At 70.6% G+C, this 55,757-nt stretch carries 58 protein-coding genes (2 of these 58 running past the window's edge); 36 read left to right on the forward strand and 22 right to left on the reverse strand.

Features of this window, described 5'->3' with window-relative positions:
* Both ACGF3C_RS08710 and ACGF3C_RS08715 read left to right on the forward strand, forming a co-directional pair.
* Positions 1–47: the final stretch of a hypothetical protein gene (locus ACGF3C_RS08710; RefSeq protein WP_357231804.1), read on the forward strand. It extends 457 nt beyond the left edge of the window; the window shows 47 of its 504 coding nt (coding positions 458–504); the start codon falls outside the window, past its left edge; the stop codon is at positions 45–47.
* A 113-nt stretch (positions 48–160) separates the two neighbouring features.
* Positions 161–895 (forward strand): Type 1 glutamine amidotransferase-like domain-containing protein, encoded by a 735-nt coding sequence (locus ACGF3C_RS08715; RefSeq protein ID WP_393220102.1) that lies wholly within the window; start codon positions 161–163, stop codon positions 893–895.
* Positions 896–898: 3 nt separating this feature from the next.
* Here the strand turns inward: ACGF3C_RS08715 and ACGF3C_RS08720 are convergent, their stop codons facing one another.
* On the reverse strand, positions 899–1,468 hold the full coding sequence (locus tag ACGF3C_RS08720; protein ID WP_357231798.1) for an exonuclease: 570 nt from the start codon (positions 1,466–1,468) through the stop codon (positions 899–901).
* 143 nt (positions 1,469–1,611) lie between these two features.
* On the opposite strand from ACGF3C_RS08720, the gene ychF reads away from it, so the two are divergent.
* Genes ychF through ACGF3C_RS08735 form a run of 3 tightly spaced genes read left to right on the forward strand, consistent with a single transcriptional unit; the run spans position 1,612 to position 4,047 of the window.
* Positions 1,612–2,697 carry a redox-regulated ATPase YchF gene (gene ychF, locus ACGF3C_RS08725; RefSeq protein WP_393220106.1) on the forward strand — a complete coding sequence of 362 codons (1,086 nt, stop codon included), beginning with the start codon at positions 1,612–1,614 and terminating at the stop codon, positions 2,695–2,697.
* Positions 2,698–2,722: 25 nt separating this feature from the next.
* Entirely contained in the window at positions 2,723–3,445 is a 723-nt protein-coding gene (locus tag ACGF3C_RS08730) for a TIGR02391 family protein (RefSeq protein ID WP_357231791.1), read from the forward strand.
* A gap of 2 nt (positions 3,446–3,447) precedes the next feature.
* Entirely contained in the window at positions 3,448–4,047 is a 600-nt protein-coding gene (locus tag ACGF3C_RS08735) for a hypothetical protein (RefSeq protein WP_357231788.1), read from the forward strand.
* A 391-nt stretch (positions 4,048–4,438) separates the two neighbouring features.
* On the opposite strand, the gene ACGF3C_RS08740 is transcribed toward ACGF3C_RS08735, so the two are convergent.
* Together ACGF3C_RS08740 and ACGF3C_RS08745 are read right to left on the reverse strand one after the other, a co-directional pair.
* A complete protein-coding gene (locus ACGF3C_RS08740) occupies positions 4,439–5,245 on the reverse strand; it encodes a hypothetical protein (protein WP_393220111.1) in 807 nt (268 codons plus the stop codon).
* Positions 5,246–5,604: 359 nt separating this feature from the next.
* Positions 5,605–6,171, reverse strand: coding sequence for a DUF3592 domain-containing protein (locus ACGF3C_RS08745; RefSeq protein ID WP_357234569.1), 567 nt, complete (start codon positions 6,169–6,171; stop codon positions 5,605–5,607).
* Between the two features lie 52 nt (positions 6,172–6,223).
* Here ACGF3C_RS08745 and ACGF3C_RS08750 point away from each other — a divergent pair, with 52 nt between their 5' ends.
* Both ACGF3C_RS08750 and ACGF3C_RS08755 read left to right on the forward strand, forming a co-directional pair.
* Positions 6,224–6,982: a class I SAM-dependent methyltransferase gene (locus tag ACGF3C_RS08750; RefSeq protein WP_393220763.1), complete on the forward strand. Its 759-nt coding sequence runs from the start codon at positions 6,224–6,226 to the stop codon at positions 6,980–6,982.
* A gap of 57 nt (positions 6,983–7,039) precedes the next feature.
* Positions 7,040–7,369: a hypothetical protein gene (locus ACGF3C_RS08755; RefSeq protein WP_357234566.1), complete on the forward strand. Its 330-nt coding sequence runs from the start codon at positions 7,040–7,042 to the stop codon at positions 7,367–7,369.
* 43 nt (positions 7,370–7,412) lie between these two features.
* Here the strand turns inward: ACGF3C_RS08755 and ACGF3C_RS08760 are convergent, their stop codons facing one another.
* On the reverse strand, positions 7,413–7,787 hold the full coding sequence (locus ACGF3C_RS08760) for a VOC family protein (RefSeq protein WP_393220116.1): 375 nt from the start codon (positions 7,785–7,787) through the stop codon (positions 7,413–7,415).
* 114 nt (positions 7,788–7,901) lie between these two features.
* Between ACGF3C_RS08760 and ACGF3C_RS08765 the strand changes: the two genes are divergently transcribed.
* From ACGF3C_RS08765 to ACGF3C_RS08775, 3 genes are read left to right on the forward strand one after another with little or no spacing between them, the layout of a single operon-like run.
* On the forward strand, positions 7,902–8,360 hold the full coding sequence (locus tag ACGF3C_RS08765) for an SRPBCC domain-containing protein (protein WP_357234560.1): 459 nt from the start codon (positions 7,902–7,904) through the stop codon (positions 8,358–8,360).
* Positions 8,357–8,707, forward strand: a complete 351-nt coding sequence (locus ACGF3C_RS08770) for an ArsR/SmtB family transcription factor (RefSeq protein ID WP_393220121.1) — start codon at positions 8,357–8,359, stop codon at positions 8,705–8,707. The genes ACGF3C_RS08765 and ACGF3C_RS08770 overlap by 4 nt, the downstream gene beginning before the upstream one ends.
* 2 nt (positions 8,708–8,709) lie before the next feature.
* On the forward strand, positions 8,710–9,153 hold the full coding sequence (locus tag ACGF3C_RS08775; RefSeq protein WP_393220124.1) for an SRPBCC domain-containing protein: 444 nt from the start codon (positions 8,710–8,712) through the stop codon (positions 9,151–9,153).
* On the opposite strand, the gene ACGF3C_RS08780 is transcribed toward ACGF3C_RS08775, so the two are convergent.
* From ACGF3C_RS08780 to ACGF3C_RS08805, 6 genes are all read right to left on the reverse strand, one after another.
* Positions 9,137–10,414, reverse strand: coding sequence for an MFS transporter (locus ACGF3C_RS08780; protein ID WP_393220127.1), 1,278 nt, complete (start codon positions 10,412–10,414; stop codon positions 9,137–9,139). The genes ACGF3C_RS08775 and ACGF3C_RS08780 overlap by 17 nt on opposite strands.
* Positions 10,415–10,495: 81 nt before the next feature.
* A complete protein-coding gene (locus tag ACGF3C_RS08785; protein ID WP_393220130.1) occupies positions 10,496–10,696 on the reverse strand; it encodes a hypothetical protein in 201 nt (66 codons plus the stop codon).
* Between the two features lie 98 nt (positions 10,697–10,794).
* Positions 10,795–11,526, reverse strand: a complete 732-nt coding sequence (locus ACGF3C_RS08790) for a class I SAM-dependent methyltransferase (RefSeq protein ID WP_393220133.1) — start codon at positions 11,524–11,526, stop codon at positions 10,795–10,797.
* A gap of 220 nt (positions 11,527–11,746) precedes the next feature.
* Positions 11,747–12,109 (reverse strand): PH domain-containing protein, encoded by a 363-nt coding sequence (locus tag ACGF3C_RS08795; protein ID WP_030337500.1) that lies wholly within the window; start codon positions 12,107–12,109, stop codon positions 11,747–11,749.
* A 10-nt stretch (positions 12,110–12,119) separates the two neighbouring features.
* Complete coding sequence (locus ACGF3C_RS08800) at positions 12,120–12,872, reverse strand: class I SAM-dependent methyltransferase (protein WP_393220138.1); 753 nt, start codon at positions 12,870–12,872, stop codon at positions 12,120–12,122.
* Positions 12,869–13,753: a LysR family transcriptional regulator gene (locus tag ACGF3C_RS08805; protein WP_393220142.1), complete on the reverse strand. Its 885-nt coding sequence runs from the start codon at positions 13,751–13,753 to the stop codon at positions 12,869–12,871. The genes ACGF3C_RS08800 and ACGF3C_RS08805 overlap by 4 nt, the downstream gene beginning before the upstream one ends.
* 114 nt (positions 13,754–13,867) lie before the next feature.
* Here ACGF3C_RS08805 and ACGF3C_RS08810 point away from each other — a divergent pair, with 114 nt between their 5' ends.
* On the forward strand, positions 13,868–14,317 hold the full coding sequence (locus tag ACGF3C_RS08810; protein ID WP_357227946.1) for a VOC family protein: 450 nt from the start codon (positions 13,868–13,870) through the stop codon (positions 14,315–14,317).
* Here the strand turns inward: ACGF3C_RS08810 and ACGF3C_RS08815 are convergent.
* On the reverse strand, positions 14,304–14,612 hold the full coding sequence (locus ACGF3C_RS08815; protein ID WP_112604995.1) for a 4a-hydroxytetrahydrobiopterin dehydratase: 309 nt from the start codon (positions 14,610–14,612) through the stop codon (positions 14,304–14,306). The two genes, ACGF3C_RS08810 and ACGF3C_RS08815, sit on opposite strands and share 14 nt — an antisense overlap.
* Positions 14,613–14,795: 183 nt before the next feature.
* Here ACGF3C_RS08815 and ACGF3C_RS08820 point away from each other — a divergent pair, with 183 nt between their 5' ends.
* Positions 14,796–15,242: a (deoxy)nucleoside triphosphate pyrophosphohydrolase gene (locus ACGF3C_RS08820; RefSeq protein WP_357227944.1), complete on the forward strand. Its 447-nt coding sequence runs from the start codon at positions 14,796–14,798 to the stop codon at positions 15,240–15,242.
* Between the two features lie 181 nt (positions 15,243–15,423).
* Here the strand turns inward: ACGF3C_RS08820 and ACGF3C_RS08825 are convergent, their stop codons facing one another.
* The 6 genes from ACGF3C_RS08825 to ACGF3C_RS08850 form a co-directional block, all read right to left on the reverse strand.
* Entirely contained in the window at positions 15,424–16,488 is a 1,065-nt protein-coding gene (locus tag ACGF3C_RS08825) for a succinate dehydrogenase/fumarate reductase iron-sulfur subunit (protein WP_357227941.1), read from the reverse strand.
* Entirely contained in the window at positions 16,485–18,413 is a 1,929-nt protein-coding gene (locus ACGF3C_RS08830; RefSeq protein WP_357207963.1) for a fumarate reductase/succinate dehydrogenase flavoprotein subunit, read from the reverse strand. The genes ACGF3C_RS08825 and ACGF3C_RS08830 overlap by 4 nt, the downstream gene beginning before the upstream one ends.
* A 12-nt stretch (positions 18,414–18,425) precedes the next feature.
* Complete coding sequence (locus tag ACGF3C_RS08835) at positions 18,426–19,232, reverse strand: hypothetical protein (protein ID WP_124859396.1); 807 nt, start codon at positions 19,230–19,232, stop codon at positions 18,426–18,428.
* A gap of 246 nt (positions 19,233–19,478) precedes the next feature.
* Positions 19,479–20,885 carry a TldD/PmbA family protein gene (locus ACGF3C_RS08840; protein WP_393220150.1) on the reverse strand — a complete coding sequence of 469 codons (1,407 nt, stop codon included), beginning with the start codon at positions 20,883–20,885 and terminating at the stop codon, positions 19,479–19,481.
* Between the two features lie 58 nt (positions 20,886–20,943).
* Positions 20,944–22,380 carry a TldD/PmbA family protein gene (locus ACGF3C_RS08845; RefSeq protein ID WP_357199827.1) on the reverse strand — a complete coding sequence of 479 codons (1,437 nt, stop codon included), beginning with the start codon at positions 22,378–22,380 and terminating at the stop codon, positions 20,944–20,946.
* A 32-nt stretch (positions 22,381–22,412) separates the two neighbouring features.
* The gene (locus ACGF3C_RS08850; RefSeq protein ID WP_393220154.1) at positions 22,413–22,961 is read right to left on the reverse strand and encodes a Uma2 family endonuclease; all 549 of its coding nucleotides are present in this window, start codon (positions 22,959–22,961) and stop codon (positions 22,413–22,415) included.
* Positions 22,962–23,238: 277 nt separating this feature from the next.
* Between ACGF3C_RS08850 and ACGF3C_RS08855 the strand changes: the two genes are divergently transcribed.
* From ACGF3C_RS08855 to ACGF3C_RS08900, 10 genes are all read left to right on the forward strand, one after another.
* Entirely contained in the window at positions 23,239–24,294 is a 1,056-nt protein-coding gene (locus ACGF3C_RS08855; protein WP_393220766.1) for an ABC transporter ATP-binding protein, read from the forward strand.
* 55 nt (positions 24,295–24,349) lie between these two features.
* Positions 24,350–25,423, forward strand: a complete 1,074-nt coding sequence (locus tag ACGF3C_RS08860) for an ABC transporter ATP-binding protein (RefSeq protein ID WP_393220157.1) — start codon at positions 24,350–24,352, stop codon at positions 25,421–25,423.
* Positions 25,420–26,427, forward strand: a complete 1,008-nt coding sequence (locus ACGF3C_RS08865) for an ABC transporter permease (RefSeq protein WP_357234367.1) — start codon at positions 25,420–25,422, stop codon at positions 26,425–26,427. Before ACGF3C_RS08860 ends, ACGF3C_RS08865 begins: the two co-directional genes overlap by 4 nt.
* 11 nt (positions 26,428–26,438) lie before the next feature.
* A complete protein-coding gene (locus tag ACGF3C_RS08870) occupies positions 26,439–27,425 on the forward strand; it encodes an ABC transporter permease (protein WP_112604983.1) in 987 nt (328 codons plus the stop codon).
* Positions 27,426–27,570: 145 nt separating this feature from the next.
* Positions 27,571–29,313, forward strand: a complete 1,743-nt coding sequence (locus ACGF3C_RS08875) for an ABC transporter substrate-binding protein (RefSeq protein WP_393220163.1) — start codon at positions 27,571–27,573, stop codon at positions 29,311–29,313.
* Between the two features lie 62 nt (positions 29,314–29,375).
* Positions 29,376–30,329 carry a prolyl aminopeptidase gene (gene pip / locus ACGF3C_RS08880; protein ID WP_357230378.1) on the forward strand — a complete coding sequence of 318 codons (954 nt, stop codon included), beginning with the start codon at positions 29,376–29,378 and terminating at the stop codon, positions 30,327–30,329.
* A 177-nt stretch (positions 30,330–30,506) separates the two neighbouring features.
* Positions 30,507–31,157 (forward strand): DUF998 domain-containing protein, encoded by a 651-nt coding sequence (locus tag ACGF3C_RS08885; protein ID WP_393220166.1) that lies wholly within the window; start codon positions 30,507–30,509, stop codon positions 31,155–31,157.
* Between the two features lie 27 nt (positions 31,158–31,184).
* The gene (locus tag ACGF3C_RS08890; protein WP_393220169.1) at positions 31,185–31,562 is read left to right on the forward strand and encodes a YciI family protein; all 378 of its coding nucleotides are present in this window, start codon (positions 31,185–31,187) and stop codon (positions 31,560–31,562) included.
* Between the two features lie 37 nt (positions 31,563–31,599).
* A complete protein-coding gene (locus ACGF3C_RS08895; protein ID WP_357230372.1) occupies positions 31,600–32,838 on the forward strand; it encodes a sigma-70 family RNA polymerase sigma factor in 1,239 nt (412 codons plus the stop codon).
* A gap of 90 nt (positions 32,839–32,928) precedes the next feature.
* The gene (locus ACGF3C_RS08900) at positions 32,929–33,156 is read left to right on the forward strand and encodes a hypothetical protein (protein WP_357230370.1); all 228 of its coding nucleotides are present in this window, start codon (positions 32,929–32,931) and stop codon (positions 33,154–33,156) included.
* Positions 33,157–33,252: 96 nt separating this feature from the next.
* Here the strand turns inward: ACGF3C_RS08900 and ACGF3C_RS08905 are convergent, their stop codons facing one another.
* Positions 33,253–35,397 (reverse strand): prolyl oligopeptidase family serine peptidase, encoded by a 2,145-nt coding sequence (locus ACGF3C_RS08905; protein WP_357230368.1) that lies wholly within the window; start codon positions 35,395–35,397, stop codon positions 33,253–33,255.
* Between the two features lie 86 nt (positions 35,398–35,483).
* Here ACGF3C_RS08905 and mshB point away from each other — a divergent pair, with 86 nt between their 5' ends.
* From mshB to ACGF3C_RS08920, 3 genes are all read left to right on the forward strand, one after another.
* Positions 35,484–36,410, forward strand: coding sequence for an N-acetyl-1-D-myo-inositol-2-amino-2-deoxy-alpha-D-glucopyranoside deacetylase (mshB, locus tag ACGF3C_RS08910; protein ID WP_357230366.1), 927 nt, complete (start codon positions 35,484–35,486; stop codon positions 36,408–36,410).
* A gap of 17 nt (positions 36,411–36,427) precedes the next feature.
* Positions 36,428–36,865, forward strand: coding sequence for a hypothetical protein (locus ACGF3C_RS08915; RefSeq protein WP_357230364.1), 438 nt, complete (start codon positions 36,428–36,430; stop codon positions 36,863–36,865).
* Between the two features lie 115 nt (positions 36,866–36,980).
* Positions 36,981–37,445: a hypothetical protein gene (locus tag ACGF3C_RS08920; protein ID WP_393220769.1), complete on the forward strand. Its 465-nt coding sequence runs from the start codon at positions 36,981–36,983 to the stop codon at positions 37,443–37,445.
* A gap of 224 nt (positions 37,446–37,669) precedes the next feature.
* On the opposite strand, the gene ACGF3C_RS08925 is transcribed toward ACGF3C_RS08920, so the two are convergent.
* Positions 37,670–38,641 carry a GNAT family N-acetyltransferase gene (locus ACGF3C_RS08925; RefSeq protein ID WP_393220176.1) on the reverse strand — a complete coding sequence of 324 codons (972 nt, stop codon included), beginning with the start codon at positions 38,639–38,641 and terminating at the stop codon, positions 37,670–37,672.
* Positions 38,642–38,720: 79 nt separating this feature from the next.
* Here ACGF3C_RS08925 and fdxA point away from each other — a divergent pair, with 79 nt between their 5' ends.
* Genes fdxA through ACGF3C_RS08950 form a run of 5 tightly spaced genes read left to right on the forward strand, consistent with a single transcriptional unit; the run spans position 38,721 to position 42,497 of the window.
* A complete protein-coding gene (gene fdxA / locus ACGF3C_RS08930; protein ID WP_030490464.1) occupies positions 38,721–39,047 on the forward strand; it encodes a ferredoxin in 327 nt (108 codons plus the stop codon).
* The gene (dapC, locus tag ACGF3C_RS08935; RefSeq protein WP_357223470.1) at positions 39,044–40,147 is read left to right on the forward strand and encodes a succinyldiaminopimelate transaminase; all 1,104 of its coding nucleotides are present in this window, start codon (positions 39,044–39,046) and stop codon (positions 40,145–40,147) included. The genes fdxA and dapC overlap by 4 nt, the downstream gene beginning before the upstream one ends.
* Before the next feature lie 22 nt (positions 40,148–40,169).
* Complete coding sequence (locus ACGF3C_RS08940; RefSeq protein WP_393220180.1) at positions 40,170–41,189, forward strand: prephenate dehydrogenase; 1,020 nt, start codon at positions 40,170–40,172, stop codon at positions 41,187–41,189.
* 10 nt (positions 41,190–41,199) lie between these two features.
* On the forward strand, positions 41,200–41,850 hold the full coding sequence (locus ACGF3C_RS08945; protein WP_393220183.1) for an SIMPL domain-containing protein: 651 nt from the start codon (positions 41,200–41,202) through the stop codon (positions 41,848–41,850).
* On the forward strand, positions 41,850–42,497 hold the full coding sequence (locus ACGF3C_RS08950; protein ID WP_393220186.1) for a nucleoside/nucleotide kinase family protein: 648 nt from the start codon (positions 41,850–41,852) through the stop codon (positions 42,495–42,497). Before ACGF3C_RS08945 ends, ACGF3C_RS08950 begins: the two co-directional genes overlap by 1 nt.
* Here ACGF3C_RS08950 and ACGF3C_RS08955 read toward each other — a convergent pair.
* Complete coding sequence (locus tag ACGF3C_RS08955; RefSeq protein WP_393220189.1) at positions 42,494–43,051, reverse strand: sugar O-acetyltransferase; 558 nt, start codon at positions 43,049–43,051, stop codon at positions 42,494–42,496. The two genes, ACGF3C_RS08950 and ACGF3C_RS08955, sit on opposite strands and share 4 nt — an antisense overlap.
* Positions 43,052–43,126: 75 nt before the next feature.
* Between ACGF3C_RS08955 and ACGF3C_RS08960 the strand changes: the two genes are divergently transcribed.
* A complete protein-coding gene (locus ACGF3C_RS08960; RefSeq protein ID WP_393220192.1) occupies positions 43,127–46,546 on the forward strand; it encodes a S8 family serine peptidase in 3,420 nt (1,139 codons plus the stop codon).
* Between the two features lie 52 nt (positions 46,547–46,598).
* Here ACGF3C_RS08960 and dapD read toward each other — a convergent pair whose 3' ends face one another.
* Positions 46,599–47,558, reverse strand: a complete 960-nt coding sequence (dapD, locus tag ACGF3C_RS08965; RefSeq protein ID WP_112675716.1) for a 2,3,4,5-tetrahydropyridine-2,6-dicarboxylate N-succinyltransferase — start codon at positions 47,556–47,558, stop codon at positions 46,599–46,601.
* A gap of 78 nt (positions 47,559–47,636) precedes the next feature.
* Here dapD and dapE point away from each other — a divergent pair, with 78 nt between their 5' ends.
* Entirely contained in the window at positions 47,637–48,710 is a 1,074-nt protein-coding gene (gene dapE / locus ACGF3C_RS08970) for a succinyl-diaminopimelate desuccinylase (protein WP_357223452.1), read from the forward strand.
* A 37-nt stretch (positions 48,711–48,747) separates the two neighbouring features.
* Here the strand turns inward: dapE and ACGF3C_RS08975 are convergent, their stop codons facing one another.
* Positions 48,748–48,915, reverse strand: coding sequence for a hypothetical protein (locus ACGF3C_RS08975; RefSeq protein WP_156057972.1), 168 nt, complete (start codon positions 48,913–48,915; stop codon positions 48,748–48,750).
* Positions 48,916–49,069: 154 nt separating this feature from the next.
* Here ACGF3C_RS08975 and ACGF3C_RS08980 point away from each other — a divergent pair, with 154 nt between their 5' ends.
* The 4 genes from ACGF3C_RS08980 to ACGF3C_RS08995 all read left to right on the forward strand — a co-directional run.
* Complete coding sequence (locus ACGF3C_RS08980; protein ID WP_357206763.1) at positions 49,070–49,924, forward strand: TIGR00730 family Rossman fold protein; 855 nt, start codon at positions 49,070–49,072, stop codon at positions 49,922–49,924.
* A complete protein-coding gene (locus tag ACGF3C_RS08985; protein WP_355008201.1) occupies positions 49,924–50,469 on the forward strand; it encodes a TIGR00730 family Rossman fold protein in 546 nt (181 codons plus the stop codon). The genes ACGF3C_RS08980 and ACGF3C_RS08985 overlap by 1 nt, the downstream gene beginning before the upstream one ends.
* A gap of 196 nt (positions 50,470–50,665) precedes the next feature.
* On the forward strand, positions 50,666–54,211 hold the full coding sequence (locus tag ACGF3C_RS08990) for an ATP-dependent helicase (RefSeq protein WP_393220199.1): 3,546 nt from the start codon (positions 50,666–50,668) through the stop codon (positions 54,209–54,211).
* Positions 54,212–54,344: 133 nt separating this feature from the next.
* On the forward strand, positions 54,345–55,757 hold the beginning of the coding sequence (locus ACGF3C_RS08995; protein WP_393220202.1) for a UvrD-helicase domain-containing protein. It continues 2,103 nt past the right edge of the window; only the first 1,413 of its 3,516 coding nucleotides appear in the window; its start codon is at positions 54,345–54,347; its stop codon lies beyond the right edge, outside the window.

Here is a 55,757-nt window from a genome sequence, read left to right on the forward strand (position 1 = left end):
CCGAGGTCGAGGTGCCCCGCCAGCGGCGGCCCGACCAGTCTAGTTGATCAGGCGGGGTCCGACCGCCACCCGCGGCTGGCGGTCGGCCCCACACCGAGCGCACCGGAGACCGGCTACGGCAGGATGGACGCCGCACCGCCCTCGACGGAAGGACGCTCCGATGCCCGCCAGCGAACCGACCATCATCGCCACCAGCATGGGCTTCTTCCGGGGCGACCGCGGGCCGTACGACCTGCGCCCCAGCCCGGTCTTCGAGCTGGCGGCCGAGTTGGCCGAAGCCGGTCCGCAGCCGCGGGTCTGCTACCTCGGGCAGGCCGTCGGCGACCAGCCCACCTCGCTGACCGCCGTCTACGGCGCGTTCGCCGACGCCCGGTTCCGGCTGTCACACCTCGCCCTGTTCCCGATGCCGAACGTCGAGGACGTCCGCGCCCACCTGCTCGCCCAGGACGTGATCTGGGTCGGCGGCGGCAGCGTGGCCAACCTGGTCGCGGTGTGGCGGGTGCACGGGCTCGACGAGATCCTGCACGAGTGCTGGCAGGCCGGCGTGGTGCTGGCCGGCGTCTCCGCCGGCTCGATCTGCTGGCATGTCGGCGGTGCCACCGACAGCTTCGGCCCCCGACTGCGCGGCTTCACCGAGGGCCTGGCCTGGCTGCCGTACGGCAACGGGGTGCACTACGACAGCGAGGGCCAGCGCCGCCCGTTGATGCACGAGCTGGTCGGTGACGGCACGCTCCCCACCAGCCACTGCACCGACGACGGCGTCGGCCTGGTCTACCGCGGCACCCAGCTGGTCGAGGCAATCGCGGACCGCGAGGGCGTCTCGGCGTACGAGGTCAGCCGCGGCGCGGACGGCAGCGTCCGGGAGGCGGTCATCGCCCCCCGCCGGCTCGGCTGAGCCTCACGCCTCCTCGACCGGCTGTCGGCTGCGCAGCACCGCGTCGAAGACCTGGGCCAGCTCGGCGGCGTCCTCCCCGGCGTGGTGCGTGTGCGGCATGTCGTGCAGGCCCAACTCGTGCTTGATCGTGTCCTGGCGGGTCCGGGCCCAGTCGCTGCCGGTCAACCCCATCCAGTAGCTGCGGAGATCAACACCGGAGCCGGTCGCACCGAACGGGCTGTGCCCGACGAAGCGGACGAAGTACCAGTGCACGAACATGCCGTCCCAGACGGCCGGGGCGGCGAGGAAGACCGGACGGCCGACCCGGCGCAGCCCGTCGACCCAGGCCGCCGCGGCGGACATCGCCTCCTGCGCGGTGGGTGCCTCCCGCAGCAGCCGGTCCCGGTCCAGGCCGGAGACGGCCAACGCCGCCGGGACGAACTCGTCGGAGATGGGACGCAGCTCGGTGTAGAAGGTGAGGTCCGGGCGGCCGGCCACGGCCATGCCCAGCGAGATCATGCTGTACGGCCCGGGGATCGGCCCGTCCGCCTCCACATCGACGGCGATGTACAGCTCGGGCAACGTCGAGGTCATCCCACCTCCAGCAGCGGAACGTCGAACCGGGAGACTAGCAACGCCTGACGGGGCGTGGTGGGAGCGACGATCGACCAGCGGCGCGGCGACGAATCGGAGCCGCGTGGACCGGCCCGGCCGGGACCGGCGTAAGCTGGCCCGTCGTGAGTCTCACCATCGGCATCGTCGGCCTGCCCAACGTCGGCAAGAGCACGCTGTTCAACGCGTTGACCAAGAACGACGTGCTGGCGGCGAACTACCCGTTCGCCACCATCGAGCCCAACGTCGGCGTGGTCGGGCTGCCCGACGAGCGGCTGGGCAAGCTGGCCGAGATCTTCTCCTCGCAGAAGGTGCTGCCGGCGCCGGTGTCGTTCGTCGACATCGCCGGCCTGGTCCGCGGCGCGTCGAAGGGGCAGGGCCGGGGCAACGCCTTCCTGGCCAACATCCGGGACGCCTCGGCGATCTGCCAGGTCGTCCGGGCCTTCTCCGACCCGAACGTGGTGCACGTCGACGGCAAGGTCTCCCCGGCCGACGACATCGAGACGATCAACACCGAGCTGATCCTCGCCGACCTGCAGACCCTGGACAAGGCGCTGCCCCGGTTGGAGAAGGAGGCCAAGCTCCGCAAGGACCGGGCCGCCGCTGTCGCCGCCGCGAAGGCCGCGATCGAGGTGCTCGACGGTGGCACCACGCTCTACTCCGGGGCCGCTGCCGCCAAGATCGAGCTGGAGCACCTGCGCGAGCTGCACCTGCTCACCACCAAGCCCTTCCTGTACGTCTTCAACGTCGACGAGGCCGAGCTGGCCAACGAGACGTTCCTCGACGAGCTGCGCGCCCTGGTCGCCCCCGCCGAGGCCATCTTCATGGACGCCAAGATCGAATCTGAGCTGGTGGACCTGCCCGAGGACGAGGCCCGCGAGCTGCTGGAGTCGATCGGGCAGAACGAGCCCGGCCTCAACCAGCTCGTCCGGGTCGGCTTCCGCACCCTCGGCCTCCAGACGTACCTCACGGCCGGCCCCAAGGAAGCGCGCGCCTGGACCGTCCCGGTCGGCGCCACCGCGCCGGAGGCCGCGGGTGTGATCCACAGCGACTTCCAGCGCGGCTTCATCAAGGCCGAGGTGGTCTCCTACCAGGACCTGGTCGAGCACGGTTCGATGGCGTCGGCCAAGGCGGCGGGCAAGGTCCGCATCGAGGGCAAGGAGTACGTCATGCAGGACGGCGACGTGGTGGAGTTCCGCTTCAACGTCTGAGGCTAAGAAGTAGGAGCAAGGCAGCGTGGCAAAGCTAGACACCGCTTGGGCGATTGCGGAGATCGACAAGTTCCTACATGTGACGGAACGGGTCCCGTCAAGGCATCCGAACGTCCTGGGCGTGTTCATGCGTGGCCCTCAGACAGAAGCGTCAGAGCGGGCGCACGTTGTCGAGCAGATCCTTGATCGGGCTCTTCCCGGTTGGAGCAGGGACCGTCCGGCCAAGGACGTTGAGTATCGGTGGCTGCGCGACCAGGCATCCCGGGGTAAGGCCGCGTTGAAGCGTTCGGCGGAGCTTGCCGAGAAGCTCGGGGACAACGCTCCGGACATGGGGGCGGGGAATCTGCACCCCTGGGCGTGGGAAAGCGGTCGGTCTTTCTGGAACAACGGCCACTATCACCAGGCCGTCATGCAGGCTGCCATTCGCATCAACTCCGAAACCCAGGCCAAGATCGGGCGGGTGGATGTCTCGGAGACCAAGCTGTTCAACGAGGCGTTCTCGTTAGACGAGCCGAAACCCGATGCGCCTCGGCTCAGGCTGAAGCCGGATGACGGCAGCGACACGTACAAGAGTCTCCACCGAGGAGCCAGGGCGTTCGCTGAAGGGTTGTACGCGGCGATCCGGAACCCCGGTATGCACACTCCGCCTCCTGCAGACGGCGGTGAGGAGCAACTTGCCCTTGAGCAGTTGGCGGCATTCAGCCTCCTCGCCCGGTGGGTAGATCAGGCAACCATCAAGCGGGTCTGAAGTTGGCTGACTACGTTCCGCAGATCATCACGGCCGTTGGCACCATCGCCGGTGCGCTCGGGGGCGTGGTGGTGACACAGCACCATCAACGCCGGACGGCGGCTATGGAGCGCGCCGACAAGCGCCGGGCCGAGCTCCGGAGCCACATCGTTGAGTTCCTGATCAACGCCGATGAGTGGGCCTCCCACATGGACATCGTGATCGTGGTGATGTGGAAGGCCGCCGACCACGACATGATGGAGCTGAGCAACAGCGAGATTGCCAAGCGGTCCGGTGAACTCCGGTACGCGGTCACTAGGGAACTGAAGCACCTCCTGGGACTAGTCGGTGACCCGCACCTTCAGCGGTCGGTGCACGTCTTCCACGATCTATGGCTCACCATGTCGGATCAGATGATGGGTCCCGTTATCGACAAGAGGCGTAAGTCTGATTCCGAGGCTGTGACAGAGGCTTTTGAGTACCTCGGCCGCCTCCGCCGCGCGACGACCGACATCCGGAACGCGGCGTTGCCCTTGTTGCGGGTCGCCGTCGAAGATCCCCAATCGGTCAGGTGGTGGCAGATCCAACGCCGTAGAGCCGCGCGCCGCGCACTTCCCCGCTGATCGCGTTCGTTGCAGGCAGCGTCAGTCGGACGTCGTTACCCATCGTTCGGCTGGTCGGGCGGGATCAACTTCCGGCGGCTCAGTCGCCCTACCTGGAGCCGCCCAGGACGCGCCGCTTGGTGAGACAGCGCCGCTGAGTCAACGAGCACCGGCGTCGGATCGTAGCGCGTGATGAAGGGCTTCCGGCACGGCATTGAGGACCAGCGCCGCTCGATCCAGGACACGCTCCTGGGCCTGACCGCTGACCTCCCCAGCTTCGCGGCTGGACGGCCGCGCGGTGGGGACAGGGCCTCGGCCACCAACCTGGGCGGCGGCCGACCGGATCGGATCACCGAGGGCCTTGAACAGCGGTGCGACCGGGGATTGGATACCTGTATAGGTGGGACCAATGTTAGACGTTCGTGTTTTGCGCCCAAAAGAAGCGATCTATGAGCCGGCGTATAGCTGATCGGTGAGGTGGCAGTCGCATCTTTTGTCGTGCTGATATCAGGTCAAGGATGCCAGGGTCAAACACATCGCGGCAGGGCAATATGCGCTCGTGGACGTCGCCTACGGCGTCGATGACTTGGATCTTCAAGTCAAAGACTCGGAACTTGAGAAGTGCGTCTACTTTAATTGTGCCGCCAGTCGAGGGTCGTTCTGCGGTTCCTGTTCCAAGGGGGTAGCCCTCGCCGACGAAGTAAAGGAAGTAGTCAATATGGCTTAATAGGCCCACGGTCGATAAAGAGCTTCGTAGCTTATCGTAGCCAATCCATGATGGATTTTCGCTTCCGCTAAAGGCTATTCGATATTCGACGGATCGCACGATCGCGAGATTTGCAGCCGCATTGAAGATCGATAACCTTAGGACGTTGTCTTCATGGCTGAAGGGGAAGGCCGCTTCCTCGGATTCCGCGAGATTAATCCCCCACCCGATTGCCGGGCGAACAGTCTGAGCGTATTGTGCCCGAGTAACCAAGTACAAAAAGAAAACCGTTACGATGGTGGCGGCAGATTGAAGATCGAGCACCCTTAACTTCCAGGGCCAGTGGCTGGTCATGCCGGCTGGGAGGTTTTGGCGCACTATCTCCCAAAAAAGCAGAATGCTAACAAAGGCGGTCACGACAATCGGCAGAAGGAAAAGTGTGCGCCGTCTGCGGACGATCTTTTGTGCGGGTGGACTGCTCTTGCCGAACGTCAGCGCTTCAAAGGCCTCCATGCTTCAACTATGCATTGCAGCACAAGTTGATCAGCAAGGGCGACTCGGGTAAGCGACCAGGCAGGGCGCGGGCCATGCCTTCTGCACGGCTGTGGCACGACGCTCCATTTCACTTGAAGGGCCAGGAACGGCCGTGGGTTGGGGCGCCGATGCAGACGGATGGCGGCCCGGATCGGAAGCAAGAGCGATGGTCAGAGCGGGAGCACTCGTGGACTACACGCTGTGCGGGGCAGTGCGCGGACCTGCGCACTTCAGATGGAAGTGAACAGCGCCCCTCTTGACGGGCGGGCCGTCGCCCTCAATGGCCTAGGGGTCAAGAGGTCGTCGGTTCGACGACAATTGCCGACCGTCGATGTCGATCACTTGACCGGACTTTGTCGCCTGCTCGGCTTGCGTTTCCTTCCGGCCCTGGCCTTCGCGAACTGTCGTCGGCGCTGGTCTCGTTGCTGCCGCTGCCACTCCTGTCGCCGGTTGCCGCGTCGTTGCTGATAGAGGTGGGCGATCACGGCCAGCACCATCCACCCGGACAGAACCAGGCCTGCCGCTCCGACCACCCCTTGCAGCCGGCCCCGATGCCCGCTGAGGATGCCGAAGTCGGTTACGAAGTCATCCGGGTCGTCGGGGTTGACCCAGATCCGCACCGTGCTGCCGGCCGCCAGGCAGACCTCCCAACAGCCAACCTCGGCCTGACGCTGGGCACCGGCGAATTCGTAGCTCAGGTGCATCGTCTTCCGCCGCTTGTGCACTAGCTCATCGACGACTGCCTGGGCTGGCACACCATGGATCCGCAGTCGGCTCTCCCAGGCGTCGGTGTCCTGAAAGGTCTTGAAGGGCAGCCACAACATGACCATCCCGACCACGAGGCCGATCGCGTAGACGGGGTAGCGGACGCGCCACCAGCTTCGCAGGATCTGCACGGTGGCCATGGTGACAGTCGATGTCGACGAGCGGCGGTACGGTGACCGGGTGACGGAACAGATGCTCCGGTCGTCCTTCGGCGCGGCGGCGACCGCGTACGCCGAACACCGCCCGGATTACGCGCAGGCCGCGGTGCGGTGGGCGCTGGAGCCCGCCCCCGGCCTACGCGTGCTCGACCTGGGGGCCGGCACCGGCAAGCTGTCCGCGACGCTGGCGGCGGTGGGCGCGGAGGTCGTGGCTGTCGAGCCCGACCCGGCGATGCTCGCCGAGCTGCGCCGTGCGGTGCCGACCGTCAGTGCCCTGCCGGGCAGCGCCGAGGCCATCCCGTTGCCGGACGGGTCCGTCGATGCCGTGCTCGCCGGCAACGCCCTGCACTGGTTCGACATGACCGTCGCGGGGCCGGAGATCGCCCGGGTCCTCGCGCCCGGCGGTGTTCTGGCCGGTCTGTGGAACATCATGGACGACCGGGTCGACTGGGTTGCCGGGCTCGAACGGGTCAGCGGGAGTGCGGCGATCGGCCCGCGTGACACGTTGAGCAGTTGGCGCGCCGCGACGGCGGGCATGCTCGTTCCGAGCCCCGGCCTGGTCGCTCGGTTCGAATCGGCGGAGCAGGTCGAGTTGCCGCACGGTCAGCGGCGTACCGCCGACTCGCTCGTCGCGACGCTCGCGACGCGGGGCGGGATGCTGGTCATGCCGGACGAGGAGCGAGAGGCCAATCTCGGCCGGATCCGGTCCTTTCTCGGGAGTCGAGCCGAAACCGCGCACGGCGAGTTCACGCTGCCGATGCTGACCGGCGTGCTGCGCGCCCGGCGACGCTGACGGCCGGCGTACCGACATCGGGGCGGGGCATTGGAAGCTGTGCTGACAGGTGCCGATGTGGCGCTGGTGGGCCTGTTTTCGGCGAAGGACAAGAAGTTCGAGAGCACACTCGATCTGCTGGCCAGCCTTGTGGAAGCCCACGGTGGCCGGGTCGTGAGCCGGCACGTGCAGCGGCGTGGAGTCTCTTCCGGCGGCGTTGGCAAGATGGCTGACCCGTTCTCGCGGCGGACGTTGCTCAGCCCCGGTAGGGCCCGCGAAATCGCCGAGGCCTGCCGGCAGCACGGGGTCGGCGTCGCGGTGTTCGCGAACCCGCTGACCGACCACCAGCGGACCGTCCTCACTGACATGTTCGGCTGTCCCGTCCTGACTGGCGAGGACCTCCGGTAGGTCAGGGATGACGATCACCCGCCAAGCGGACGATCGAAGAAACCTACTGCTCGGCCCAGGCACCCAGCTCGTTGCCGCTGGGGTCGGTGAAGTGGAACCGCCGGCCACCGGGGAACTCGTACGGCCCGTTCACCACCTGGCCGCCGGCCTCCTTGACGGCCTGCACGGACCGGTCCAGGTCGGTGGAGTAGAGCAGCACGAGTGGGCCGCCCGCCCGAACCTCCGCGTCCAGACGGAGACCGCCGACCTCGGGCGTGGCGTCGCCGTGTGGGCTCCGGATGCCGGCGTACTCCGGCCCGTAGTCATTGAACTGCCAACCGAACGCGTCGGCGTAGAAGCGCTTGGCCACGGCGAGGTCGGTCACCGTGAGCTCGACGTAGTCGATGGTGTGGTGTCGGTGTGGCGATGGCTCAGACATGCGCCGATCGTGCACCAGGGGTACGACGAAACCGCGACGTGCAACGAAAGGTTGCGCGATGGACGCGAGCTGTCGTAGGTTAAGTGCAACCAAAGGTTGCGAGAGGTTGTGGACATGGAACAGGGAACGATCGAACGAGACATCCACGTCAACGCGTCCCCCGAGGTCGCCTTCGAGGTGGTCAGCCAACCCGAGCACATGCGGGAGTGGTGGCCCGACGACGCGCGGTTCGAGTCCGTCGCCGGTGCGCCCGGCGAGCTGATCTGGCGCGACGCCGACACCGGCGAGACGAAGACCGTCGCGTTCGCCGTCGTCGAGGTCGACCCGCCGAAGCGGTTCTCCTTCCGGTGGTGCTTCAGCGAGCCGGACCGGAGCGGGCAGGCGCTGTTCGTCACCTTCGACCTGGTGCCCAGCGGCACCGGGACGCTGATCCGGATGACCGAGACCGGCTTCCGCGAGTTGGGTTGGGAGGTCGCCGTCCTGGAGGAGCAGTACCGCGACCACGAGAACGGTTGGGACCACTACATGCCCCGCCTGGGCGCGTACGTCGCCCGGCTGGTCGCGACACCGTGAGCGCGGTGGTCGACGACGAGTTGTGGTCGGCGATCGGCGACCCGATCCGGCGTACGATGATCGATCTTCTTCTGGCCGATGGGCCGGGCACTGCCACCTCGTTGAGCAGGCGGTTACCCGTCACCCGCCAGGCCGTCTCGAAGCACCTTGCGGTCCTCGACCGGGTTGGGCTGATCCACGCCGAACCGGCCGGTCGTGAGCGCCACTACCAGGTGGACGAGGCGCAGCTCGCCCGCGCGGTCGCCCAGTTGTCGGCGGTCGGCTCCACCTGGGACGCCCGCCTCCGCCGGATCAAGCGCATCGCCGAGACGATCGAACGCCACCGCACCACCAACCAGGGAGGCTGAAAATGGTCGACATTCTGCACCAGGTCGGCGTCGTCGCTCCGCTTGCCGACGTCTACCGGGCGGTGGCAACCCCCGAGGGCGTCGCCGGATGGTGGTCGGTCGACACGACCGGCAAGAGCGAGGTCGGCGGGCAGTTGGCCGTCCACTTCGGTGACGAGGGCGGGTTCGACCTGGGGATTCTTGAGCTGGACCCGGCTGGTCGGGTGCGGTGGCGGGTCGTCGGTGGCCCCGAGGAGTGGATCGGCACCGAGATCGGTTGGCGGCTCGACCAGCGGGGTCGCTACACGATCGTCGACTTCACGCACTCGGCTTGGCGCGAGCCGACCGAACTTATGCGCGAGTGCAGTACCAAGTGGGCGACCTTCCTGATGAGTCTCAAGGAGCTGGTCGAGACGGGGCGCGGCCGGCCGGCGCCGGACGACGTCCAGATCAGCGACGGGCACTGACCTCGGTGCCGGTTGGGCCGCCGGGGGATCGCACGCTTCGCCGCGAGATCGCGATCCCCCCGGCGGTCAGGCCGAGGGCGGCTATCGCCACCGCGCAGAGCAGCAGCGTCGGGCGTGCGCCGATCGCGCTCACCAACGGCCCGCCCAGCATGGTGCCCAGGGGCACCGCCAGTACGAGGATGGCACCGTTCGCGGCGAGCACCGCGGGCAGTCGGGCGGTCGACGTGCTTCGCTGGAACAGCGCCATCGACGTGGTCATGTACGGCGCCCAGATGAAGCCCGCCAGGGCGAACGCCGGCAACGACACGCCGACCGGTACGCCCAGGCCGAGCGGCAGCATGGCAACGCCGAACGCGACGACGATGCCGATGGTGGTGGCTCGCAGTGGCCAGCGGCGGAGGTAACCGGCGACCAGACCCCCGGCGAGACCGCCGACGCCGAACGCGGTGTAGTAGGCGCCGAGCAGCGTCGCGGAGGCGTGCAGGTCGTCGGTGATGTGGATAGGCATCGCCACGTACACCGGTCCGAAGAGGAAGAAGAACCCGAGGCTCAACACCAGCAGGCCCAGCAGGGCCGGGTTCTGGCGGATGACCGCGAAGCCGGCCGTTCGCGAAGCGCCGCTCTCGGACCGTGCGGGTCCGTCGTTGGCGGGAAGGGCGAGACGGTACGTGAGGGCCAGCGCGGCGAAGGTTGCGGCGTCGATGGCGATGACCCAGACCGGCCCCACCCAGCCGATCAGGATGCCCGCCAGAGGCGGGCCGACGATTGTGGCGAACCCTCCGATGGTGCTGAGCACGGCATTGGCCGGCAAATGGTGTCGCTGCGGCAGCAGTTCGGCGATCAGGGTGAATCGGCCGGCGCAACCCCACGAGTGCAGCAGCGCGGACGCGGCCAGCAGAACCACGTACAGCCCGATGGAGAGCACGCCGGCGAGGTGCGCGAGGGGAATCGCCCCGAGCGCGCTGGCCCGCAAAATCGCGTCCCACCCGGCGAGTTGTGCGCCGCTGCGTCCGCGCAGCAGCCGACCGAAGATGACAGTCCCGGCCGCGCTGGGCAGCGTGTACGCCGCCATGGCCAGCGCGATCGAGGTGCCCCGCTGTTCGTGCGGGGCGAGTTGGATGGCGAGCCAGGTCACCGCGACCACCGCCAGGCCGTCGCCCAACGCGGAGACGGCCAGCCCGGGTAGGACGCGTCGGAGTTGAGGGTGACTGACCACCGGCCAGTACGGAGAGGAGCGCGGGAATCGGGAGGCGTCCGGCATGCAGTCAGCTCACCCGGCGAGGGACCTGGGGATCAATACCTGGCTGCTGGCAGCAGAATCAGCCGAGGGTGAAAAGCCGAATCACCGTTGTGGGCCGTCGTTTCGGCGGGCAGCGCGGAAGGACGAGCCGATGTTCGCCACGATCGAACCCACCGAGGCGAGCGACACCGCCACAGTGCCGGCCGTGTCGGCCCCGCCGTCCCCGGTCACCTTGAGGATGATGCCGGTGACCATGAGGACGACCGACAGGGCCAGGACCACCTGGATGGCTCGTCTGCTCATGGCGGCATCTCACTCTCGGTCGGCGGGAGATCGGCTCGGGTTCCGTGACGTCGGGGCGATGACTGCTCGACTTTCCGGAACCCGAGCCGATCAAACCGCTACTCCTTGCGGTAGACCGAGATGTGCGACGGGCTGTCGGCCTGGAACGGTCGCCGGTGCCAGTCGGCGTACCGCTCGGTGAGCCGGAGCCCTGCCTGCTGCGCCATCTCGTCGATCTGGTGCGGCCAGGCGTACCGCATGGCGAACGGCTTCAGGTGCACACCGTCCGCGTCGAACGTGATCGTCTGCCGGATGAACCGCTGCGCCGGCCGGTCGTACCGGTGCAGTCGAATCGTCGCGGAGTCCTCGGTGACCTCGCGCACCTGCACCTGCTCGTCCGAGTCGAAGCTGCGCGGGTCGGGCACGAACGTCTCGATGACGAACGCTCCGCCGGGCGACAGCACCCGGGCGACGTTGCGGAAGCAGTCCGCCTGCCGCTCGGCGTCCACCAGGTTGAACAGGGTGTTGAAGACCAGGTACGCGAGCCGGAACTCACCGGCCACCGGCACGTCCGCCATGTCGGCGACGACCACCGGGATCTGGTCGCCGCCAGGCTTCGCCCGCAGCTGCGCGAGCATCTCCTCGGACGCCTCGACGCCCTGCACGGCGAGGCCGCGTTCGGCCAGCGGCAGCGCGACCCGGCCGGTGCCGATCGCCAGTTCGAGAACCGGACCCCCGTCGGCCAGGTCGGCCAGGAAGTCAACGGCGGGGGCCGGGTCGGGGTTGCCGGGGCCGTCGTAGTCGGCGGCCCAGAGTCGGCCGAAGAGGCCGGGATCGTCGAAGACCGACATCAGCGGCCTCCGGGGTTGAAGTCAGTGGGGCTCAGCGCCAGGGGAACAGTCCTGCTCACGAAGTCTCGATTCGTCGGGTCGGATGACGATTGGTTCGGGGGACTTCGTCGTGTTGGGCATGGCGGCTGCTCCCTTCGCGTGACTGTCGACCGAGGACACCAGACACGTCGTGGGCCCGGCAAGGCAATTACGCCAGCCGGGCCCACGACGCGACGTGTGGTCAGGAGATGTGGTGCAGGATCACGTTGTGCACGTGGTGGCTCTTCTGCGCGCCACGGAACTCCACCTCGTAGGTGTGCGTACCGACGTGGATGGCGATGGCGCCGGTGGAAAAGAACGAGCCACCCCACGACTTGTTGCTGACCACGCTCACGCTGGTGATCTTCGAGTACGGGATGCTCGTGATCGCGAACCGCTTGCCGACGAACGAGCGGTCCTGGATGATCACGCGCCGGTCGGTCAGCCCGATGAACCCGGTACCGGTGCCGACGGCGTCGTAGACGGCGATGATCTGCTCGCCTTCGAGGAGGCCACTCTCGATCTGCTGGACCTGCTCTTTGCGGTCGTACGCGATGTTCGCCATGTGCCCCAGGTTAGGAAACCGACGCCAACGCGCCCACCCGGGCGACGACCACGAACTCGCCGTCACCGAGCCCGACGGGCTCGCCGTGCCAGCCCCCGTGAACCCGGTCCACGATGAAGCCCGCCCTGGTCAACGAGGTACGCAACTCGGCCTCGGTGCGGAAGCGCAGGGTCGCCGAGCTGAGCAGTTCTTCCCCGTCGTCGAAGTGGTAGTGGTGGGTGAAGTCGACCACTCCGTCGCGTACCCCGGTGACCTTGGTCCACGCGCGGACCTCGCCGTCGGGCAGCGTGACCACCCGCTGCGAATCCACCGGGTTCCACCGCTCCCAGCGACGGTCCGCCGGGTCGCGGGCGTCGAACATCAGCCGGCCGCCGGGCACGAGCGCCCGGGCCAGGTCGGCGAGGGTACGCGCCCACTCCGCATCGTCCACGAAGAACTGCGCGACGTGGCTGGTCAGCACCGCCACGTCGAACGCCCGCTCCGGCAGTAGCGCCGAGGTGCCCTCGATCCAGGTCACCCGATCGCCACCCGGCCTGGCGCGAGCGGCGGCCAGGGACGCGCCGGCCGGGTCCACCCCGGTGACGGTGTGGCCGGCGGTGGCGAGGGCAACGGTCAGCCGGCCGGTGCCGCAGCCGAGGTCGAGCACCCGGGCGGCCGGGGTCTCGTCGACCACCGTCCGGAAGAAGTCGTCGTCCGGCCCCCACCGGCACTCGGCGTCGTACACCTGGACCAGCCGGTGGTGGCGGAACTCGGCGTGCCTCATCGGGGGTTCGCGTCGGTCGCGGCGCGGACGAACTCGCGTACCCGGGTGGTGGTGTTGCTGGGCAGCCAGACCGGCCCTCGTTCGATCGGCGGCGCGTCGTGGATGGGCACATACGCCACGTCGGGGCGCGGGTAGTAGCGCCTCGTGTGCTCGCCCACCGGCAGGACTCCCCGGCCCAGCGCGACCAGGGACAGCATCTCGGAGAACGTGTTCCCGGCGGGCCCCCTCGGCACCGCCCGTCCGGACGGGGTGCGCTCCGGGGTGCGGTCCCGCTTGAACTCCACCGAGGTCACTGTCGGGTACTGCACCACGGGGTGGTCGGCGAGCACCTCCAACGACACCGACCGTTCCCGGCTGAGCGGGTGACCCGCCGCCACCGCGAGCACCCGGTCCTCGCAGAGCAGCGCCGGGCCGGTGGCCATGCCGTCGAACGGGTACGAGGCGATCAACACGTCCGTCGAGCCGTCGAGCAGCCCGGACCGGGTGGTGGACAACTGCGCCTCGTGCACTTCCACCCGACAGTCGGGGTGCCGTTCACCGAACAGGGCCACCGCCCGGAGCAGTACCGGCGCGGTCCACTCGCCGAGGAACGCCACCCGCAGCGTCCCGGTCACGCCCCGGGCGGCGTCGGCCGCGCGGCGGACGGCCTCGTCCATGGCTGCCACCAGCGGGGCCAGCTCGTCGGCCAACTGTCGGCCGATCGGGGTGAGCCGGACGACCCGACTGGTGCGGGCGAACAGCGGTGCGCCGATCTGGCGCTCCAGCTTCTTCACGATGTGGCTGACCCGGCCGGTGCTAACGGTCAACCGCTCGGCGGTCCGGCCGAAGTGCAGTTCGTCCGCGAGGGTCAGGAACGTCTCGACCTCGTACCGCTCCAGCACACCAATCCCATCGTTGACCTGTGGGCAACGATCGTAGCGGCATCAGGTCTTGGTCGGCGCTCCTCGTCCGGGGATCGTGAACGCGGCAGCGAAGACCGAACGAAAGGCTCCGACATGAGCATTGACGACTACCCGGCCGGCGTGAGCGCGGTGCGGGTAACCGGTTTCGACCACCTGGTGCTGACCGTCGCCGACGTGGAACGGTCCCTGAGCTTCTACTGCGACGGGCTCGGGCTGGCACCGGTACGGGTCGACGAGTGGCGTGCGGGCACCGTCCCGTTCCCGTCGGTGCGGATCAGCCCCGACAGCATCATCGACCTCGTCCGCGGTGAGCCGCAGGGCGCGAACGTCGACCACTTCTGCCTCGTGGTGGCTCCACTGAACTGGACGCAGGTGATCGAGTCGAAGGTCTTCACAGTGCTGACCGGGCCGGTCAGCCGGTTCGGCGCGCGCGGTTCGGCGACCTCGATCTACGTGCGGGACCCGGACGGCAACTCGGTGGAGCTGCGCTGGTACCCGCAGGACGCCGGGTCGGATGCGGAGACGGTCGTCAGGCCTCGGTGACCGCCCGGTAGGCGTCCTCGATGCGGGCGGCCAACAGCACCTCGCCCTCGGTCAGCGGCTCGCCGCTGCCGTGCCCGACCCGGATCTGGGTGCTGTCGGCCCGGCGGCTGATCTCGGGCCGCAGATGCAGCGCATCCGCGACGACCTTGACCCGTTCAGTTAGTGCGGCGTGTTGGGTATCGTCGATCACGAGCGTCCGTCGGATCTGCTCGCCCTCGCGCGTCCAACCAGATAGCAAGGTCAACGCGTCGGAAAGGTAGTCGTGCTTGGCCCTGCTGTTGAACAGCACGCGCATCACCGCACCCCCCAAGCGCCGTTGCCGGCTTGTGGCCAAATCGTCGCCATCCCGTGTCTTGTCGGTGCCCCCTAGTCTCCCGCTGCTCGGAGGGGGTGTCCACGCCCACACTTCCGTGTCTTGCTGGCCTAGCGGACGGCTACGGTACCCAAACCGCCGATTGATCTGGCACCCTGGACGCCCGTGCGGACCGAACGGGCGAATGATGGCGGGCAGGCCGAACGACGGGACCTGAAGGTGATCGTCGGTGCGGCGATCATCCGGGATGGGCGGGTGCTCGCCTGTGCGCGTTCCGCCCCACCCGAGGTGGCGGGCATGTGGGAGTTTCCGGGCGGAAAGGTCGAGCCGGGGGAGGCCGAAACCGACGCGTTGATCCGGGAGTGCGCCGAGGAACTGGCCGTACGCGTCGAGATCGGCGACCGGGTCGGTCGCAACGTACGGATGGCGCACGGCCGCTCGGTGCTCAAGGTGTACGCGGCCCGCCTGCTCGGCGGCGACCAGCCACAGGCGCTGGAGCACGAGGCGCTCCGCTGGCTCACGGCCGACGAACTGGACTCGGTCACCTGGCTCCCCGCCGACGCCCCCATCGTGGCCGCCCTCCGCCCCCTCCTCCTGCGCAACCCTCGTTGATCATGAAGTTATTGCCATGACACGCCGCGCAGGAGGGCAATAACTTCATGATCAACGGGGGCCGGGGGCCGGGGGCCGGGGGCCGGGGGTTGGGGGTTGGGGAAGTGGGACGGGGGTTGGGGGTTGGGAAGTGGGACGGGGGCCGTGGCAGCTGCCACGGCCCCCGTTGTTGTTCAGGTGGTCAGTGCTTGTTGTCCTGCTCCGGGTGAGCGAAGTTGAGGTGCTCCGGAGGCAGCGGGAAGGTCACGTCGTCGCCGAACGGAGACGGCGCGGCGGCCCGGTCGAAGGTGAGCTCGGTCAGCGGCAGCTTGCCCCGGTCGTCGACCGCCGGAGCGGTCGGGTGGGGCACCTCCCGGTGCCAGTTGACGCCGCTCTGCGCCTGCGCCTCAGCCTGCGAGTCGTGGGAGCCACCCGCGTGCGAGTGCACCCCACCCCGGGCGGAGCCCGGCGTCGCCGAGCCCGGACGGGCGGTGGTCACGCTGGTCTGGGGCGTCTCGCCCCGACGGAAGATCTTGCTACCAAGCCACACAAGGGGATCGTACCTGCGGTCGACGACCCGTTCCTTCATGGGGATGATCCCGTTGTCAGTGATCTTGATGTGCTCGGGGCAGACCTCGGTGCAGCACTTGGTGATGTTGCAGAAGCCGAGGCCCTGTTCGGCCTGCGCGTACTCCTTGCGGTCGGTCCGGGCGTCCAACGGGTGCATGTCCAGCTCGGCCGCCCGGATGAAGTACCGCGGGCCGGAGAACGCCTGCTTGTTCTCCTCGTGATCGCGGATCACGTGGCAGACCGTCTGGCACAGGAAGCACTCGATGCACTTACGGAACTCCTGCGAGCGCTCCACGTCGACCTGCTGCATCCGGTAGTCGCCCGGAGCCACGTCTGTCGGAGGGGCGAACGCCGGGGTCTCCCGTGCCTTCTCGTAGTTGAACGAGACGTCGGTGACCAGGTCCCGGATGACGGGGAAGGTGCGCAGCGGGGTGACCGTGACGGTCTCGTCGTCGCCGAAGGTCGACATCCGCGTCATGCAACCCAGCCGCGGCTTGCCGTTGATCTCCATCGAGCAGGAGCCGCACTTGCCGGCCTTGCAGTTCCACCGGCAGGCCAGGTCGGGCGCATCGGTGGCCTGCAGACGGTGGATGACGTCGAGGACGACCTCGCCCTCGTTCACCTCCACCATGTAGTCCTGGAGGTCGCCGCCGCTCTCGTCGCCCCGCCAGATCCGGAACTGACGCTTCGCGCTCATCGGTTGTCCGCCTCTCCAGCGTCGTCAACGAGGGCGTCGAAGTCGGCGAGCTCCTCGTCGGTGAGGTACTTGGCCAGCTCGGCCCGGTCGAAGAGGCCGATCAGCTCCGACCGCATCTTCGGCAGCGGCTTGCGGGTCAGCTGCACGGTGTCGCCGTCCAGCGCGCAGACCAGGTTGACCTGCCGCCACTTCGGCTCCATCGTCGGGTAGTCCTCCCGGGTGTGCCCGCCGCGCGACTCCTGCCGCTCCAGCGCCGCCTTCGCGGTGCACTCCGAGACCACCAGCATGTTGCGCAGGTCCAGGGCCAGGTGCCAGCCCGGGTTGTAGCGTCGGCCGCCGGCCGCGCTCACCTTGGCCACCCGCTCACGCAGCTCGGCGAGCCGGACCAGCGCGTCGGCCAGCTCACCCTCCCGGCGGATGATGCCCACCAGATCCCCCATCACCGCCTGGAGGTCCTGCTGAAGGGTGTACGGGTTCTCGCCGGTGTCCCGTTGCAGCGGCGCGAGGGCGGTCTCCACGGCCGCCTCGACCTCGTTCACGGCCACCTTCGGTCGGGCGGTCAGCCCGTCGGCGTAGCTGGCCGCGTGCCCGCCCGCCCGCTTGCCGAAGACCAACAGGTCGGACAGTGAGTTACCACCGAGGCGGTTGGAGCCGTGCATGCCACCGGAGACCTCACCGGCGGCGAACAGCCCGCGTACGTGGCCGAAGGCCGCACCCGAATCCGGGTCGACCTCAACGCCGCCCATCACGTAGTGGCAGGTCGGGCCGACCTCCATCGGCTCGGCCGTGATGTCGACGTCGGCCAGCTCCTTGAACTGGTGGTACATCGACGGCAGCCGGCGGCGGATCTCGTCGGCCGAACGTCGGCTCGCGATGTCCAGGAAGACGCCACCGGCGGGGGAACCCCGGCCGGCCTTGACCTCGCTGTTGATGGCCCGGGCCACCTCGTCGCGCGGCAGCAGCTCCGGCGGGCGCCTGTTGTTGTCCGGGTCGGTGTACCAGCGGTCCGCCTCCTCCTCGGTCTCCGCGTACTGCTTGCGGAAGACGTCGGGGACGTAGTCGAACATGAACCGCTTGCCGTCGGAGTTCTTCAGGACGCCGCCGTCACCGCGCACCGACTCGGTGACCAGGATGCCCTTCACCGAGGGCGGCCAGACCATGCCGGTCGGGTGGAACTGGAGGAACTCCATGTTGATCAGCGTCGCCCCGGCGCGCAGCGCCAGCGCGTGCCCGTCCCCGGTGTATTCCCAGGAGTTCGAGGTGACCTTGTAGGAGCGCCCGACGCCGCCGGTGGCCAGCACGACCGCCGGCGCCTCGAAGAGGATGAACTCGCCCGACTCGCGGTAGTAGCCGAACGCGCCGGCCACCCGGTCACCGTCGAGCAGCAGCTCGGTGATGGTCGTCTCGGAGAACACCCTGATCCGGGCGTCGTACGAGCCGAACTCCCGCTGGTCCTCCTGCTGAAGCGAGACGATCTTCTGCTGGAGGGTGCGGATCAGCTCCAGCCCGGTCCGGTCACCAACGTGCGCCAGGCGCGGGTACTCGTGGCCACCGAAGTTGCGCTGCGAGATCTTGCCGTCCTTGGTGCGGTCGAAGAGCGCACCGTACGTCTCCAGCTCCCAGATCCGCTGCGGCGACTCCTTCGCGTGCAGCTCGGCCATCCGGAAGTTGTTGAGGAACTTGCCGCCGCGCATGGTGTCGCGGAAGTGCACCTGCCAGTTGTCCCGGCTGTTCACATTGCCCATCGCGGCGGCGGCGCCGCCCTCGGCCATCACCGTGTGCGCCTTGCCGAACAGCGACTTGGAGATGATCGCGGTCTTCTTGCCGGCCAGCCGGGCCTCGATCGCCGCGCGCAGACCGGCGCCGCCGGCCCCGATGACGACGACGTCGTAGTGGTGTCGTTCGATGCGAGTGGTTGTGGTCATGTCAGGGGCCCTTTAGTTGATGAACCGCAGGTCGGAGAACCAGCCGGCAGCGAGCGCCATGATGTAGAAGTCGGCCAGCGCCAGGGTGCCGAGGGTGATCCAGGCGAGCTGCATGTGCCGGACGTTCAACGCCGAGACGAAGGTCCAGGCCTTGTACCGCACCGGGTGCTTGGAGAAGTGCTTGAGCCGGCCGCCGATGATGTGCCGGCAGGAGTGGCAGGAGATCGTGTACGCCCAGAGCATCACCACGTTGAGCAGCAGGATGATGTTGCCCAGCCCGAAGCCGAAGCCCTTCGGCGAGTGGAAGGCGAGAATCGCGTCCCAGGTGTTGATCAGCGAGATGATCGCGGCGGCGTAGAAGAAGTAGCGGTGCAGGTTCTGCCCGAGCAGCGGGAAACGGGTCTCACCGCCGTACTCCTTGTGCCCGTCCGGGACCGCGCAGGCCGGCGGCGACAGCCAGAACGACCGGTAGTACGCCTTGCGGTAGTAGTAGCAGGTGAGCCGGAACAGCAGCAGGAACGGCAGGGTCAGCGCGGCGTCCGGGATGATCCACCAGCCGGGCAGGAACCGGCCGAAGTGCGAGGCTTCCTCGACACACCGGTCGGTCACGCACGGGGAGTAGAACGGGGTCAGGTAGTGGAACTGGTCCACCCAGTACCACTTGTGCATGAAGACCCGGACCGTCGCGTACGCGACCCAGGCGCTGAGCCCGATCACGGTGATCAGCGGGGCGAACCACCATCGGTCGGTACGCAACGTCTTCGCCGCGATGGCGGCGCGCGCCCGCGCCCCCTTCGGCCTCGTTGCCGTTGAAGTCATTCGAGTCGTCTCCTCGACGGGCCCGTACGGGCGGGCTGGTCTCTCTCCGGTCGGCACGCGGACCGGCGAACCCGCACCCGCTGCCACGTCATGCGCACACCAACGACCACGCCGGATCGACCGACGCAGCTAAGTGACACACGTTACGCCGATCTCCGCGAGCCGTCCGCGCAAGGGAGTGTCCCGTGTGTCTGGCCTGCGGAAAAGCCCCCGGGTACGCAGATTTGCCGCGCCTCGTCGCCACGCTCAGCCGGAGGCACCTCCGGTGAAGTGCCACGACGCCAGCCGCAGCGACGGCGCCGCCCACCAGGCACCGTCCACCCGGTCCGGTTGGCGCACCGCCCGCGCGCCGAGCCCGAGCACCGCCCCCGGCCCGAGCGCCCGCGGGTACGACTCGGTGAACCGCAGGTCACGGACCGCCCGGACGACAGTGCCGTCCTCGATCAGCCAGACGCCGTTGCGGGTCAAGCCGGTGACGACGAGGCTCTTCGGGTCGAGCACCCGGGTGTACCAGAGATCGGTGACCAGCAGCCCTCGGCGTACACCGGCCACCAACGCGGCGGTGTCCGCGTCGCCGACCGCCCCGGCCGCCGCGCCGGTGGTGCTCCGGCCCACTGCACTGGCCGGACCCGCCACCGCGCCGGTCAGCCGCAGGTTGCGGGGCATCGGGCCCCAGGTTGCACCCCCAGCGACCGCGTGCCCGGTGGACTCCGCGCCCGCCTCGGCAGCGGTCCGGCGATCGTGCGCCACCGCACGGGTGGTGCCCGCCTCGACGAGCGTCAGCGCCCGTCGGCCGGTGCCCTCCGCGTCGAACGGCAACCCGGACCCGCCCAGCGGGTCGTCCACCACTGTCACCGCCCTGTCGAACTGGGCCGCGCCCGGCTCGGCGAACGACTGCCGCTCGGCGTACCGCTTGCCGTTGAAGCCGAAGAACGACAGGTTCTGCAGGAGGTCCGCCACCGCGGCCGGCTCGAACACCACCTCGTAGTGCCCCGGCGGCAGCTCGACCGGGTCGGCCGCCGCCTGCACCTTCGCGGCCGCCTGCGCGCCCAACTCGGCGCCGTCGAGGTCGGACAGCCGGTCGGCGCTGCGCCGGGCCACCCCGTCGGCGCCATCGAGGCGGGCGATGCCGTCCATCGCCGCCTCCACCGAGCGGCCGTACGCCGAGTGCCCGGCCGAGTTGGCGAACGCCGACGAGCGGTGCGCGGTGCGGCAGTAACCGGCGGTGCTGAGGCCACCGGCGGCGGCCACGAACGCCCGCACCCGATCGGCCCGCTGATCCGGCTCAGCGTGCGCGGTGGCCTCGTCGACGGGCGGGGCGTCCGGCGTGGGCATGGGCAGGGTAAGCCCTGGCCAGCCCGGGTCGGGCGGGCAGAGCCGCGCCGCGGCCAGGGTGCGCTCCACCAGACCGGACAACCCGTCGGCGGTGACCACGCTCCCGCCACCGGCAGCCGTCCGACCGTCGACGTGCACCCGGAGCCGGACCCCGACGGTGGACTCGGAGACGTTCTGGTGGATGCCCGAGTTGGCGAACCGGGTCAGCGCCAGGTCCGCCCGCGTCACCACCGCCTCGGCCTGCGCGGCCGGACCGCCAAGACGCCGAACCAGCTCCACCACCTGCCCCGCCAGCTCGACCTCGCTCCTCGCGCTCACGCTGAGCCACCTTTCGTTCGCGACTGCGGGGCTCGCAAACCCGGCTCACTCCTCGCGCTCACGCTGACACCCCCACGCGGACGTTGCGGAACCGGGCCGGCGCGGCCGGGTGGCCGGTGTGCCCGATCTGGCCGGGCTGGCCCTTACCGCAGTTGGGCGTGCCCCAAGAGACCGTCTCGCTGGAGAGCATGTCCATCGAGCGCCAGAACAGGGGGCCGATCCCGGTGTACGTGGGGTTGCGCAGCATCCGCCCCCGCCGCCCCTTCTTGATCTCCCAGCCGACCTCGCACCCGAACTGGAAGTTGAGCCGCTTGTCGTCGATCGACCAGGACCGGTTGAGGTCCATCAACACGCCGTCGTCGGTGGCCGCGATGATCTCCTCCAGCGTGTGCGGGCCGGGTTCCAGGCCGACGTTGGTCATCCGCACCATCGGCAGCCGGGCCCACCCGTCGGCCCGTACGCTGCCGCCGTAGTCGAGGCTGGCCATGGCTGCGGAGTCCCGGCCGGCGAGCACGCCCACCCAGCGGCCGTCCCGGACCGCGTCCCGCTTGACCGCCGGGGAGCCCTCGTCGTCGAAACCGAAGCTGCCCAGCGCACCCGGGATCGTCGGGTCGATGGTGATGTTCATCAGCTCCGAGCCGTAACGCAGCGAGCCGAGCTGGGCCAGGTCCAGCCAGGACGTGCCGGCGAAGGCCGCCTCCCAGCCCAGGATCCGGTCCAGTTCGATGGCGTGACCGACCGACTCGTGGATCTGCAGGGCCAACTGCTCGCCGCCGAGGATCAGGTCTGTCTCGCCGGCCGGGCAGGCCGGCGCGGTGAGCAGCGCCCGGGACTCCTCGGCGATCTGCGCGGCGTGCGCGGCCAGGTCCAGCGACTCGACCAGCTCCCACCCGGTGGTGCCGTACTGCCCGCGGTAGCTCGGCCAGGAGCGGCGCTGCGTCTCGCCGTCGCCGATCGAGGTGGCCGAGATGCCGCCGCCGCACTCGCGGATGCGCTGGTCGATCCGGTGGCCCTCGCTGGAGACGAACCACTTCGCGGTGTCCCAGATCTGGTACAGGCCCTCGGCCAGGTCCGCGCCGTGCTCGGCCATCGTGCGGGTCGCGTCGACCAGCAGATCGCCCTTGTCGGACAGCGGCACCCCGAGCGGGTCGATCTGGCAGCCGGAGGCCCAGCTCGCGGTGACAGCCTGGACCGGCACCAGGTCGACCGAAGGGCCCGGCACCCGCGCGCTCGCCATGGCGGTCCGCGTCGCGCGCCGGCCGGCGTCGCGGGCGGCGGCGTCCGACAGATCGGGTACGGCGTGAAAGCCCCAACTCGCCCCGACCAGCGCTCTGACCCCGAGCCCGATGCTCTCGTCCTGGGTCAGTTCCTCCACGTCACCGTTGCGCGCGGTCATCGACTCGTAGCGGCGGTGCATCACCCGGGCGTCGGCGTACCGGGCGCCCGCGTCGAGGGCGGCCTGGACGGCGGCGGCGGCCGCGTCGAACTCGGTCATGGACCGACCCTAGGCCAGCGGACCGACACCCGTCAGGGGAGCAGTTCCTCCGGCCGGATGGTGGCCTTCACCGGCTCAGTCAGCTCCAACACCTCTCCCGGTCTGGTCACGGACTGCTCGGTGTAGTGACCGCCCCGCCGCCGGTACAGATGCACAGTGCCGCTGTCCTGCTCGACCAGGAGATACCACTCGATGCCGGCGGCGGCGTAGTAGTGCATCTTGAGGACTTTGTCGGTGGACGCGTTGCTCGGCGAGATGATTTCGCACACCAGCCGCACGTCACTCGCCTCGACGTTGAGCTCGTCGAAGTCGATCGGGCTGGTGATGACGAGATCGGGGATCGGAATCCGACCCGGCCTGAGCCGGACGTTCACCGCTTCCAGAACGTGCAGGCCGGCTTCGCGAACCGGGCCTCGCAGAATCGCGCGTAGTTCGCCCGAGATGTTTTGGTGCCGGGGGGTGGGGGCTGGGATCACGTGAAGGCTCCCGTCGAAGAGTTCGACGCGTTGCTGCGTCTCGCCGAGGGCGAGGTACTCCTCTTCGGTCCACGGGCCTTCGTGGTTGAACACCGCCGCGGTCATCGTCACCTCCGCCTCGTGCCACGGGCATCCTCTGCTGGCTGCTCGGCCAATCGTCGCACTTCACGTGCGTCCATGGCCATGAATGGGCGTGGATGGCGAGGTGACGGGGGTGCGGGGCCGATGCCGACTCGTTACGCTCGGGCCCGCTGACACGTGCCGACTTCGTAGCTTATTTTCACCCTCGGGACTTTGCTGTAAGTTCTCTTCGTCACTGAGGGAGGTGGCCGTGGACAGCTCGGAACCCTCGCCGTCCGGGGACCCGGACGACCGTCCCGCCGTGCCGGCGCAGCGCTCCGACCAGGACGCCTACCTGCGGGTGCGTGATCTTCGGGTCCGGTTCGACACCGAGGACGGCGTGGTGCGCGCGGTCGACGGGGTGTCGTTCGCCGTCGAGCGGGGCCGCACCCTCGGCATCGTGGGTGAGTCCGGCTCCGGCAAGAGCGTCACCTCGCTGGCGATCCTCGGCCTGCACGACCCGAAACGGACCACCATCACCGGGGAGATCTCCGTGGGTGGCCGGCAGGTGGTCGGCCTCGCCGACGAGGAGGTACGCCGGCTGCGCGGCCGGGACATGGCGATGATCTTCCAGGATCCACTGTCGGCGCTGCACCCTTACTACACGGTGGGCCGGCAGATCGCCGAGGCGTACGGGGTGCACCACCCGAAGGCCAACCGGCGCGAGGCCCGCCAGCGTGCTGTCGACATGCTGGACCGGGTCGGCATCCCGCAGCCGGCGCGTCGCTTCGACCAGTACGCCCACGAGTTCTCCGGCGGCATGCGCCAGCGGGCGATGATCGCGATGTCCCTGGTCAACGACCCGGCGCTGCTGATCGCCGACGAGCCGACCACCGCGTTGGACGTCACAGTGCAGGCGCAGATCCTGGACCTGCTCGCCGACCTCCAGGCCGAGTTCCACTCCGCGATCATCCTGATCACCCACGACCTCGGTGTGGTCGGCCAGGTCGCCGACGATGTGCTGGTCATGTACGGCGGGCGGGCCGTCGAGCGGGGCAGTGTCGAGCAGGTGCTCCGTGCGCCGCAGCATCCGTACACCTGGGGGTTGCTCTCCAGCGTGCCGTCGCTGCACGGCGACGCGGACGCGGACCTGGTGCCCATCCCCGGCAACCCGCCCAGCCTGATCAACCTGCCGTCGGGCTGCGCGTTCCACCCACGCTGCCGGTACGCGGACCGCGCCGGCAGCCGCTCCCGCACCGAGGTGCCCGAGCTGCGCCCAGCCGGGGCCGATGGCCACCTGGTCGCCTGTCACCTGAGCGCGGAGGAGCGCGCCGCGTTCTACGCCGAGGACATCGCACGAGTGGGGGTGGCTGTGTGAGGGCGAGGAACGTAGCGCAGCGGAGTACCGCAGTCCCGAACAGAGGACTGTGGAGATGACCGATGAACCGCTGCTGCGGGTACGCGGCCTGAGCAAGCACTTCCCGGTACGCCAGGGGCTGCGCGCCACCGGTCTGGTGCGGGCGGTCGACGGGCTCGACTTCGACGTGCGCCCGGGCGAGACGCTCGGCCTGGTGGGGGAGTCGGGCTGCGGCAAGACCACCACCGGTCGGATGCTGGTGCGGCTGCTGGAACCGACGAGCGGCAGCATCGAGTTCGACGGGCGGGACATCACGCACGCCGGCCGCCGGGAGTTGCGCCCGCTGCGCCAGGAACTCCAGATCATCTTCCAGGACCCGTACGCGTCGCTGAACCCTCGGCACACGGTGGGCCGGATCGTGGCGATGCCGCTACAGGTCAACGGAATCAAGCCGCCGGGTGGCATCAAGGCCCGTGTCCAGGAGTTGCTGGAGCTGGTCGGGCTGAACCCGGAGCACTACAACCGGTACCCGCACGAGTTCTCCGGTGGTCAACGCCAGCGCATCGGCATCGCCCGCGCGCTGGCCCTGCGGCCGAAGCTGATCGTCGCTGACGAGCCGGTGAGCGCGCTGGACGTCTCGATCCAGGCGCAGGTCGTCAACCTGCTGCGCGACCTGCAACGCGATCTTGGCCTGGCCTTCGTGTTCATCGCGCACGACCTGGCCGTGGTCCGGCACTTCTGCCAGCGGGTCGCGGTCATGTACCTGGGTCGGATCGTCGAGATCGGCGACCGGGCGGACATCTACGAGCGCCCACAGCACCCGTACACCCGGGCGTTGCTCTCGGCGATCCCGGACGTCACCCAGCTCGGCCCGGCGGGGCGGATCCGGCTGACCGGTGACGTGCCCACCCCGCTGGACCCGCCGTCGGGTTGTCGGTTCCGCACCCGGTGCTGGAAGGCGCAGGACATCTGCGCCACCGAGGAGCCCGCGCTGATCCCGCGTGACGGCGGCAACCAGGCCACCGCGTGTCACTTCCCCGAAGGGGAAGCGGCCAGCACGGGCCCCGAAGGGGAAGCGGCCAGCACGGGCCCCGAAGGGGAAGCGGGCCCCGCACGGGCAGACGCGAACGTCGAGGAGGTGTCGTCGTGAGCCTGTCCCCGGTGGAGGGTGTGGCGCTGGCCGAGATCGAGTCCGGTGGCGACGAGGGCGGAGCCGCGACCAAGGGCGTCGTGGGCCGTTCGCCCGGTCAGCTCGCCTGGCTGCGGCTGCGCCGCGACCGGACGGCGGTGATCAGCGGCGTACTCCTGGTCTTCTTCCTGTTGTTGGGGTTGGCCGCTCCGCTGATCGAGATGGTCTACGGGATCGGCCCGCGGGAGCAGTTCCAGAACATGCTGGACGGCTTCGGCATGCCGCTGGGGTACGCCGGCGGGGTCAGTGGCGAGCACTGGTTCGGTCTGGAGCCGGGGCTGGGCCGGGACATCTTCATCCGGCTGATCTACGGGCTGCGGACCTCGCTGTTCATCGCGTTCGCGGCGGCCCTGATCACCGCGACGATCGGGATCGTGCTGGGGGCGCTCGCCGGCTACCTCGGCGGCTGGCTCGACGCGGTGATCAACTGGATCACCGACCTGACCCTGGCCATGCCCTTCCTGATCATCGCGCTGGCGCTCACGCCCACCATCACGCTGCGCTTCTACGGTGAGCGGGGGCAGGTGTCGTCCGCCTTCGGGGTGGGCGTGCTGATCGCCGTCTTCGCCATCTTCGGCTGGACCAGCACGGCCCGGCTGGTTCGCGGGCAGGTGATAGCGCTGCGCGAGCGGGAGTTCGTGGAGGCGGCCCGGGCCAGCGGGGCCGGGTTGGGGCACATGCTCTTCCGGCAGTTGCTGCCGAACATCTGGGCGCCGATCCTGGTGTCCTTCTCCCTGGCGGTGCCGCAGTTCATCACCAGCGAGGCGGCGCTGTCGTTCATCGGCGTCGGCCTCAGCGACGAGACGCCGAGCTTCGGCCGAATGATCTACCGCAGTCTGGACTTCCTTCAGACCGACCCGGCGTACGTGTTCTTCCCGGGCATCACGATCTTCGCGCTGGTGTTCGCCTTCAACCTCTTCGGCGACGCGTTGCGGGACGCGCTCGACCCGAAGTCGTCCCGGTAGGGGTCAAAATCATGGCGCGATTTCTGCTCAAGCGACTCTTCTCCGCCACGCTGACCCTCTTCGCGGTGAGTGTGTTGACCTTCCTGATGTTCTTCGCCCTGCCGCGCGACCCGGTCAGCAGCATCTGCTCGAAGAACTGCAACCCGGAGCGTCTGGAGCGGGTCCGCGACGACCTGGGCCTGAACGACCCGCTGATCAGCCAGTACGCCGGCTACATGAAGGGCATCGTGACCGGTCGGGACCTGGGCAGCGCCCAGGGTGGCCGGTGCGACGCACCCTGCCTGGGCTGGTCGTACGTCACCAACGAGGCCGTCTCGGACACCATCGCCCGGGTGCTGCCGGTGACGCTGAGCATCGTGATCCCGGCGGCCATCCTCTGGTTGCTGCTCGGCGTGGGGCTCGGCATGGTGTCCGCGCTGCGTCGGGGCACCTGGCTGGACCGGCTGGCCATCGGCTTCTCGCTGACCGGCGCCTCGCTGCAGCTCTACTTCGTGGGCGCGGTGCTGCTGCTGGTGTTCGTCTACAACCTGCGGCTGTTGCCGGTGCCCAGCTACACCTCGATATTCGACAACCCGGCGAAATGGGCCAGCGGGCTGGTGCTGGCCTGGGTGGCGCTGGCCTTCCTCTTCTCGGCGATCTATGCACGGCTGTCCCGCGCGCAGATGTTGGAGACGCTGTCGGAGGACTTCGTCCGGACCGCGCGGGCCAAGGGCCTGGCCAAACCCACCGTGTACGGGCGACACGCGCTGCGCGCGGCGATCACTCCGGTGGTGACCATCGCCGGGCTGGACGTGGGCGGGGCGCTGGGCGGGACGGTGATCACCGAGACGACGTTCGGCATCCAGGGGTTGGGGCGCACGGCGGTGGACGCGGTGCGCTCGGGTGATCTGCCCACCATCATGGCCACCGTGCTGATCGCCGCGGTCTTCGTGGTGTTGGCGAACGTACTGGTGGACCTGCTCTACGCGGCCATCGACCCTCGGGTGCGGCTGCGCTGAGCTGTCGGTGGACGGGGCGCGGCCGGTGGCGAAATTTATCGACAACTGTTACACAACTCGTAGGTTTTCTTCCTTACGATCCTCGGGACGTCGGCGGTTCTCGCCCCGACGAAACCGCACGGCACATGGGTGAAGGGGGTACTTCATGAGACCACGCGTGGTGGCTGCCGCAGGCGGCGCGATCGCTCTGGTTGTGGCATTGGGTGCGTGCTCGAAGAACACGGGCGAGGGCACCACGGTGGACAGCGAGCGGAAGCAGACCGGGGTCATCGCGACCGACCCCAAGGACTCGCAGGGGCCGGCGGCCGAGGTGAGCGGCGCCGCGAAGGGCGGCACCTTCACCATCATCCGGGAGTCCCCGATCTCCCACCTGGACCCGCAGCGGACGTATTCGTTCGCCGGTCTGATGGCCAACCCCCTCTTCGCCCGCTACCTGACCACCTGGAAGGACGACGGCAAGGGCGGCCTGGTCCTGGTGGGCGACCTGGCCGAGACGCCGGGCAAGAACGTCAACAACGACTGCAAGGTCTGGGAATTCACCGTCAAGGACGGGGTGAAGTTCGAGGACGGCCGGCCGATCACCTCCAAGGAGATCGCGTACGGCATTGCTCGCTCCTTCGACCCGGACCTGTCCGGCGGCCCGACCTACATCCAGGAGTGGCTGGCCGACACCCCGCAGTTCGACACCAAGTGGGACTTCAAGAAGAACAAGACGTCGCTGCCCCCCGGCCTGAGCACGCCGGATGCCAAGACGCTGCGCTTCGAGTTCGCCAAGCCCCGCTGTGACCTGCCGTTCGCTGTCTCGCTGCCGACCACCGCGCCGCTGCCCGCCGACAAGGACACCGGCGTCGACCTGGACAAGCAGCCGTTCTCGTCCGGCCCGTACAAGGTCGCCAAGAACCAGGTCGGCGTGCAGATCACCCTGGACCGCAACCCCAACTGGGACCCGAAGACCGACCCGGTCCGGCACCAGTATCCGGACCAGTTCGTCTGGACCTTCGGCCCCACCGCGGACGCCGCCAACAACCGGGTGATCGCCGACAACGGCGCCGACCAGAGCGCGCTCGCCTTCAACACGGTGCCCGCCTCGCTGGTCGCCAAGGTGGCCGGGGACGCGTCGCTGAAGTCCCGGACGCTCCTCTCGCCGACTCCGAGCGCAAACCAGCTCGTCATCAACAACCAGCGGGTCACCGACCTGAAGGTGCGTCAGGCGCTCAACTACGCCATCGATCGCGAAGGCATGATCAAGGCGCTCGGCGGTCAGACCGTCGCCGCGCCGCTGACCACGCTGATGCCGCCGGCCACCATCGGCTACAAGGCGTACGACGTCTACCCGGCGGGCGCCAACGGCAACGTCGACAAGGTCAAGGAGCTGCTCGGCGGCAAGACGCCGGAGCTGGTTCTCGGTGTCGCCGACAACTCGACCGAGCAGCAGCAGGGCGCCCAGCTCAAGGCGAACCTGGAGCGCGCCGGCTTCAAGATCACCGTCCGGAACATCTCGGACGACGCGAAGCTCGACGAGATCAAGAAGAAGAACAACCCCTGGGACCTCTACATCGGTAACTGGGCGGCGGACTGGCCCAGCGGGGCGTCAATCCTGCCGGTGCTCTACGACGGCCGGACCATCAAGGCCGAGGGCAACAGCAACCAGTCCTACTTCAACGACCCGACGATCAACGCTGAAATGGACCGCATCCTGGCCATGCCCCCGGCCGACCAGGGACCGGAGTGGGCCAAGCTCGACGAGCGGATCATGAAGGAGCACGCACCGGTGGTGCCGTTCTACGTCGACGTGGCCTACAACGTGCACGGATCCAAGGCCGGCGGGATCTTCATCTCCAGCGTCTTCGGCTACCCGTCGTTCGTGAACGCGTACGTCAAGCCGTAAGTCACACCGCAGACCAGCAGGGTCCCCTTCCGACAACGTCGTCGGGAGGGGACCCTGCTGTCATGGACTGGTACCCGCCCATCGAACCGTACGACTCCGGGATGCTCAGCGTCGGCCACGGCAACGAGCTCTACTGGGAACTGTGTGGGAACCCCGGCGGCAAACCCGCGGTGTTCCTGCACGGCGGCCCCGGCGGTGGTCTGCTCCCCGGCAATCGGCAGTACTTCGACCCGTCCGGCTACCGCGTCATGCTGTTCGACCAGCGAAACTGCGGTCGCAGCCGGCCCTTCGCGGGCGACCCGGAGACGTCACTGGAACACAACACCACCCCGCATCTGGTGGCGGACATCGAGCAGCTACGCGAGCACCTGAGGATCGAGCGTTGGCTCGTCTTCGGAGGCAGTTGGGGCAGCACCCTCGCCCTGGCCTACGCGCAGGCCCATCCCGAGCGGGTCACCGAACTCGTGCTCCGCGGCGTGTGGTTGGTTCGCAGGTCCGACGAGGCATGGGCGTTCACCCCGGCGGGGGCGGCGCACCTTTTTCCCGCCGAATGGGCGGCATTTCGTGGCGCGATCCCCGTCGCGGAACAGGACGACCTTGTCGGCGCTTACGGCCGCCGCATCGCCGACCCGGACCCCGCGGTCCACGGCCCGGCGGCCCGCGCCTGGATGAACTGGGAACTCTCGGCCAACACACTGCTGCCGATGGCGCCGCCCGGCATCGACGACGCCAGCCTGCTGGCGTTCGCCCGCATCACACACCACTACATCAGTAACGGCGGCTTCCTCCCGCGGGAAGGCCTCCTGGCGGGCGTCGACCGCATTCGTCACATCCCGACGGTGATCGTGAACGGCCGATACGACATCAAGACGCCACCGAACCAAGCCTGGGACCTACATCGGGCCTGGCCTGAGGCGACGTTCCACATCGTGGAGGACGCCGGACACAGCGGCTCCGAACCCGGCACCCGCAGCCTGCTCATCGAAGCCACCACCCGGTTCCTCGCGCCAATGTGATCGTGAGTCGACGTGTCGGCCGTGCGGTGAGCAGAACGGCCACTGCCGTCCGGGCCAGCCGAAGCGCGAGCGAGAGACCCGGCATCGACGCCATGTGGCTCAGGTCACTCCTGTTGGGTGTCAAGGTCCGAGGTGCGGCAGCGAGGTAGCGGCAAGCAGCCACCACGGAGGAATCTCATGGCCACCCTCGCCGCCACCGCCCCCACCCGCCGCCGCTCGTCCGAGCGCCTGCTCCTCGCCGGCAGCCTCGCCGGACCGCTCTTCTTCGCCTCGGCCGTGACGCAGATGCTCACCCGCGAGGGCTACGACATCACCCGGCACCCGATCAGCCAGCTGGCCACCGGACGTCTCGGCTGGATCCAGATCACCACCTTCGTGCTCGCCGGCCTGGGCGGGATCGCCCTCGCCGTCGGCGCCCGACGCACGCTCACCCACGGCACCGGCCGACGTGCGCTGCCAATCCTCGTCGGGATCTTCGGTGCCGGGCTCGTCGCGGCCGGGGCGTTCACAATGGATCCGGAGTACGGCTTCCCAGTGGGGACTCCAGACGGGCCGGTCGACGAGATGTCCTGGCACAGCGTCGCGCACTCGGCGGCGGCCGCCATCGCCTTCACCGCGCTGGCCGGCGCCGCCATCGTGCTGACGATCCGTCACATCCGCCGTCGGGCCGTCCTGCCGGCGGTGCTGAACGGCCTTGCCGCGCTCATCCTGCTGATGCCGATGTCACCGAGCCACATGAGCATCCAGATCGCCGTGAACGGCCTGGTCGCCTTCACCTGGACGACGGTCGTCGCCCTCTCCCTGCGCCGTTCGAACCAATCGGCGTAGCGTGGCCCGAGCCCCACGAGCACGAGGATGACCATGAAGTATCTGCTGCTCAGCTACACGCCGGCCGCCGCCTGGGACGCCGCGACCGCCGACACCGCGTCCGAGGAAGCGCTGGCCGCGTTCGCCGCGTACCAGCGGTTCGAACAGGAGCTGATCGAGACCGGCGAATTCGTCAGCAGCGAAGGGCTCGGTCACCCGGTGGTCAGCACCACGGTCCGCAGGGCCCCGACCGGTGTGGTGGCCACCGACGGCCCGTTCGTCGAACTCAAGGAGGTCCTGGCCAGCTTCGCGGTGATCGACGTGGGCAGTCAGGAGCGCGCCGTGGAGATCGTCTCCCGGATGGTCGAGGTGCTGGGCGAGCCGATGGAGATCCGGCCGATCATGGGGGCGGACTTCGCGGCATGACTGCCCGGACCCACCGTCACCGAACGGCAGCATCGGCGTGACGCCGGACGTCGAGCACCTGCTGCGCACCGAGGCGCCGCAGGTCCTCGGCGCGCTGGTGCGGCGCTTCGGCCACTTCGACATCGCCGAGGACGCGGTCCAGGAGGCGCTGCTGGTGGCGAGCAGGACGTGGCCGGCCGACGGCGTGCCGGAGAACCCGCGCAGCTGGCTGATCCGCATCGGGTACCGGCGGATGATCGACCTGCTCCGCGCCGACCAGGCTCGACGCCGCCGCGAGCGGCACGCCGGCATGAGCGAGCTGGCGATGCAGGATCCGGCCCGCAGGGCGCGCCCTGCGGTGGACACCGACGAGAGCCTCACGCTCCTGCTGCTCTGCTGCCACCCCGCGCTGAGCCTGACCTCCCAGGTGGCGCTCACCCTGCGCGCGGTCGGCGGCCTGACGACCACCGAGATCGCACACGCCTACGGGACTACCGAGAACACCATGGGCGCCCGGATCAGCCGCGCCAAACAGCAACTGGCCCGCGCCGGCGCCCGGTTCACCCCGCCGACCGACGCCGACCGCGACAGCCGGCTGAACGCCGTCATGCAGGTCCTCTACCTGATCTTCAACGAGGGCTACACCGCCTCCACCGGAGACGAACTCACCCGCGTGGACCTGACCCGCGAGGCGACCCGGCTGACCCGCATGCTCCACGACGCCCTGCCCGACGACCCCGAGGTGACCGGGCTACTCGCCTTGATGCTGCTGACCGAGTCGCGGCGCGCTGCCCGTGCCGACGGCGACGAACTGGTGCCACTGGACGGGCAGGACCGGACCCGATGGGATCCCGAGCTGATCCGCGAGGGCACCGACCTGATCAACGGCGTCTGGCGGCGGCGCGAGGTCGGCACGTACCAGCTACAGGCGGCGATCGCGGCCGTGCACGCCGCTGCCACGTCACCGGACCAGACGGACTGGCCCCAGATCGCGGCGCTCTACCTGGGACTGGAACACCTCAGCCCGACCGCGCCGGTGCGGCTGAGCCGGGTGGTCGCGGTCGCGCACGCGTACGGGTCGGCCCGAGGGCTGGCCCTGCTCGACGACCTCAACCGGGTCCACCACCTGGACGAGGAACCGCTGACCCGGCAACGCGAACGCGCGATCCGCGCACATCTGCTCGAGATGACCGGTGACACGGCTGGCGCGGCGGCCCGGTACCGCGAAGCAGCCGTGCTGACCCAGAACCAGGTCGAACAGCGGTACCTCCAACGCCGAGCCCACCGCCTCGGCTGACCGATCCTCGGCCCGAGCTGCTGAGCTGCGGATCAGGGGACCAGCACCACGCCACCGCGCACGCCGCCTCGGGCCAGCCGCTGCCTGGGAGTGCTGCGTCTGTTGTCGGACGTCCGCTGGTACTGGTTCAGGTTGGCCGCGATCCTGCTCTTCGCCGCGCCGTTCCCCCTCTTTGTAATCAGCGCCTACGGTCCGCCGGAAGCTCTGCCCGTGGCAGCCGCCCAGGTGCTGATGGCACTGCTCATCGTGCAGCCCAGGCCGAATTCGGGCGGCTGGGCGAACCGAGATCCCGCCCTGAAGACCATCGGTGGTAGCTGAACGGGCCGGCGTGGACCGTCGAGCCGTTCCACGCGCTGCCCGACGGCGTGGTCGCTCAGGAGGCTCGATGTGCCGCGCCCAGGTGTCGAATGCTGCTCACAGCAGGTGGGTGCGGAGGAAGTCGAGCTCCAGGGGGAGTAGCCGCTCGGCGGTGCCGTTCGCGGCCATGTGCGTAGCCCCGGTCAGCGGCAGCACGGCGTGCGGTCGGCCGGTGCTCAGCAGGGCGGCCGAGAGCCGGAGGGTGTGCGCGGCCACCACGTTGTCGTCGGCCATGCCGTGCACCAGCAGCAACGGGCGGGCGTGATCCGGGCTGGTGACCGGTTCGGCGGCCAACTCGACCAGCGAATGGTGCGCGTAGATGTCCTGGCCGTCTTCCGGCAACCCCAGATAACGCTCGGTGTACGCGGTGTCGTACAGCGCCCAGTCGGTCACCGGGGCACCCGCGATCCCGCACCGGAACAGCTCCGGGTGACGCAGCACCGCCAAGCCGGCCAGCCACCCGCCGAACGACCAACCGCGCACCCCCACCCGTCCCAGGTCCAGGTCCGGGTGCTTGCCGGCGAGCGCGGTCAGCGCGTCGATCTGGTCGGTCAGGACAACGTCGGCGACCCGCCGGTGGATCGCCTTCTCGAACGACGGGGCCACGCCCGGCGTACCCCGGTTGTCGATGGTGACCACCGCGAACCCGGCGTCGGCCCACCACTGCCGCTCCAACCACGCGGCCCGCGCCGCCACGACCTCCTGGTGCCCCGGGCCGCCGTAGATGTCCAACAGCACCGGCAGCCGCCGGCCCGTCACGTGGTTGTCCGGGTAGAGCACCGCCGCCGGCAGCCGCCGGTCGGTCACCCGTTCGAGCAGCGGCAGCGGAGAATACGGCGGGGCGGCGGCGAACGAGCGCAACTCGGCGATCTCCTGATCGCCGCGACGCACCGTCCAGCGCACCCCGGCGTGATCCAGCGACGCGACCCCGACGGCCAGCACGTCCCCGCCCACAGCGGCGGTGTACCAGCCGGAGTCGGTGGTGAGCCGACGCGCGTCCACCCCACCGCCGATGGTGGTGCGGACCCGGAACAGGTGCCGCTCGCTCGGCTCGCCGTCGCTCGCCTCCACCAGCAGGTCGGCCGGGCCGGTGGCGGCCGGCAGCCGACCCACCACCCGTCGTACGTACAGCGACGGCGGGGTGAGCAGGGTGCCGTCCGCGAACAGGCACCGGGCGTCGTACCCGTCGTGGGCAAGTTCCCCGCCGACCAGTACGCGGCCGTCCGGCAGGTGCGCGGGGGTCCCGGCGATCGGTTCAACCCAGCGCGGATCGGCCAGCTCGGCGTGCACCTGCGTCTCACCTGTGCGCGGGTCGACCGCCAGCACCAGCCCATGCTGCTGCGAACGGCGCAGCACGGTGATCAACGGAGTGCCCTCACCCCAGCTCACCCCGGTCAGGTACGGGTAGGTCTCCCGGTCCCAGTGCACGTCGACCCAGCCGTCGTCCAGGTCCAGCAGGTGCAGGCTGACCTCCGCGTTCGGCCCACCGGCCCGGGGGTACGCGACGGCGGTCGGCGGGCTCGCCGGCTCGGCCGGGTCGTGCAGGTGCCACCGCTCCAGGCGGGACTCGTCGACCCGCGCGGCCAGCACCGAACGGCTGTCCGGCGCCCACCAGTACCCCCGGAACCGGCCGAACTCCTCGGCCGCGATGTGCTCGGCCAACCCCCAGCTCACCCCGGCGTCCTCGCCGGCCAGCAGGGTGTCGGTGCCGTCGGGGTCGATCACCCGCAGTTCACCCCGACGCACCCCTTCGGCGGCGTCCGTCACGTACGCCAGCCGCTGCCCGCTCGGGTCCGGACGTGGGTCCAGCACCGGGCCGGTGGTCACCACCTCCACCACGTCGCCGTGCACCAGATCGGCCCGGAACAACCGCCCGGCCAGCGCGAACACCGCAACCCGGCCAGCCGCGTCCAACGCGTACGAGCCGATGCCGGCGGCGCTGAGCCGCAGCCGCTCGCGGAGCGCGCGTTCGCCGGGGGAGAGGGAGCGGACGTCCCCGCCCTCGCCCAGCAGGGTCGCCGGATCGGCGACCAGCCGCTCCTCGCCGGTGCTCACGTCCAACAGCCAGAGCGCGTCCGCCGGATCCTCGGGGCCGGCGGAGCGCAGGAAGATCACCCGGGAGCCGTCCTCAGCCACCGAGACAGCGCGTGGCGCGCCGTGGCTGAACCGGCGGGTGCGGGCGGCCAGCTCCGGAAAGTCCACACGCCAAATCGTAGAGCCGGAGCGGGGGTGATGTGGCCGACCTGGGCGGACGCGTCAGCGTTGGCTGGGCCGAACCGCCAGTTAGAGTGACCGTCGTGACGATGCTGCCCGACCGCCGCCTGCTGCTGGTCCACGCGCACCCCGACGACGAGTCGATCGGCACCGGCTCGACGATGGCCCACTACGCCGCCGAGGGCGCGCACGTCACGCTGGTGACCTGCACGCTCGGCGAGGAGGGCGAGATCCACGTGCCAGCGCTGGCACAGCTCGCCGCCGCCGAGGCCGACCAGCTCGGCGGGTACCGGGTGGCCGAGCTGGCCGCCGCGTGCGCCGCGCTCGGCGTCAGCGACCACCGTTTCCTCGGCGGCGCCGGCCGCTACCGTGACTCCGGGATGATGGGGCTCGCGACGAACGAGCACCCCCGGGCGTTCTGGCAGGCCGACCTCGACGAGGCCGCCGGGCACCTCGTGGAGATCCTGCGAGAGGTACGCCCGCAGGTGCTCGTCACGTACGACCCGAACGGGTTCTACGGCCACCCCGACCACATCCAGGCGCACCGGGTGGCCATGCGCGCCGTCGAGCTGGCCGCCGAGGAGGGCTGCGCCCCGCTCAAGGTCTACTGGACGGCCCTGCCGCTCAGCGTGCTGGAGGCCGGCATGACGCATTTCGCCGAGTCGTCCGACAACCCGTTCGGCGGCATCGAGGACATCGCCGACCTGCCCTTCGGCACCCCGGACGCCCAGATCGGTGCCCGGATCGACGGCACCGACCAGCACACGGCCAAGGAGGCCGCGATGCGGGCGCACGCCACCCAGATCCCGGCCAACTCGTGGCTCTACTCGATCGCCGGCAACTTCGGTGGCGAGTTCATGGGCGTGGAGTTCTTCACGCTCGCGCTGGGGGAGAAGGGCCCGGGTGCCGGGCCGTACGGCTGGGAGGACGACCTCTTCGCCGGCCTGCCCGCGGAGACCGCCCCGGACCGGTCCCCGGTCGCGGCGGCGGGTTCCCGGTGACCCTGCCGGCCGCACCGATGACGGTTGTGGAGGACCAGGAAGCCCCGCCCCCGGCGGGGCCACCGCCGCGCCTGCTGGACCTGGGCGTCCGGCTGGTCGGTGGGATCGTCGTGGTCATCGCTGGTGTGCTGACCGGCGTACTGGAGCTGCTGCTCGCCACGCTCCGCGTCGGCGGGCAACTGGTCGGCGTGTCGGTGCTCCTCGCCATCGGCGCCAACATCCTGCTGAGCTGGTTCGCGTACGAGGCGGTCGGCCGTCGCTGGGCGGTGGCGCTGCCGGCGGTGCCGTGGTTCGCGCTGATGGCGGTCGCCGCCATCCGAACCAACGAGGGCGACCTGTTGCTGGCCGGCGACAACTGGGTCGGGCTGGCCATGATCGTGGCCGGCGCGATGACCTTCGCGGTGATGGGCTTCCGGCAGATCCTCGCCCCACAGCCGACCATGCTGGGCGGCTGACGCCGGGCTGGGGTCCGGCCGCTGCCGGGTGATGACGGCTCCCAGGTAAGAGTGGTAGATATTCCTGCCAGGGATGCGAACCCCGCGACGGGGCGTACGGCAGGAGGGTCCGGCGATGGACAAGCGGTGGCGTGACCTCGGGGTGCTCGTTGCAGCGCTGTTCGCGGTCAACGTGGTGGCCCGATTGATCATCCGGCTCGGCTTCGACGGTGACGACACCGCCGCCGACCGGGTGTCGCTGGCGATGTTCACGGTGATCGGCCTGATCCTCGCCGTGGTCGCCTTCCGTTGGGGTCGTCGCCGGCCGCTGGCGGGCTGGGCCGCCGACATGGCCCTCGTGGTGCCGGTGGCGATGCTGCTGACTGTGCTGGTCGGGCCCCTGCTGGTCGGTCACGACCCGTTCGCCGGCGGCGCGGCGACGTTCTTCGCCCAGATCTGGCTCTACCTGCTCGCCAGCGGCGCCGGGTTGCTGATCGGCTATCTGGTGCTCACCGCGCTCGGCCGGGACTACCGCTCTCAGCAGCTCAAGCGGTACGCGGAGGTCAAGGCCGCGAAGCCCCGCCGGGTCGTCCGCCGCTGACCACCGCCCAGCTCGGCCGTCCCGACGTCTTGATCGACTCGGCTTCCTTGAAGTCGGGGGGTCCCGGGCGTCCGGATGCCGCGACTTCCTGAAAGCCGAGTGGATCAAGTGCCGGGCCGCCGCCGCGCCGGGCCGCCGCCGCGCCGGGCCGCCGCCGCGCCGGGCCGCCGCCGCGCCGGGCCGCCGCCGCGCCGGGCCGCCGCCGCGCCCGGCGGCGGTCGAGGTCAGTTCGGGGCGACCCGGGTCAGGTAGGTGTGGTGGGTGACGAAGCCGAGCCGCTGGTAGAGCGCGACCGCCGCTGCGTTGCGCTGCTCGACCTGGAGGAACGCGTGCGTCGCGCCACCTGACACGCCCCAGCTGGCCAGCTCGTGGACCACGCGGCGGGCCAACCCCTGACGGCGGGCCGCCGGCACCACCTCGATCAGGCTGAGGCCCAACCAGCGCCCCTGGCCGGTCACGGTGCCGCGTCCGACGGCCACCAGGGCGTTGTCGGCGTACACGTGGGCGAAGCGGACCTGGCCCACGGCGGTGAGGACGTGTCGGGCGGCGTCCGGCAGGCCGCCCTTGCGGCCGGCGGCGATGGCCAGCCATTCGTCGCTGGGCGCGGTGGCCAGCTCGACGACCGCACTGCCCCACCCGTCGGCCTGGCCGCTGGCGGGCGTCGACGCCGGCAGGGGCAGCGGCGCGGTCTGCACCAGCGTCGGCGGGCGGGTGCCCCAGCCGCGGTCGTCCAGTTCGGCGCCGACCGGAGCGGAGAGGGGCAGCGGCGTGTTGATCAAGGCGGGTTGCCGTCGCTCGGCGTACCAGCGTTCCACCGCGTCGACCGCGGCGGCCAGTGGTCGGTCCGGGTCGCCGATCGGCAGCGCCGAGTTGGCGCGCCCGGTCCAGCCCTCGGCCGACCGGAGCAGCCAGTCACCCAGTCGGCCCCGGATCGGTGCGGGCCAGGCCTCGTCGGCGGCCCGCTCCAGCGCCACGACCGCCGCGGCGGTCGGCCGACGGGTCGGCGGGACGCGCTTGGCGCGGTGGACCTGCGCCACCGGGACCCGAAGCGACCCCTGCGCGGTGGCCAGCGTGAGATGAGTCTCGCTCAGCTCTACCAGCTCGCCGAGGGCATCGGAAAATAGCGGGCGGCCCTCGCGAATCCCCACAATCCGGCGGACCACGATTCGGTGTCCCACATCCTGCTGTCGGAGCACGATCGACCCCCTCCCCGGCGAGATACTAGGCTCTTACCGTCGCGGGAGATCGCGGCGAGTCTTGCGGAGGAGAAGACCGGTGACCTACATCATCGCCGAGCCGTGCGTAGATGTGCTCGACAAGGCATGCATCGAGGAGTGCCCGGTCGACTGCATTTACGAGGGCAATCGGATGCTCTACATCCACCCCGACGAGTGCGTCGACTGTGGTGCCTGTGAGCCCGTCTGCCCCGTAGAGGCGATCTTCTACGAGGACGACGTCCCGGAGCAGTGGAAGGACTACACCGGCGCGAACTACGAGTTCTTCGAGGACCTGGGCTCGCCCGGTGGCGCCTCGAAGGTCGGCAAGGTGGAGAAGGACGCCACCTTCGTCGCCGCGCAGCCGCCGCGCGGCGAGGGCCACTGAACCGGCCCGCGCCGGTCTCGTCGCGGCTGCCCGAGTTCACCTGGGACACCCTGGACGCCGCGGCCACGTTGGCCGCGGCGCATCCGGAGGGCCTGATCAACCTCTCCATGGGTACGCCGGTCGACCCGGTGCCCGAGGTGATCCGGCGGGCGTTGGCTGACGCGTCCGACGCTCCCGGTTACCCGCTGACCGCCGGCACCCCGGCGTTGCGGGCCGCCATCGCGGCGTGGGTGTCCCGGGCCTGTGGCGCCGGCGTCGACGGTCTCGGTGTGCTGCCGACCATCGGCTCGAAGGAGCTGGTGGCCTGGCTGCCCACGCTGCTCGGCATCGGCCCGGGTGACGTGGTGGTGGTGCCGTCGGTCGCGTACCCCACCTACGAGGATGGCGCCCGGCTTGCCGGTGCCACAGTCGTTCGTGCCGACTCGCTCACGGCGGTCGGGCCGACCTCGCGGGTTCGCCTGGTCTGGGTCAACTCGCCCGGCAACCCGACCGGCCGGGTGCTGCCCGCGGCGCACCTGCGCAAGGTGGTCGACTGGGCCCGCGAACGTGGCGCGGTGGTCGCGAGCGACGAGTGCTACCTGCCCCTGGGCTGGTCGGCCGACCCGGTCTCGGTGTTGTCTCCGCAGGTCAGCGGGGGCAGCTACGCCGGGGTGCTGGCCGTGCACTCGCTCTCCAAGCGGTCCAACCTCGCCGGCTACCGGGCCGGGTTCGTGGCTGGCGACCCGACGCTCGTCGCCGAGCTGCTCAAGGTCCGCAAGCACGCTGGCATGATCGTGCCCGCGCCGGTTCAGGCGGCCATGGTCGCCGCGCTGGAGGACGAGCGACACGCCGAGGAGCAGCGGGAGCGTTACCGGGCCCGGCGGGAGGTGCTCGCCGCGGCGTTCACCGGTGCCGGGTTCACCGTCGAGCACTCCGAGGCGGGCCTCTACCTCTGGCTGACCAGGGGTGAGGATTGCTGGCAGACGGTCGACTGGCTGGCCCGACGCGGCATTCTGGTCGCCGCCGGCGTCTTCTACGGCCCGACGGCCGGGCAGCATGTCCGGGTCGCGCTGACCGAGTCCGACGAGCACATCGCCGGCGTCGCGGCGCGCCTCGCCTGATCGCGGCGCCGGGCGGTCGAGCATGGTGGACAGGCCGGGTGCGCGGGTACGGGCGGCGGTCGTCGGCACCGGCCTGATCGGTGGCTCGGTGCTGCTCCGGATGGTCGCCGCCGGCATCGACGTGGTCGGGTGGGACCCGGACGAGGCCACCCGGCGGGAGACCCGTCGGGTGGGCGTACCCGCGCCGGACCGCCTGGTCGAGGCGGTGACCGACCGGGACGTGGTCTTCCTGTGCGGACCGTTGCCCACCCTGCCGGCGACGCTGGTCGAGGTGGCGGCGATGACCGGTGAGCGTTGTGTGCTCACCGACGTCGGTAGCACCAAGGAGCAGGTGGCGGTGTTCGCCGCCGCGCACGGGCTGACGCACCGGTTCGTGCCCGGCCACCCGATGGCGGGCACCGACCGGGCGGGCTTGACGGCCGCGCGCCCGGACCTGCTCACCGGCGCGGCCTGGGTGCTCTGTCCGGCGCCCGGCCCGGCCACCACCGCGTTCCGTTGGCTGGCCGAGCTGCTGGTGGAGGTCTTCGAGGCCCGGGTGGTGCCGATGTCCGCCACGGAGCACGACTCGGCCGCCGCGCTCGCGTCACACGTGCCGCACCTGCTCGCCGGCGCGCTGGCCGGCGCCGTGCAACGCGCGCCGCTGCGCGACGCGATCCTCGCGCTCGCCGCCGGCAGCTTCTCCGACGGCACCCGGGTCGCCGGAACCCCGGCCGATCGGACCGCCAACATGCTGCTCGGCAACCGGGACCGGGTGCTGCGTGAGCTGGCCGAGGTCACCGCGTTCCTGGACGACCTGACCACCGCGCTGCGCGCCGATGACGCCCCGGCGCTGACCGCACGCTACGACGAGGCGCGGGCCTCCCGGGTGGCGCTGCGCGACAGGCGGTTCGACGTGGACGACAGACAGTTCCCGGCCGGTGGTGACCACGCCGCAGAGGTGTCCTGGTTGCGCGAGCTGGGGGTGGCCGGCGGCTACCTGGCCGGCCTGCACGTCGACGCGGACACCGTCTCCTACGCGGCGCGGCGCCCCGTCGCTGACTAGGCTGAGGGGCATGGCGACGGACGGTCCGGTGGTGCAGGTGCGCGGCGAGGCGTACCGGGAGGTGCCGCCCGAGCTGGCCCGGTTCGCGGTCACCGCGACGGCGCGTGACCGGGACCGGGAGGCGACGCTCACCCGGTTGGCGGAGCGGGCCGCCGCCGTTCGGGTGCTGTTGGACGGCTTCGGGCCGATGGTGGCGCGGCGGGAGACGGGCGACCTGCGGGTGCGGCCGGAGACGCGGCGCTCGGGCGAGCGGGTGGTCGCCTGGCACGGCAGTGTCACCACGACCGTCACCGTCACCGACTTCACCGCCCTTGGTGAGCTGATGCTGCGGCTGGCCGACCAGGACCAGGTCGAGGTGGCCGGCCCGTGGTGGGAGCTTCGTCCGGACAGCCCCGCCCACCGTGCGGCTCGGCACGCCGCGATCAGCGACGCGCTGTTGCGGGCCCGGGAGTACGCGGAGGCGCTCGGTGCCCAGGTCACGTCGCTGATCGAGCTGGCCGACGCGGGGCCCGTCGATCGGCCGATGTTCGCCCGCGCGGCGTTCGCCGGCGGCGGTGGTGCGGGTGGTGGCCCGCCGGAGCTTGAGCTGGACCCGCAGCCGCAGACCGTGCAGGCGGCGGTGCAGGCGCGGTTCACCATCAGCGACCCGGTTCTGGGCTGATGCCGCCGGCCCGGGTGCTGTCCGCCGACGAGTTGGTGGCGCGGGCGTTGACGCTCGTCGAGGCCGGCCCGCGACAGCTGCTCGGCATCGCCGGCGCGCCGGGCGCCGGGAAGTCCACCCTGGCGGAACGGATCGTCGCCGAGATCGGGCCGGCAGCCTGCCTGGTGCCGATGGACGGTTTCCACCTGGCGCAGACGCAACTGGTTCGCCTGGGCCGCGCCGACCGCAAGGGCGCTGTGGACACCTTCGACGCCAACGGGTACGTCTCGTTGCTGCGCCGGCTCCGCCGGTTGGAGCCGACGTCGGTCTACGCGCCGGAGTTCCGCCGGGAGCTGGAGGAGCCGGTGGCCGGCGCGATCGAGGTGCTGCCGTCGGTCCGGCTGGTGGTGACCGAGGGCAACTATCTGCTGTTGCCGGACTTCCCCTGGCAGGAGATCCGACCACTGCTGCACGAGGCATGGTTTCTCGACCTGGACGCCGAGGTGCGGCACCGCCAGCTGACCGCCCGGCACGAGGCGTTCGGTCGGTCTCCGGAGCAGGCGCGGGCGTGGGCGCTGGGCAGCGACGAGTCGAACGCCGCCTTGATCACCCCCACCGCCGACCGGGCTGACCTGGTCGTCCGCCTGGCAGATCCACCGACCGTCTAGCTGAGTTCGCGGACCGGCCGGGCCGGGTTGCCGACGGCCACCACGTTGGCGGGCAGGTCCCTGGTGACCACCGCGCCCGCGCCGACGACGGTGTCCGCGCCGATCGTCACGCCGGCCAGGACTATCGCGCCACCGCCGAGCCACACGTTGTCGCCGATGGTGATCGGCTTGGCCGCCTCCCACTTGTCCCGTCGCGGGCCGGGCTCGACCGGATGCGTCGGGGTGAGCAGCTGCACGTTGGGGCCGACCTGGACGTCCGCGCCGAGGGTGATCGGAGCGACGTCGAGGAAGACCGCGTTGTAGTTGACGAAGCTGCGGGGGCCGATCCGGATCTGCCAGCCGTAGTCGCAGTAGAACGGTGGGCGGATCCAGGTGTCCTCGCCGAGTTCGCCGAGGAGTTCACGCAGTGCCGCGATCCGGGCCTGCGGATCGGCCGCGGGAGTGGTGTTGAAGCGCTCCATCAGCCGGGCGGCCCGGTCCAGATCGGCGATGATTTCGGGATCGTCGGCGATGTATGGCTCGCCGGCGAGCATCCTGTCCTTCATGGAGGTCACCGCCCGATCATGCCGGCCGGTTCGTCGGCTCGTGGCGGGTCCGTCACTTTCTGGCCTTCTTTTTGCATACTCGGTATGCAATTCTGGGTTGTCAATGTGACTCCATCCATCAAGACGCTTGACCAGGAGGATCCGTTGCACCAGGGAAGAAGATTGGCCGCTCTCGGCCTCGTGTTCGCGCTGGCGCTCTCCGCGCCGGCTCCCGCCTCAGCCACGGCCGCCGCGCCCGCCCCACCGGGCGGCACCGACAAACAGTCCACTCCGGGTGGACCCATCGCCAACCGCTCGACCACCGTCACGCTGATCACCGGTGACCGGGTCACAGTCACCGCGTCCGGTGCCTCGGTCCGGCGCGGCGCCGGCCGCGAGGACGTGCAGTTCCTGGTCCAGCGCGAGCGCGGACGCCTCACCGTGACGCCGACGGACGCGCTGCCGTTGCTGCGCTCGGGCCGGGTGGACCGGCGACTCTTCGACATCACCGGGCTGGTCGAGGCGGGCTACGACGACACCAGGCGCAGCACCCTGCCGCTGCTGGTGTCGTACGGCTCGACGGGGACCGCCCGGCGTGCCCCGGCCGCCCTGCCCGGCACGCGGCTGACCCGCGACCTGCCGGTGATCCGCGGTGCCGCCCTGAACAGCGACAAGTCCTCCCTCGGCGCGGTGTGGGCGACTCTCGCCACCGGTCCCGCCGGGGCCCGGCTCGACGCGGCGGGGGGCGTCGAGCGGATCTGGCTGGACGGGCGTCGACAGGTGAGCCTCGACCACAGCGTGCCGCAGATCGGCGCGCCCGCCGCCTGGGCGGCCGGGTTCACCGGCGCCGGAGTGTCCGTCGCGGTGCTGGACACCGGCGTCGACGCGACCCACCCGGACCTGGCCGGCAAGGTGGCCGAGGCGCGCAACTTCACGGAGGCCACCGACGCTCGCGACACTGTCGGCCACGGCACCCACGTGGCCTCGACGATCGCGGGCTCCGGCGCGGCCTCCGACGGCAAGTACCGGGGCGTGGCACCGGACGCGACGCTGCTGGACGGCAAGGTCTGCGAGGACAACGGCTGCCCCGACTCGGCGATCCTCGCCGGCATGCAGTGGGCCGCGGTCGAGAAGAAGGCCGCAGTGATCAACATGAGCCTCGGCGGCTGGGACACCCCGGAGGTCGACCCGCTGGAGGAGGCGGTGCAGACCCTGACCGCGCAGACCGGCACGCTGTTCGTCCTCGCCGCCGGCAACGACGGTTCGGACGGTTCGGTCGGCTCCCCGGCCAGCGCCGACGCCGGGCTCGCAGTGGGCGCGGTGGACCGCGACGACGAACTGGCCGACTTTTCCAGCCGGGGCCCGCGAGTCGGCGACGACGCGCTGAAGCCGGACATCACCGCGCCCGGCGTCGACATCGTCGCCGCCCGGTCCGCCAACGGCGTCATCGGTGATCCGGTGGGGGACCGCTACGTCACGCTCTCCGGCACCTCGATGGCCACCCCGCACGTGGCCGGGTCGGCCGCGCTGCTGGCCCAGCAGCACCCCGGATGGCGCGCTGACCGGCTCAAGGCCACCCTGATGGCAGCCGCCAAGCCGCACCCGGACCAGACCGCCTACCAGCAGGGTGCCGGGCGGGTCGACGTCGCACACGCCATCACCCAGCAGCTCACCTCCGACCCGGTGAGCGTCTCGTTCGGGCGCACGCTCTGGCCGCACACTGACGACGTTCCGATCACCCGCACGGTGACCTGGCGCAACGACGGTCCGGCCCCGGTCACCGTGGACCTGAGCATCGAGGGCGCCGGCCCCGGCGGTCGGGCGCTGCCGGTCGGCCTCTTCCAGTTGGGCGCCGACCAACTCACAGTGCCGGCAGGTGGCACCGCGGCCACGACCGTCACCACTGACACCCGGGTCGGCGACGCCGACGGTTACTGGACCGGGCGGATCGTGGCCCGGTCCGGTGACGCGGTAGCTGTCACCCCGCTGGCCGTGAACCGGGAGGTGGAGAGCTACACGCTCACCGTGGAGCACCTGAACCGCGCCGGCGCGCGCACCGCGGACCACTGGACGTCACTGGTCGGATTGGACACCTTCGGCTTCTGGGACGTCGTCAGTTCCGACGGGGTGGCCACCGTGCGGGTGCCCAAGGGGCACTACGGCCTGAGTGGCCTCGTCTTCGAGCCCGGTCCGGAGGACGAGCAGCGCGGGATGTCCCTGTTGATGCAGCCCGAGGTGACCGTCGAGCGGGACACCCGGATCGTCGTGGACGCCCGTCGGGCCAGGCCCGTGCGGACGACCGTTCCGGACCGCACCGCCGTCCCGCAACTGATCGACCTCAGCGGCAACTTCACCGCCGACGACGGCAGTGGGTACGGGGTCGGGCTCTGGGCGGAGACGTTCACCGGCCTGACCAGCGGCCAGATCGGCAAGCCGGTCTCCGCCGACACGTTCGTCGCCACCGTCAGCAGCAACTGGACCACGCCGGAAGCGGACAACAGCCCGTACCTGTACGCGTTGGCCGAGGCGATCCCTGGCCGGATGCCCACCGGGTTCGTCCGCGACTACACCCGGCGGGACCTGGCCACCGTCGTGCACCAGTTCCGCGGTGGCCAGCCGGGCACGGTGGCCGAGCGGCTCGTGTTCCCCGAGCTGGAGTACAACGTCGGCTATTCCGCTGTGGTCCTGCCCACCGTCGTGCCCGGCCAGCGGGTCGAGCACTACAACACCAGGAACGTGAAGTGGGAATCCGAAATCTACTTCGGAACGGTGGACGAGGAAGGCTGGTTGAACCCGAACGCGGCGCTCTTTTCCGTCCCCACCGCCTACCGGGCCGGCCGGACGGTCCAGGAGATCTGGAACCAGGCGCCGTACTCACCGTCCTTCCCGAAACCGCGCTGGCCGCACCAGAGCGTCTCCCGGGTCGGCGACACCATCCTGGCCGACGTGCCGATGTACAGCGACGCGGCCGGGCACCCCGGCGCCTCGCTGACCGACAGCGAGCACACCAAGCTCTGGCGCAACGGCAAGCTGGTCGGGGAGAGCGAGTACGCCGGCTACGGGGAGTTCACAGTGCCACCGGGTGCTGCGGACTACCGGCTCGTCACGTCGGCGAAGCGGAGCTTCACCGACCTGAGCACCGAGGTGGAGTCCAGCTGGACCTTCCGGTCGAGGCACGTCGCCGGTGAGACGCCGGCCCGACTACCCCTGTCGGCGGTGCGCTTCGCGCCGCCGCTGCGGGTCGACAACAGTGCTCCGGCCGGTCAGGGCTTCGTCGTGCCGGTACGGGTACAGCGGCAGCCCGGCGCAGCGGCCAACCGGGTGGAGAAGCTCATTGTCGACGTCTCCTACGACGGCGGGAAGACCTGGAGCAGGGCGAAGCTGGTCCGCACCTCGACCGACGGCTGGTCGGCCCTGTTGCGGCATCCGGCCGGCGCCGGCCACGTGTCGCTGCGGGCCACCGCCCGGGACACCGCCGGCAACACGGTGACCCAACGGATCATCCAGGCGTACCGGCTGCGCTGAGGCGTACCCCGTCCGGGTCCGCGGCCGAGCGCCGCGGACCCGGACGGGGCCGTCAGTCGTTGGCGTGCAGGGCGGCGTTCAGCTCGATGCCCCGCCCGGTGCGCGGCCGGGCCTCCAGCCCACCGGTGACCGAGTTGCGCCAGAACAGCAGACCGTCGACGCCGGACAGCTCCCGGGCCTTGACCACCCGGCCGTCAGGGAGCGTGATCTTCGACGCGGCGGTGATGTAGCAGCCGGCCTCGACCACGCAGTCGTCGCCGAGTGAGATCCCGACGCCGGCGTTCGCGCCGACCAGGCTGCGCTCACCGATGCTGATCTTGTCGGTGCCGCCGCCGGAGAGGGTGCCCATGATGGAGGCCCCGCCACCGATGTCGGAGCCGTCGCCGACCAGCACGCCCTGCACGATCCGCCCCTCGACCATCGAGGTGCCGACGGTGCCGGCGTTGAAGTTCACGAAGCCCTCGTGCATCACAGTGGTGCCGGCGGCCAGGTGCGCGCCGAGACGGACCCGGTCGGCGTCGGCGATCCGCACACCGGAGGGCACCACGTAGTCGGTCATCCGCGGGAACTTGTCGACCCCGTACACCGCCAGGTGCCGGCCGGCAGCCCGCTCGATCACCCGCAGCTCGTCCACCCGCTCCGGGGGGCACGGCCCGGCGGACGTCCAGGCCACGTTGGCCAGCTTGCCGAAGATGCCGTCCAGGTTGAGCTGGTTGGGTCGCACCAGGCGGTGCGAGAGCAGGTGCAACCGGAGGTACGCGTCGGAGGCGTCCTTGATCGGGTCGTCCAACGAGCCGATCACGGTCACGACCTGCACGGTACGCAGACCAGGCAGGGGCCGGTCACCGAGCGCGGCCGGCGGCAGGTCGAGCACGTCCGCCTTGTCCTCGCCGGCTACCAGCGGCAGTTCGCCCAGACCCAGTTTGCCGGTCGGGTACCAGGTGTCGAGCACCTGCTCGTCTGCGGTGACCGTAGCCAGGCCGATGCCCCAGGCGGAATCTGCGGACGTCACTGTTACACCTCTCGGTCACGGCCGGGCTGACCTCGGCTCGCTCCTCGCGCTGACAGACCTGAAGGTACCGTGCGAACCATGGAGAACCCGCTGACCCCCGAGGTCCTCGCCGATCCGGTGCAGCTGACCCGCGCTCTGGTCGACATAGAGTCCGTGTCCCTCAACGAGAAGGCGATCGCCGACTGTGTCGAAGAGGTGCTGCGGGCCGTACCGCACCTGACCACCCACCGGCACGGCAACACGGTGATGGCCCGTACCGACCTCGGTCGGTCGCAGCGTGTCGTGCTGGCCGGGCACCTCGACACGGTGCCGTTGAACAACAACTTCCCGTCGACGATGCGCGGCGACCTGATGTACGGCTGCGGCACCTCCGACATGAAGTCCGGCACCGCGTACGCGCTGCACCTGGCGGTGACGCTGCCCGAGCCGCGCTACGACGTGACGTACTTCTTCTACGAGGCCGAGGAGATCGAGTCCAAGTACAACGGGCTCAACCTCGTCGCCCAGGCGTTCCCGGAGTGGTTGCAGGCGGACTTCGCCGTGCTGCTGGAGCCGACGTACGGCATCGTCGAGGCGGGCTGCCAGGGCACCATGCGCTCGGTGGTCACCACGACCGGCGTACGCGCCCACTCGGCGCGCTCCTGGCACGGGGTCAACGCCATCCACGCCGCCGGCGAGGTGCTGCGACGCCTCCAGACGTACCAGGCGCGCCGGGTCACCATCGACGGCTGCGACTACCGCGAGGGCATGAACGCGGTGCGGATCAACGGTGGGGTGGCCGGCAACGTGGTCCCCGACCTGTGTGAGGTCGAGGTCAACTACCGGTTCGCCCCGGACCGCACCCCGGCCGAGGCGGAGGCGCACCTGCGTGAGGTGTTCGCCGGCTTCGAGCTGACAGTCACCGACACTGCTGCCGGTGCCGCCCCCGGGCTCGACGCGGCCCCCGCGAAGGAGTTCCTGGCGGCGGTCGGCGCCGCGCCGATCGGCAAGCTGGGCTGGACCGACGTGGCCCGGTTCGCGGCGATGGGCATTCCCGCGCTGAACTTCGGCCCGGGCGATCCGAACCTCGCCCACCACCCCGACGAGCACGTCGAGATCAGCAAGATCCGCGACGGCGCGGCAACCCTGCACCGCTGGCTAGCCCCAGCCTGACCCCCGCCGGAGCGCCCGGTGATCAAGAGGTTTTGCGTCAGCCTGGCCCGTTGTCGGCGACGCAAACCTCTTGATCGGCTCCGGACGGGGTGGGGGAGGTGGGGATCGGGTTCTGCTGGCGGGTGCGGCGGCGTTCGGCCACCACGTCTCGGATCCGTCGCTGCATCTGGCGACGAATCCGGATCATCTCGCTGTTACTGATCACGCTGTCTCCTCCCCCGAAGGCGCGCGCCGGGGCATACCCGGTATGTGAATAGTAAGACGTACGGGAGCGCCGAATAGTTGCCCGTGATCCCGAACAATTTCTCGGCGTCCCCGCCCCGCGCACCCGGGCGGTGCTGCTCCACTACGGTTGCCCCATGAGCCAGAGCAACGGGCGGGAGGCCGGTCGCGGTCCCGGACAGGAGCGGCATCGCGGTGCGGTCACCCTGCGCAGAGGGGCGATCCCGAGCAGCACCGCCGACCAGCGACTGCTTGATTCACGGGGGCGGGGCGACTGGAAGACCAAGGACGCCTGGCGTGCGCTGCGCATCCTCGCCGAGTTCGTCGAGGGTTTCGACACCCTTGCCGACGTGCCGTCGGCGGTCAGCGTCTTCGGCTCGGCGCGTAGCGCGCCGGACAGCGCCGAGTGCCAGTTGGCCGAGGAGTTGGGCGGTGCGCTGGCCCGAGCCGGCTACGCGGTGATCACCGGAGGTGGGCCTGGCGTGATGGAGGCCGCGAACCGGGGCGCCAGCGAGGCCAACGGGCTCTCCGTGGGGCTCGGCATCGAGCTTCCGTTCGAGCAGGGCATCAACGACTGGGTCGACCTGGCCATCGACTTCCGCTACTTCTTCGCCCGCAAGACGATGTTCGTCAAGTACGCCCAGGCGTTCGTCGTACTGCCCGGCGGGTTCGGCACCATGGACGAGTTGTTCGAGGCGCTCACCCTGGTGCAGACCGGCAAGGTCACCCGGTTCCCGGTGGTGCTCATGGGCGTCGCCTACTGGCAGGGCCTGCTGGACTGGCTGCGCGACACGATGGCCGCCACCGGCAAGATCGGGCCGGTGGACCTGGATCTGATCTGCCTCACCGACGACGTCAACGAGGCGGTCCGGTACATCGTCGCGTCGGAGGCCGCTCTCTCCGCCGAGCAGGAGGCGGTCCGCGAGGAGGCCGTCGCCCGCACCGGCGCAGACCAGCAGGCGGCAGCCGAACAGGCTCGGGACCACGACTGATGGCGGCGATCTGCGTCTTCTGCGCCTCCTCTCGTACCCTCGATCAGCGCTGGTTGGACCTGGCCGCCGAGACCGGCGCGGAGCTGGCCCGGCGCGGGCACACGCTGGTCAGCGGTGGTGGCTGCGTCGGCATGATGGGCGCGCTGGCGGACGGCGCGCGATCCGCCGGCGGGCGCACCGTCGGCGTGATCCCGCAGTCGCTGGTCGACCTGGAGGTCGCCGACCTGGCCTCGGACGAGCTGCTGGTGACCGACTCGATGGCCAGCCGCAAGACCCTGATGATCGACAAGTCGGACGCCTTCCTCACCCTGCCCGGCGGGCTGGGCACCCTGGACGAGTTGTTCGAGGTCTGGACCACCGCCACCCTCGCCCAGCACACCAAGCCGATGGTGCTGATCGACACCGACGGGTTCTACCGCCCCCTGCTGGACTGGCTCGACGCGCTGGCCGACCAGACCTTCCTCAAGCCCGCCGGCCGCGACCTCCTGACGGTCACCACCACCGTCACCGAGGCCCTCGACGTCCTGGAATCCCACCTGACCTGACCCCCACCCGCCCGCCCGGCCCGCCCGGACCTCGGCCCGCCCCGGTGATCATGAAGTTAGTGGCGTCTCCGTCGGCGTGTCGCGCCGCTAACCTCATGATCGACAGGGGTAGATGGGGTGGGGTGCGCGGGGGCGGGGTGTGGGGGTAGGGGCAGGGGTGGGGTTGGTTGTCGTATGGGTCTGATGGGATGAGCTGATGCAGGCGTACCGGTTGGTGCGGCGGCCCGGAGGGTCGGCGCGGGGGGACGGGGCGACGCCTGACAGCGTTTCCGTGCTCGCCAGCGGCACGTCCGTGGGCGGTGTCGGCACGTCGGGTGGGCCCGATCGCGTGGCCGGGGCCGAGCTGGCCGTCGGCGGCGTCTGGCGGGCCGATCCCGTGCAGGCCGAGGTGGTCGGACACACCGACGGGCCGATGCTCGTGCTCGGCGGCCCGGGCACCGGCAAGACCAGCACGCTGGTCGAGGCGGTCGCCGCCCGGGTGGCCGAGGGGGCCGACCCCGAACGGATCCTGGTGCTGACTTTCGGCCGCCGAGGCGCCACCGCACTGCGACAACGCATCGAGGCCCGGATCGCCCAGGACGGCCACCGGGTGCTGCGCGAGCCGTTGGTGCGCACCTTCCCGGCGTACGCCTTCGGGCTGCTCCGCCGCGCCGCCGCCGAGCGGGGCGAACCGTCGCCGCGGCTGCTCACCGGCCCCGAACAGGATCTGATCATCCGTGAGCTGCTGGACGTGGTGGGCGAGGAGCCCGAGGACGACCCGGTCGGCTGGCCCACCGACCTGCGCCCCGCCCTGCGCACCCGGGCGTTCGCCGGCCAACTGCGCGACCTGCTCATGCGCGCCGCCGAACGCGGCGTGGGCCCGATCGAACTGGCCCGGCTGGGTGAGAAGCTCGGCCGCGCCGACTGGCCGGCCGCCGCTCGCTTCCTGCGGGAGTACGTCGCCGTGCTCGCGTTGCGCGACGTCAGCAACCGGGGCTCCATCGCGTACGACCCGGCGGAGCTGGTCCGGGCGGCCACCGGGCTGCTGCGCGACGACGAGGAGTTGCTGGCCGCCGAGCGTCGTCGGCTCGCGTACGTCTACCTCGACGAGCTGGCCGACACCGACCCCGCCCAACTGGAGCTGCTCTCGGTCATCGCCGGCGGTGGCAAGTCGCTCGTCGCGTTCGCCGACCCGGATTCCTCCACGTACGCGTTCCGGGGCGCCGATCCGGCCGGGGTGGCGACGTTCCCGCACCGGTTCCGGACGGCATCCGGTGCGCCGGCCGCGCAGGTGCTGCTGACCACGTCGTACCGGGCCGGGTCGGGTCTGCTCACGGCGATCGCCCGGCTGGGTCGCCGGCTGCGGGGCCCGGCCGCGCACCGCCGGCTGCACCCCCTGCCGGACGCGCCGCCCGGCGTGGTCGAGGTGCACACCTTCCGCTCGGCGACCAGCGAGGCCGCCTGGCTGGCCCACGCGCTGCGCTCGGCACACCTGCTCGACGGCGTGCCGTGGTCACGGATGGCCGTGCTGGTGCGGTCCACCGCGTTGCAGCTGCCCACCCTTCGACGGGCGCTGCACGCTGCCGGCGTACCCACAGTGGTGCACGGTGAGGATCTGCCCCTGCACCTGCAACCGGCGGTCGCACCGCTGCTGCTCCTGCTGCGCTGCGCGCTGGAGCCGCAACGACTCGACGAGGAGGCGGCGGTCGCGCTGCTGCACTCGCCGCTCGGCGGGGCCGACCCGCTGGCCGAACGGCGGCTGCGGCAGGGCCTTCGCGCGCTCGCGTTGGCCGGCGGTGACCGACGTCCCTCCGGGGAGCTGATCGTCGAGGCACTACAGGATCCGGAGGAGTTGGCCGGCATCGAGCGGCACTGGGCGGAGCCGGCGCAGGCGGTGGCCGGGCTGCTGGCCATCGCACGCGAGGCCGCTGCCCGGCCGGGCGCGACCGCCGAGGACGTGCTCTGGGCCGTCTGGCACGCCAGTGGCCTCGCCGAGCGGTGGGCCGGCGCGATCAACCAGGGGCGTCCGGAGGCCGGTGAGGGCGACCTGGCCCGGCGTCGGCGAGCCGAGGCTGCCGACCGCGACCTGGACGCCGTGCTGGTCCTCTTCGACGCCGCGGCCCGGTTCACCGACCGGCTGCCCGGTGCCCGTACCGAGGTCTTCCTCGACCACGTGCTCGCCCAGGACCTGCCGGCCGACACCATCGCGCCGACCGCCGACCGGGGAGCGGCGGTACGCCTGCTCACCGCGCACGCCGCGAAGGGCCTGGAATGGGACCTGGTCGCGGTGGCCGGTGTGCAGGAGGGCATCTGGCCGGACCTGCGGTTGCGCGGCAGCCTGCTCGGCTCCGAGCGACTGGTCGACGTGCTGGCCGGCCGGTCGGTCGACGGGGCGACCGCGGCGAACGTGGTGGGTCAGACCTCGGCGTTGCTGGACGAGGAGCGTCGGCTCTTCCACGTCGCCATCAGTCGGGCCCGCCACCGGCTGCTGGTCAGCGCCGTGGCGTCGGCCGCCGTCGGCGGCGACGACCACGAGGAGCAACCCAGCCGGTTCCTGCACGAACTGGGCCCGAGCATCCCGCCACCGACCCCGCCGAGCGCGCCGCCACCGACCCCGCCGAGCGCGCCGCCGCCGGCCCCACCGACCCCGCCCGGTCCCCGCACCGAGCCGTCGTCCGGCGGCAACGGGGGCGCTGCGGCGGGCGAGACCGGCGACGAGGAGCCGGCCCGCCCCGGGGCGCTGCCGGTGACCCGTCCACCTCGGGCGCTCACCCTGCCGGCGTTGGTCGCGGAACTCCGTACCGCCATCACCGACCCGGCCGCCCCGGCGGCCCGGCGGCGCGCCGCGGCGGCCGAGCTGGCCCGGCTCGCCGCCGCCGGGGTGCCCGGCGCGCACCCCGACGACTGGTGGGGGTTGCGGGTTCTCTCCGACGACCGGCCGCTCGTCGACGACGGCGACCCGGTGCGGGTCACCCCGTCGGCCATGGAGAGTGCGCTGCGGTGCAGCCTGCGCTGGCTGCTGGAACGGCACGGCGGTAGCGGCCCTACCAGCACCGCGCAGGGGGTGGGCAACCTGGTGCACGCCGCCGCGATGCTCGCCGAGGACGCCAGCGCCGACCGTGGCGCGCTGCTCGACTACGTGGCCGCCCGGTTCGACGCGATCGAGCTGGCGGCCCGGTGGATGGCCGGGCCGGAGCGGGAACGCGCCGAGGCGATGGTCGACAAGCTGCTGCGCTGGCTGGCCACCAATCCGCGCCGGCTGCTCGCCATCGAGCACGAGTTCGCCGTCCGCCTGGACGACCCGAATCGGCCCGTCGACCTGACCGGTCGGGTCGACCGGCTGGAGGTCGACGAGGCCGGGCGGCTCGTGGTGATCGACCTGAAGACCGGCAAGTCGACAGCTGTCACCGGCACCGACCTTGCCGAGCACCCGCAGCTCGGCGCCTACCAGGCGGCGGTGGAGGCAGGGGCGTTCGCCGAGTTCGGTGACGAGTCCGGGGGCGCCGCGCTGGTGCAGCTCGGGACCTCCGCCAAGGACGCCAGGGAGCAGAATCAGCCGGCCGCCAGCGAGGGGCCGGCGGCCGGTTGGGCGACCGCGCTGGTCCGGCGGACCGCCGATACGATGGCAGCCGCCACGTTCGCCGCGGTGGCCAACTCGAAGTGCCGGGTCTGCCCGGTGCGCACCAGCTGCCCGGTCTCCGGGCAGGGTCGCCAGGTCGTCGAGCCGCCCACCGTCCGACGCACAGGCGAGGGCGAGGAGTGAGCGTGCGAGCCCAGTCGCGACCTGCGACGGCACCCGTGAGGGCGAGGAGTGAGCTTGCGAGCCCCGCAGTCACGAACTGAGATGGCACCGTGAGGGCGAGGAGTGCGCCGGTGTTGGGAACTGAGACGGCACGGTGAGTCAGCCCACCCTGTTTGGCGCGGGTCCCGCGCCGACGCCCCGACTCGCGGACTCCGGCCCTCGGTACACACCGGTGGAGCTGGCCAAGCTGCTGCGGTTGCCGGCGCCCACCCGGGAACAGGCCGCGATCATCGCCGCCCCGGTGGAACCGCTGCTGGTGGTCGCGGGCGCCGGGTCGGGCAAGACCGAGACGATGGCCGCCCGGGTGGTCTGGCTGGTGGCCAACTCGTACGTGCGGCCGGAGCAGATCCTCGGGCTGACCTTCACCCGCAAGGCGGCCGGCGAGCTGGCCCATCGGGTACGAACCCGGCTCGACCAGCTGATCCGCCGACTCGGCAGGCAGGGGCGGGACCCGCTGGACGACCCGCTCGCGGGTGAACCCACCGTCTCCACCTACCACTCGTACGCGGGGCGGATCGTCACCGAGCACGGGCTGCGGGCCGGCTACGAGCCGTCCACCCGGCTGCTCACCGAGGCGTCCCGCTGGCAGTTGGTCGACCTGCTGGTGCGCAACTACGACGGCGACATGTCCGAGGTGGACCGGATGCCGAGCACCATCACCGACGCGGTGCTGGCGCTGGCCGGGGAGCTGGACGAGCATCTGGTCGCGCCGGACGACCTGGCTGCCTGGACCGGCCGGTTCTTCGCCGAGGTGCAGTCCCGGCCGGGCCGGGTGTACGCCGACGTGCGTAAGGCGCTCACCCTCCAGCAGACCCGGTTGCGCCTGTTGCCGCTGGTGCGGGCGTACGCCCGGCGCAAGGAGGACTTCGAGGCGATGGACTTCGCCGACCAGCTCGCCCGGGCGGCCCGGGTGGCCCGGGACCACCCGGGGGTCGGCGTGATCGAGCGGGACCGCTTCCGGGTGGTGCTGCTCGACGAGTACCAGGACACCAGCCACGCACAGGTGGTGTTGCTCAACGCGCTGTTCGGTGGCGGGCACCCGGTGACCGCGGTGGGCGACCCGTGCCAGTCGATCTACGGCTGGCGGGGGGCCAGCGCGGGCACCCTGGACCGGTTCCCCACCGAGTTCGCCCGCGCCAACGGTGAGCCGGCCCCGGCGCTGGGGCTCACCACGAGTTGGCGCAACCGGCCGGAGATCCTCCGGGTGGCGAACGCGCTTTCCACCCCGCTGCGTGCGGCGGGTGCCCGGGTGCCGGAGCTGCGCTCCGCGCTGACCGTCCGGGACCCGATCCCGCACCGCAGCCCGGGTGGCGCGGCTGGCGGCACCGTGCACTGCGCGATGCTGCCCACGTACGCCGACGAGGCCGCCTGGATCGCCGACAGCGTGCTCGCCGCCTGGCGTGGCGCGGCCGGGATGCCGGGCGCGGCCCCGGAACACATCCCGGTGGAGCGCCGTCCGACGACGGCCGTGCTGGTCCGGGTGCGCAGCCAGATCCCGGCGATCGAG

The sequence above is a fragment of the Micromonospora sp. NPDC047762 genome (assembly GCF_043204655.1).
In the GTDB taxonomy this organism is placed as follows: domain Bacteria; phylum Actinomycetota; class Actinomycetes; order Mycobacteriales; family Micromonosporaceae; genus Micromonospora.

Bases quoted from the DNA above. Each gene is read 5' to 3' on its own strand.
- dapE (WP_357223452.1), top strand. From the start codon at position 47,637: ATGGAGAACCCGCTGACCCCCGAGGTCCTCGCCGATCCGGTGCAGCTG.
- ACGF3C_RS08830 (WP_357207963.1), bottom strand. From the start codon at position 18,413: ATGACCACAACCACTCGCATCGAACGACACCACTACGACGTCGTCGTC.
- ACGF3C_RS08875 (WP_393220163.1), top strand. From the start codon at position 27,571: ATGAGACCACGCGTGGTGGCTGCCGCAGGCGGCGCGATCGCTCTGGTT.
- ACGF3C_RS08870 (WP_112604983.1), top strand. From the start codon at position 26,439: ATGGCGCGATTTCTGCTCAAGCGACTCTTCTCCGCCACGCTGACCCTC.
- ACGF3C_RS08945 (WP_393220183.1), top strand. From the start codon at position 41,200: ATGGCGACGGACGGTCCGGTGGTGCAGGTGCGCGGCGAGGCGTACCGG.
- ACGF3C_RS08775 (WP_393220124.1), top strand. From the start codon at position 8,710: ATGGTCGACATTCTGCACCAGGTCGGCGTCGTCGCTCCGCTTGCCGAC.
- ACGF3C_RS08760 (WP_393220116.1), bottom strand. From the start codon at position 7,787: ATGTCTGAGCCATCGCCACACCGACACCACACCATCGACTACGTCGAG.
- ACGF3C_RS08810 (WP_357227946.1), top strand. From the start codon at position 13,868: ATGAGCATTGACGACTACCCGGCCGGCGTGAGCGCGGTGCGGGTAACC.
- ACGF3C_RS08800 (WP_393220138.1), bottom strand. From the start codon at position 12,872: ATGAGGCACGCCGAGTTCCGCCACCACCGGCTGGTCCAGGTGTACGAC.
- ACGF3C_RS08835 (WP_124859396.1), bottom strand. From the start codon at position 19,232: ATGACTTCAACGGCAACGAGGCCGAAGGGGGCGCGGGCGCGCGCCGCC.
- ACGF3C_RS08885 (WP_393220166.1), top strand. From the start codon at position 30,507: ATGGCCACCCTCGCCGCCACCGCCCCCACCCGCCGCCGCTCGTCCGAG.
- ACGF3C_RS08980 (WP_357206763.1), top strand. From the start codon at position 49,070: ATGAGCCAGAGCAACGGGCGGGAGGCCGGTCGCGGTCCCGGACAGGAG.
- ACGF3C_RS08985 (WP_355008201.1), top strand. From the start codon at position 49,924: ATGGCGGCGATCTGCGTCTTCTGCGCCTCCTCTCGTACCCTCGATCAG.
- ACGF3C_RS08745 (WP_357234569.1), bottom strand. From the start codon at position 6,171: ATGGCCACCGTGCAGATCCTGCGAAGCTGGTGGCGCGTCCGCTACCCC.
- ACGF3C_RS08920 (WP_393220769.1), top strand. From the start codon at position 36,981: ATGGACAAGCGGTGGCGTGACCTCGGGGTGCTCGTTGCAGCGCTGTTC.
- ACGF3C_RS08845 (WP_357199827.1), bottom strand. From the start codon at position 22,380: ATGACCGAGTTCGACGCGGCCGCCGCCGCCGTCCAGGCCGCCCTCGAC.
- ACGF3C_RS08825 (WP_357227941.1), bottom strand. From the start codon at position 16,488: ATGAGCGCGAAGCGTCAGTTCCGGATCTGGCGGGGCGACGAGAGCGGC.
- ACGF3C_RS08750 (WP_393220763.1), top strand. From the start codon at position 6,224: ATGCTCCGGTCGTCCTTCGGCGCGGCGGCGACCGCGTACGCCGAACAC.
- ACGF3C_RS08890 (WP_393220169.1), top strand. From the start codon at position 31,185: ATGACCATGAAGTATCTGCTGCTCAGCTACACGCCGGCCGCCGCCTGG.
- ACGF3C_RS08940 (WP_393220180.1), top strand. From the start codon at position 40,170: ATGGTGGACAGGCCGGGTGCGCGGGTACGGGCGGCGGTCGTCGGCACC.
- ACGF3C_RS08720 (WP_357231798.1), bottom strand. From the start codon at position 1,468: ATGACCTCGACGTTGCCCGAGCTGTACATCGCCGTCGATGTGGAGGCG.
- ACGF3C_RS08785 (WP_393220130.1), bottom strand. From the start codon at position 10,696: ATGAGCAGACGAGCCATCCAGGTGGTCCTGGCCCTGTCGGTCGTCCTC.
- pip (WP_357230378.1), top strand. From the start codon at position 29,376: ATGGACTGGTACCCGCCCATCGAACCGTACGACTCCGGGATGCTCAGC.
- ACGF3C_RS08990 (WP_393220199.1), top strand. From the start codon at position 50,666: ATGCAGGCGTACCGGTTGGTGCGGCGGCCCGGAGGGTCGGCGCGGGGG.
- ACGF3C_RS08850 (WP_393220154.1), bottom strand. From the start codon at position 22,961: ATGACCGCGGCGGTGTTCAACCACGAAGGCCCGTGGACCGAAGAGGAG.
- ACGF3C_RS08815 (WP_112604995.1), bottom strand. From the start codon at position 14,612: ATGCGCGTGCTGTTCAACAGCAGGGCCAAGCACGACTACCTTTCCGAC.
- ACGF3C_RS08860 (WP_393220157.1), top strand. From the start codon at position 24,350: ATGACCGATGAACCGCTGCTGCGGGTACGCGGCCTGAGCAAGCACTTC.
- ACGF3C_RS08960 (WP_393220192.1), top strand. From the start codon at position 43,127: ATGCAATTCTGGGTTGTCAATGTGACTCCATCCATCAAGACGCTTGAC.
- ACGF3C_RS08915 (WP_357230364.1), top strand. From the start codon at position 36,428: ATGACGGTTGTGGAGGACCAGGAAGCCCCGCCCCCGGCGGGGCCACCG.
- ACGF3C_RS08950 (WP_393220186.1), top strand. From the start codon at position 41,850: ATGCCGCCGGCCCGGGTGCTGTCCGCCGACGAGTTGGTGGCGCGGGCG.
- ACGF3C_RS08715 (WP_393220102.1), top strand. From the start codon at position 161: ATGCCCGCCAGCGAACCGACCATCATCGCCACCAGCATGGGCTTCTTC.
- ACGF3C_RS08740 (WP_393220111.1), bottom strand. From the start codon at position 5,245: ATGGAGGCCTTTGAAGCGCTGACGTTCGGCAAGAGCAGTCCACCCGCA.
- ACGF3C_RS08765 (WP_357234560.1), top strand. From the start codon at position 7,902: ATGGAACAGGGAACGATCGAACGAGACATCCACGTCAACGCGTCCCCC.
- ACGF3C_RS08795 (WP_030337500.1), bottom strand. From the start codon at position 12,109: ATGGCGAACATCGCGTACGACCGCAAAGAGCAGGTCCAGCAGATCGAG.
- ACGF3C_RS08790 (WP_393220133.1), bottom strand. From the start codon at position 11,526: ATGTCGGTCTTCGACGATCCCGGCCTCTTCGGCCGACTCTGGGCCGCC.
- ACGF3C_RS08780 (WP_393220127.1), bottom strand. From the start codon at position 10,414: ATGCCGGACGCCTCCCGATTCCCGCGCTCCTCTCCGTACTGGCCGGTG.